General features: G+C 33.1%; 58 protein-coding genes (2 of these 58 cut by a window edge). 27 read left to right on the top strand and 31 right to left on the bottom strand.

Translation table 11 applies throughout. The features are described 5' to 3' along the window. Positions 1-789, bottom strand: the 5' portion of a protein-coding gene (rlmD, locus tag OZP10_RS17500; RefSeq protein WP_177210173.1) for a 23S rRNA (uracil(1939)-C(5))-methyltransferase RlmD. 624 nt of this gene lie to the left of the window's left edge; only the first 789 of its 1,413 coding nucleotides appear in the window; it begins with the start codon at positions 787-789; its stop codon lies off the left edge, out of view. Between the two features lie 159 nt (positions 790-948). On the opposite strand from rlmD, the gene OZP10_RS17505 reads away from it, so the two are divergent. Continuing rightward, positions 949-1,998: a sensor histidine kinase gene (locus tag OZP10_RS17505; protein ID WP_281632026.1), complete on the top strand. Its 1,050-nt coding sequence runs from the start codon at positions 949-951 to the stop codon at positions 1,996-1,998. A gap of 55 nt (positions 1,999-2,053) precedes the next feature. Here the strand turns inward: OZP10_RS17505 and OZP10_RS17510 are convergent, their stop codons facing one another. The 4 genes from OZP10_RS17510 to OZP10_RS17525 all read right to left on the bottom strand — a co-directional run bounded on the left by OZP10_RS17510 (position 2,054) and on the right by OZP10_RS17525 (position 5,445). Continuing rightward, positions 2,054-2,470 (bottom strand): hypothetical protein, encoded by a 417-nt coding sequence (locus tag OZP10_RS17510; protein ID WP_281632027.1) that lies wholly within the window; start codon positions 2,468-2,470, stop codon positions 2,054-2,056. A gap of 152 nt (positions 2,471-2,622) precedes the next feature. Then, positions 2,623-3,609 carry an aldo/keto reductase gene (locus OZP10_RS17515; protein ID WP_281632028.1) on the bottom strand — a complete coding sequence of 329 codons (987 nt, stop codon included), beginning with the start codon at positions 3,607-3,609 and terminating at the stop codon, positions 2,623-2,625. 155 nt (positions 3,610-3,764) lie between these two features. Continuing rightward, on the bottom strand, positions 3,765-4,652 hold the full coding sequence (cysM, locus tag OZP10_RS17520) for a cysteine synthase CysM (RefSeq protein WP_281632029.1): 888 nt from the start codon (positions 4,650-4,652) through the stop codon (positions 3,765-3,767). 1 nt (position 4,653) lies between these two features. Further along, positions 4,654-5,445, bottom strand: coding sequence for a serine O-acetyltransferase (locus OZP10_RS17525; RefSeq protein ID WP_281634772.1), 792 nt, complete (start codon positions 5,443-5,445; stop codon positions 4,654-4,656). A 190-nt stretch (positions 5,446-5,635) separates the two neighbouring features. Here OZP10_RS17525 and OZP10_RS17530 point away from each other — a divergent pair, with 190 nt between their 5' ends. Beyond that, the gene (locus OZP10_RS17530; protein WP_281632030.1) at positions 5,636-6,337 is read left to right on the top strand and encodes a DUF1003 domain-containing protein; all 702 of its coding nucleotides are present in this window, start codon (positions 5,636-5,638) and stop codon (positions 6,335-6,337) included. A gap of 53 nt (positions 6,338-6,390) precedes the next feature. On the opposite strand, the gene OZP10_RS17535 is transcribed toward OZP10_RS17530, so the two are convergent. Beyond that, entirely contained in the window at positions 6,391-6,675 is a 285-nt protein-coding gene (locus tag OZP10_RS17535; protein WP_281632031.1) for a DUF2752 domain-containing protein, read from the bottom strand. A gap of 108 nt (positions 6,676-6,783) precedes the next feature. Here OZP10_RS17535 and OZP10_RS17540 point away from each other — a divergent pair, with 108 nt between their 5' ends. Further along, positions 6,784-6,957: a hypothetical protein gene (locus OZP10_RS17540; RefSeq protein ID WP_008462622.1), complete on the top strand. Its 174-nt coding sequence runs from the start codon at positions 6,784-6,786 to the stop codon at positions 6,955-6,957. Position 6,958: 1 nt separating this feature from the next. Then, complete coding sequence (locus OZP10_RS17545) at positions 6,959-7,510, top strand: DUF8465 domain-containing protein (RefSeq protein ID WP_281632032.1); 552 nt, start codon at positions 6,959-6,961, stop codon at positions 7,508-7,510. Between the two features lie 149 nt (positions 7,511-7,659). Here OZP10_RS17545 and OZP10_RS17550 read toward each other — a convergent pair whose 3' ends face one another. Continuing rightward, positions 7,660-8,655, bottom strand: a complete 996-nt coding sequence (locus OZP10_RS17550) for a hypothetical protein (protein ID WP_281632033.1) — start codon at positions 8,653-8,655, stop codon at positions 7,660-7,662. Between the two features lie 87 nt (positions 8,656-8,742). Between OZP10_RS17550 and OZP10_RS17555 the strand changes: the two genes are divergently transcribed. After that, the gene (locus OZP10_RS17555; RefSeq protein ID WP_281632034.1) at positions 8,743-9,867 is read left to right on the top strand and encodes a cysteine desulfurase family protein; all 1,125 of its coding nucleotides are present in this window, start codon (positions 8,743-8,745) and stop codon (positions 9,865-9,867) included. Positions 9,868-10,153: 286 nt separating this feature from the next. Here the strand turns inward: OZP10_RS17555 and OZP10_RS17560 are convergent, their stop codons facing one another. The 3 genes from OZP10_RS17560 to OZP10_RS17570 form a co-directional block, all read right to left on the bottom strand. Continuing rightward, positions 10,154-10,714, bottom strand: a complete 561-nt coding sequence (locus OZP10_RS17560) for an L-threonylcarbamoyladenylate synthase (protein ID WP_177210164.1) — start codon at positions 10,712-10,714, stop codon at positions 10,154-10,156. A 122-nt stretch (positions 10,715-10,836) separates the two neighbouring features. After that, the gene (locus OZP10_RS17565; protein WP_281632035.1) at positions 10,837-12,000 is read right to left on the bottom strand and encodes an acyltransferase family protein; all 1,164 of its coding nucleotides are present in this window, start codon (positions 11,998-12,000) and stop codon (positions 10,837-10,839) included. Between the two features lie 156 nt (positions 12,001-12,156). Beyond that, a complete protein-coding gene (locus OZP10_RS17570) occupies positions 12,157-13,122 on the bottom strand; it encodes a WaaS/CpsH family glycosyltransferase (RefSeq protein ID WP_281632036.1) in 966 nt (321 codons plus the stop codon). Positions 13,123-13,182: 60 nt separating this feature from the next. On the opposite strand from OZP10_RS17570, the gene OZP10_RS17575 reads away from it, so the two are divergent. Beyond that, positions 13,183-13,950, top strand: coding sequence for a lipopolysaccharide kinase InaA family protein (locus tag OZP10_RS17575; RefSeq protein WP_281632037.1), 768 nt, complete (start codon positions 13,183-13,185; stop codon positions 13,948-13,950). Here OZP10_RS17575 and OZP10_RS17580 read toward each other — a convergent pair. After that, complete coding sequence (locus OZP10_RS17580) at positions 13,931-14,701, bottom strand: glycosyltransferase family 2 protein (protein ID WP_281632038.1); 771 nt, start codon at positions 14,699-14,701, stop codon at positions 13,931-13,933. The two genes, OZP10_RS17575 and OZP10_RS17580, sit on opposite strands and share 20 nt — an antisense overlap. Before the next feature lie 21 nt (positions 14,702-14,722). Then, the gene (locus tag OZP10_RS17585; RefSeq protein ID WP_281632039.1) at positions 14,723-15,787 is read right to left on the bottom strand and encodes a glycosyltransferase family 9 protein; all 1,065 of its coding nucleotides are present in this window, start codon (positions 15,785-15,787) and stop codon (positions 14,723-14,725) included. A gap of 126 nt (positions 15,788-15,913) precedes the next feature. Here OZP10_RS17585 and OZP10_RS17590 point away from each other — a divergent pair, with 126 nt between their 5' ends. Then, positions 15,914-16,669, top strand: coding sequence for a glycosyltransferase family 2 protein (locus OZP10_RS17590; RefSeq protein ID WP_281632040.1), 756 nt, complete (start codon positions 15,914-15,916; stop codon positions 16,667-16,669). On the opposite strand, the gene OZP10_RS17595 is transcribed toward OZP10_RS17590, so the two are convergent. Both OZP10_RS17595 and OZP10_RS17600 read right to left on the bottom strand, forming a co-directional pair. After that, positions 16,666-18,534, bottom strand: coding sequence for an LTA synthase family protein (locus tag OZP10_RS17595; protein ID WP_281632041.1), 1,869 nt, complete (start codon positions 18,532-18,534; stop codon positions 16,666-16,668). The two genes, OZP10_RS17590 and OZP10_RS17595, sit on opposite strands and share 4 nt — an antisense overlap. A 174-nt stretch (positions 18,535-18,708) precedes the next feature. Beyond that, a complete protein-coding gene (locus tag OZP10_RS17600) occupies positions 18,709-19,524 on the bottom strand; it encodes a 2,3,4,5-tetrahydropyridine-2,6-dicarboxylate N-succinyltransferase (RefSeq protein WP_177210156.1) in 816 nt (271 codons plus the stop codon). 262 nt (positions 19,525-19,786) lie between these two features. Here OZP10_RS17600 and OZP10_RS17605 point away from each other — a divergent pair, with 262 nt between their 5' ends. The 3 genes from OZP10_RS17605 to OZP10_RS17615 all read left to right on the top strand — a co-directional run bounded on the left by OZP10_RS17605 (position 19,787) and on the right by OZP10_RS17615 (position 22,610). Beyond that, a complete protein-coding gene (locus OZP10_RS17605) occupies positions 19,787-20,419 on the top strand; it encodes a PAS domain-containing protein (protein ID WP_281632042.1) in 633 nt (210 codons plus the stop codon). A 157-nt stretch (positions 20,420-20,576) separates the two neighbouring features. Further along, positions 20,577-20,990 carry a Holliday junction resolvase RuvX gene (gene ruvX / locus OZP10_RS17610; protein WP_177210155.1) on the top strand — a complete coding sequence of 138 codons (414 nt, stop codon included), beginning with the start codon at positions 20,577-20,579 and terminating at the stop codon, positions 20,988-20,990. 126 nt (positions 20,991-21,116) lie between these two features. Beyond that, positions 21,117-22,610 carry a malate:quinone oxidoreductase gene (locus tag OZP10_RS17615; protein WP_177210154.1) on the top strand — a complete coding sequence of 498 codons (1,494 nt, stop codon included), beginning with the start codon at positions 21,117-21,119 and terminating at the stop codon, positions 22,608-22,610. A gap of 40 nt (positions 22,611-22,650) precedes the next feature. Here the strand turns inward: OZP10_RS17615 and OZP10_RS17620 are convergent, their stop codons facing one another. Beyond that, positions 22,651-24,873, bottom strand: a complete 2,223-nt coding sequence (locus tag OZP10_RS17620) for an FUSC family protein (RefSeq protein WP_281632043.1) — start codon at positions 24,871-24,873, stop codon at positions 22,651-22,653. Positions 24,874-25,072: 199 nt separating this feature from the next. Here OZP10_RS17620 and def point away from each other — a divergent pair, with 199 nt between their 5' ends. From def to mazG, 3 genes are all read left to right on the top strand, one after another. Then, positions 25,073-25,663, top strand: a complete 591-nt coding sequence (gene def, locus OZP10_RS17625; protein WP_125719525.1) for a peptide deformylase — start codon at positions 25,073-25,075, stop codon at positions 25,661-25,663. Between the two features lie 60 nt (positions 25,664-25,723). Further along, positions 25,724-26,209 carry a DUF5606 family protein gene (locus tag OZP10_RS17630; RefSeq protein WP_095930921.1) on the top strand — a complete coding sequence of 162 codons (486 nt, stop codon included), beginning with the start codon at positions 25,724-25,726 and terminating at the stop codon, positions 26,207-26,209. 98 nt (positions 26,210-26,307) lie between these two features. After that, positions 26,308-27,078 (top strand): nucleoside triphosphate pyrophosphohydrolase, encoded by a 771-nt coding sequence (gene mazG / locus OZP10_RS17635; protein WP_281632044.1) that lies wholly within the window; start codon positions 26,308-26,310, stop codon positions 27,076-27,078. On the opposite strand, the gene OZP10_RS17640 is transcribed toward mazG, so the two are convergent. Further along, entirely contained in the window at positions 27,075-27,758 is a 684-nt protein-coding gene (locus OZP10_RS17640) for a Crp/Fnr family transcriptional regulator (RefSeq protein ID WP_281632045.1), read from the bottom strand. The two genes, mazG and OZP10_RS17640, sit on opposite strands and share 4 nt — an antisense overlap. 202 nt (positions 27,759-27,960) lie before the next feature. On the opposite strand from OZP10_RS17640, the gene OZP10_RS17645 reads away from it, so the two are divergent. The 8 genes from OZP10_RS17645 to OZP10_RS17680 all read left to right on the top strand — a co-directional run bounded on the left by OZP10_RS17645 (position 27,961) and on the right by OZP10_RS17680 (position 36,584). After that, positions 27,961-30,348: a heavy metal translocating P-type ATPase gene (locus tag OZP10_RS17645; RefSeq protein WP_281632046.1), complete on the top strand. Its 2,388-nt coding sequence runs from the start codon at positions 27,961-27,963 to the stop codon at positions 30,346-30,348. Positions 30,349-30,462: 114 nt separating this feature from the next. Further along, positions 30,463-30,654 (top strand): cbb3-type cytochrome oxidase assembly protein CcoS, encoded by a 192-nt coding sequence (gene ccoS, locus OZP10_RS17650; protein WP_281632047.1) that lies wholly within the window; start codon positions 30,463-30,465, stop codon positions 30,652-30,654. Between the two features lie 2 nt (positions 30,655-30,656). Next, entirely contained in the window at positions 30,657-32,843 is a 2,187-nt protein-coding gene (gene ccoN / locus OZP10_RS17655) for a cytochrome-c oxidase, cbb3-type subunit I (protein ID WP_177210149.1), read from the top strand. 7 nt (positions 32,844-32,850) lie between these two features. Next, on the top strand, positions 32,851-33,045 hold the full coding sequence (locus tag OZP10_RS17660; RefSeq protein ID WP_111378528.1) for a CcoQ/FixQ family Cbb3-type cytochrome c oxidase assembly chaperone: 195 nt from the start codon (positions 32,851-32,853) through the stop codon (positions 33,043-33,045). 2 nt (positions 33,046-33,047) lie between these two features. Beyond that, the gene (locus OZP10_RS17665) at positions 33,048-33,986 is read left to right on the top strand and encodes a cbb3-type cytochrome c oxidase N-terminal domain-containing protein (protein WP_281632048.1); all 939 of its coding nucleotides are present in this window, start codon (positions 33,048-33,050) and stop codon (positions 33,984-33,986) included. A gap of 10 nt (positions 33,987-33,996) precedes the next feature. Beyond that, positions 33,997-35,415: a cytochrome c oxidase accessory protein CcoG gene (gene ccoG / locus OZP10_RS17670; RefSeq protein ID WP_281632049.1), complete on the top strand. Its 1,419-nt coding sequence runs from the start codon at positions 33,997-33,999 to the stop codon at positions 35,413-35,415. 12 nt (positions 35,416-35,427) lie between these two features. After that, positions 35,428-35,877 carry a FixH family protein gene (locus tag OZP10_RS17675; RefSeq protein WP_008462668.1) on the top strand — a complete coding sequence of 150 codons (450 nt, stop codon included), beginning with the start codon at positions 35,428-35,430 and terminating at the stop codon, positions 35,875-35,877. Between the two features lie 5 nt (positions 35,878-35,882). Further along, a complete protein-coding gene (locus OZP10_RS17680; protein ID WP_281632050.1) occupies positions 35,883-36,584 on the top strand; it encodes a sulfite exporter TauE/SafE family protein in 702 nt (233 codons plus the stop codon). 19 nt (positions 36,585-36,603) lie between these two features. On the opposite strand, the gene hemN is transcribed toward OZP10_RS17680, so the two are convergent. The 8 genes from hemN to prfB form a co-directional block, all read right to left on the bottom strand. Then, positions 36,604-37,968, bottom strand: a complete 1,365-nt coding sequence (gene hemN / locus OZP10_RS17685; protein WP_281632051.1) for an oxygen-independent coproporphyrinogen III oxidase — start codon at positions 37,966-37,968, stop codon at positions 36,604-36,606. A gap of 120 nt (positions 37,969-38,088) precedes the next feature. After that, a complete protein-coding gene (locus OZP10_RS17690) occupies positions 38,089-38,565 on the bottom strand; it encodes a hypothetical protein (protein ID WP_281632052.1) in 477 nt (158 codons plus the stop codon). Positions 38,566-38,671: 106 nt separating this feature from the next. Further along, entirely contained in the window at positions 38,672-39,019 is a 348-nt protein-coding gene (locus tag OZP10_RS17695) for a hypothetical protein (RefSeq protein ID WP_281632053.1), read from the bottom strand. 97 nt (positions 39,020-39,116) lie between these two features. Continuing rightward, positions 39,117-39,539: a DoxX family protein gene (locus tag OZP10_RS17700; RefSeq protein ID WP_177210142.1), complete on the bottom strand. Its 423-nt coding sequence runs from the start codon at positions 39,537-39,539 to the stop codon at positions 39,117-39,119. 122 nt (positions 39,540-39,661) lie between these two features. Then, positions 39,662-41,290 carry an acyl-CoA carboxylase subunit beta gene (locus OZP10_RS17705; protein WP_281632054.1) on the bottom strand — a complete coding sequence of 543 codons (1,629 nt, stop codon included), beginning with the start codon at positions 41,288-41,290 and terminating at the stop codon, positions 39,662-39,664. Positions 41,291-41,437: 147 nt separating this feature from the next. Continuing rightward, positions 41,438-42,436, bottom strand: a complete 999-nt coding sequence (gene lpxD / locus OZP10_RS17710; RefSeq protein ID WP_281632055.1) for a UDP-3-O-(3-hydroxymyristoyl)glucosamine N-acyltransferase — start codon at positions 42,434-42,436, stop codon at positions 41,438-41,440. A gap of 329 nt (positions 42,437-42,765) precedes the next feature. Further along, the gene (msrB, locus tag OZP10_RS17715; RefSeq protein ID WP_281632056.1) at positions 42,766-43,212 is read right to left on the bottom strand and encodes a peptide-methionine (R)-S-oxide reductase MsrB; all 447 of its coding nucleotides are present in this window, start codon (positions 43,210-43,212) and stop codon (positions 42,766-42,768) included. 94 nt (positions 43,213-43,306) lie between these two features. Further along, positions 43,307-44,405, bottom strand: a protein-coding gene (prfB, locus tag OZP10_RS17720; protein WP_281632057.1) for a peptide chain release factor 2 whose coding sequence is annotated in 2 segments (ribosomal slippage) — positions 43,307-44,341 and positions 44,343-44,405 — 1,098 coding nt in all. Because the reading frame shifts where the segments join, the coding sequence is not laid out codon by codon here. 152 nt (positions 44,406-44,557) lie between these two features. Between prfB and OZP10_RS17725 the strand changes: the two genes are divergently transcribed. Then, a complete protein-coding gene (locus OZP10_RS17725; RefSeq protein ID WP_177210137.1) occupies positions 44,558-45,577 on the top strand; it encodes a threonine aldolase family protein in 1,020 nt (339 codons plus the stop codon). 155 nt (positions 45,578-45,732) lie between these two features. Here OZP10_RS17725 and OZP10_RS17730 read toward each other — a convergent pair whose 3' ends face one another. After that, positions 45,733-46,053 (bottom strand): YbaB/EbfC family nucleoid-associated protein, encoded by a 321-nt coding sequence (locus tag OZP10_RS17730; protein ID WP_281632058.1) that lies wholly within the window; start codon positions 46,051-46,053, stop codon positions 45,733-45,735. Between the two features lie 144 nt (positions 46,054-46,197). Here OZP10_RS17730 and OZP10_RS17735 point away from each other — a divergent pair, with 144 nt between their 5' ends. The 3 genes from OZP10_RS17735 (at position 46,198) to OZP10_RS17745 (ending at position 50,611) form a co-directional block, all read left to right on the top strand. Then, complete coding sequence (locus tag OZP10_RS17735) at positions 46,198-48,258, top strand: S9 family peptidase (protein WP_281632059.1); 2,061 nt, start codon at positions 46,198-46,200, stop codon at positions 48,256-48,258. 71 nt (positions 48,259-48,329) lie between these two features. Continuing rightward, positions 48,330-49,370, top strand: coding sequence for a cysteate synthase (capA, locus tag OZP10_RS17740; protein WP_008462690.1), 1,041 nt, complete (start codon positions 48,330-48,332; stop codon positions 49,368-49,370). Positions 49,371-49,717: 347 nt separating this feature from the next. Then, positions 49,718-50,611, top strand: a complete 894-nt coding sequence (locus OZP10_RS17745) for a LamG domain-containing protein (protein WP_281632060.1) — start codon at positions 49,718-49,720, stop codon at positions 50,609-50,611. A 106-nt stretch (positions 50,612-50,717) separates the two neighbouring features. Here the strand turns inward: OZP10_RS17745 and OZP10_RS17750 are convergent, their stop codons facing one another. Beyond that, entirely contained in the window at positions 50,718-51,737 is a 1,020-nt protein-coding gene (locus OZP10_RS17750; RefSeq protein ID WP_281632061.1) for a DUF481 domain-containing protein, read from the bottom strand. A 355-nt stretch (positions 51,738-52,092) separates the two neighbouring features. Between OZP10_RS17750 and OZP10_RS17755 the strand changes: the two genes are divergently transcribed. Next, complete coding sequence (locus tag OZP10_RS17755; protein ID WP_281632062.1) at positions 52,093-52,998, top strand: LamG domain-containing protein; 906 nt, start codon at positions 52,093-52,095, stop codon at positions 52,996-52,998. Positions 52,999-53,043: 45 nt separating this feature from the next. Here OZP10_RS17755 and OZP10_RS17760 read toward each other — a convergent pair whose 3' ends face one another. Continuing rightward, the gene (locus tag OZP10_RS17760; protein ID WP_281632063.1) at positions 53,044-53,253 is read right to left on the bottom strand and encodes a hypothetical protein; all 210 of its coding nucleotides are present in this window, start codon (positions 53,251-53,253) and stop codon (positions 53,044-53,046) included. Positions 53,254-53,399: 146 nt separating this feature from the next. Here OZP10_RS17760 and OZP10_RS17765 point away from each other — a divergent pair, with 146 nt between their 5' ends. After that, positions 53,400-53,690, top strand: coding sequence for a hypothetical protein (locus OZP10_RS17765; protein ID WP_281632064.1), 291 nt, complete (start codon positions 53,400-53,402; stop codon positions 53,688-53,690). Positions 53,691-53,702: 12 nt separating this feature from the next. On the opposite strand, the gene OZP10_RS17770 is transcribed toward OZP10_RS17765, so the two are convergent. The 4 genes from OZP10_RS17770 to OZP10_RS17785 all read right to left on the bottom strand — a co-directional run. Then, on the bottom strand, positions 53,703-54,089 hold the full coding sequence (locus OZP10_RS17770) for a hypothetical protein (RefSeq protein WP_281632065.1): 387 nt from the start codon (positions 54,087-54,089) through the stop codon (positions 53,703-53,705). A 22-nt stretch (positions 54,090-54,111) separates the two neighbouring features. Further along, a complete protein-coding gene (locus OZP10_RS17775; protein ID WP_177210129.1) occupies positions 54,112-54,534 on the bottom strand; it encodes a hypothetical protein in 423 nt (140 codons plus the stop codon). A gap of 289 nt (positions 54,535-54,823) precedes the next feature. Next, complete coding sequence (locus tag OZP10_RS17780; RefSeq protein ID WP_012024626.1) at positions 54,824-55,537, bottom strand: YebC/PmpR family DNA-binding transcriptional regulator; 714 nt, start codon at positions 55,535-55,537, stop codon at positions 54,824-54,826. Between the two features lie 286 nt (positions 55,538-55,823). Then, positions 55,824-57,671 carry the 3' portion of a S41 family peptidase gene (locus OZP10_RS17785; protein ID WP_281632066.1) on the bottom strand. Its footprint extends 189 nt past the window's final position, so the window shows 1,848 of its 2,037 coding nt (coding positions 190-2,037); its start codon lies off the right edge, out of view; its stop codon occupies positions 55,824-55,826.

The following is a 57,671-nucleotide window of genomic DNA, read 5'->3' on the forward strand; positions in this document are numbered from 1 at the left end:
GTTTACAACATATTGCAATGAAGTAATTTGTGGAAATTTCTCGTATAAATGATCAAGAATCAACTCTCGGTTTTCTTTATCATCTTCAAAAAACTGAATTAAAACCATAATTTCACCTGTAGAAACAGTACGAATCATTACAGTTCTTAATAATCCAGAATGTTCTCTTGGATTAAAAAACGCTAAATTATGTTCGTTTGCAAAAGCTCTGATTTCGTTACGAATGGCATTTGAAGGGTCTTCTTGTAAATGACATTTGTTGATATCAAGAATTTTATCCCACATTTTCGGAATATGGAATCCTAAAGCATTTCTGTTTCCTAAATCTTCAGTGCTTCCAATTTCTTTTTCTGTTAGCCAACGGCTATTTGAAAAAGAAAATTCCATTTTATTTCTATAAAAGAACTGTTTTTCAGAACCTAAAATATCTTCAAATTCTGGAAGTTCAATTTTCCCTATTCTTTGTAAGTGATTTTTAACCTCATTTTGTTTAAATGCAAGCTGCTGGCTGTATTTCATATTTTGCCATTTGCAGCCTCCGCATACTCCAAAATGTTCGCAGATTGGTTCTACTCTATATTCAGATAATTCGTGAAATTTTACAGCTTTACCTTCGTAGTAAGCCTTTCTTTTTTTTAATGTCTGCACGTCCACAACATCTCCAGGTACCACATTCGGAATAAAGATTACTTTTCCGTCAGGTGCTTTGGCTACTGAAACGCCTTTTGCACCAGCATCAAGAACTTGAATTTGATGAAAGACAACTTTGTCTGTATTTTTTCTTCCCATAGCGCAAAAATAAGCCTTTGAAAACTTTTACAAATTTAATTTTTGAAAAAATTTAGAAATTCTTTAAAATATTAGTTTAATTGAGCATAAAAGCTAATTTTGTTTTTATAATTACCCCAACAAAAACAGCTATTAACCTACGCTTATTCTCTTCTTTTTATGAAGTTGTATCATAAACTTTCTCAAATCAGTTTTCTTAAAAAAAGTTATGCATTTAAATTCCTATTTGTCGCTTTTATTGGAATTCATATTCCCTTAATCGGAATTTTGTTTTTCGTTTTATTTTTTGAACATAGTATTTCTCCATCTTCAATTCTTATTTTTTCACTAATTATGACATTGCTTGCAACAGCAATTACACTTTTAGTTTTAAACAGATTGATAAAACCTATCGCAACGGCATCAAAAGCATTAGATGAGTACAGAGATTCAAGAAAATTATCTGATTTGCCAACAGACTATACAGATGAAGCAGGACTGCTTTTGTGTAATATACAGGAATCTATTAATGAAGCAGAGAATTTTATTAATGAAAAACAGGATTTAATCTATATGCTTTCGCATGATTTGAGAAATTTTGCAGGGAATCCGCAAGGTTTAGCGCAGTTGATTATAAGTGAAAATCCATCAGAATCAGTTAAAAATCTGGCCGAATTAATTTGCGAATCGACTGATCTTCAATTTCGATATATTGAAAATTTCATCAAATTGCTTAAAGAACAAGATGAAGTGGTAAAAATAAATCAGGAAGTTAAAACGGTTTTATTTCCTAATATCATTCCGTTTATTAACGAACAAGTAGAACAGCGCCTGTTTGATAAAAACATAAAGCTGGATTTGGCTGTAGAATGTAATGAAGCAAAGCTAAAAATAGACGAGGGACTTTTAATTCAGGTTCTGGTAAATCTGATAAGCAATGCGGTCAAGTTTTCTTATTTTGATAGTGAAATTAAAGTTAGAATCTTTTCAGAAAATTCCAAATTGATAGTTACGGTAAGAGATAAAGGAATGGGCTTTGATAAAAATCAAATTGAAGAGTTGTTTAAAAAGTTTACCAAAATGAGCCGTCTAGGAACCGCAAATGAAGGTTCTACAGGAATTGGATTGTATTTGTGCAAAAAAATCATTGAAAGAAACAAAGGCCTACTAACCGCATCAAGCGAAGGAAAAAATAAAGGTGCGGAGTTTAGAATTGAATTTGATATCTAAGTTCCAGAAAAAAATAAGGCTGTTAAGATCTCTATTCTTAACAGCCTTTAATATTTTAATAGAGAACAAAATCAAAATATAATTGCGGTTTATTGTCAACACATTTTACTCCTGTTGGAACTTTTTTATCTATGCAAGGTGGCGATACATCTGCATAAAAGCCCCATTTTTTACTAATGTAAGCTTTCTGTGCTTTATACTGTTCAATTTTTTTCTCTAGAACAGATTGATCTGCTTTTTTAGAATATAGAATATAACCTCCAGTTGCAGAACATGGGCTGTCAAACATTTTTACAAAACCCCATTCTGCAGGATTTGAGCAAGATTCGGTTTCGATTTTAGAATAGGTAATAATGTCGTTGTAGATACTTTCTAGTTTTGCAGTATCTTCTTCTTGTGTCGTGCTATCATCATTGCTGCAGGAAAAGCAGAGTAGCGAAACAACAAATAAAATAAAACTTGGTTTTTTCATGGTTAATGATTTATGATTAGTTTTATTATTAGATGTGCTGATAAAGAAAAGGTTGCGTTGAAACTGTGAGAAAATTTTATAGGATAATTTGATGTTTTTAAGATGCTGAAATTTGGTGTAGTTTCAGCATCTTAAAAGTGTATTATTAGTATTTACCAAAGCTGGTGAACAGAAGGTTTAATTAGATTGCTGTAGATTTTATTCATTGCTGTAATCTGTTCTGAGGTTAATTTTGGAGTGTCATAAACCAATAAATTCGATAAAACGTGTTCTGTTTTTGACGCACCTGGAATAATACAGCTTACTTCATTAAAACTTAAAATCCATTGAAGTGCAATTGCGGCAAGGTTTTTCGATTCAGGAAATAAAGCTTTTAATTCTTCAACTGCTTTTAAGCCTAATTCATAATCAATTCCAGAAAAAGTCTCGCCTTTATCAAACGCTTCTCCGTTACGATTAAAATTTCGGTGATCCTGAGGTTCAAAAGTAGTTTTTAAATCAAATTTTCCTGTTAAAAGTCCGCTTGCCAACGGAACTCTTGCAATGATTCCAATGTCTTTCTTTTTAGCTTCTGAGAAAAACAGCTCAGAAGGACGCTGGCGAAACAAATTGAAGATAATTTGAACCGTAGTTACATTCGAATATTCAATAGCTTTTAATGCTTCTTCAACCTTTTCGACACTTACGCCAAGATTAAGAATTTTTCCCTGATCTTTCAATCGGTCAAAAAGTTCAAAGATTTCTGGACGATAGTACACTTCTGTTGGAGGACAATGTAATTGAATCAGATCAAGCGTTTCTAATCCTGTTCTTTTTAAGCTGTCTTCAACAAATTTTTGAAGCACTTTTGGAGTATATCCTTCATTAACATGTGGATTTATCTGGCGTCCACATTTTGTGGCAACAAAAATTCGTTCAGAGCGAGAACGAACGACTCTTCCAACGGCAGTTTCGCTCAATCCGTTTTCGTAAACATCTGCAGTATCAATAAAATTTACGCCATTATCAATAGCGGTATTCAATAGTTCGTCGGCAGTTTTATCATCAAAACCCGATCCCCATTTTCCGCCAACCTGCCAAGTGCCAAGCGAAATTTCAGAGATATTAAAGTTTGTTTTTCCTAGTTTTCTGTAGTTCATTTTTTTTCTTTTGAGGTTCTAAGTTGCTAAGGTCCTGAGGTGCTAAGTTTTTTTTGTAACTTCTAAGTCTATAAGATTCTGAGATGCTAAGATTTTATATTCATAATTCTTTAAAAAACTTAGAACCTTAGCATCTCAGAACCTTAGAACCTTTTTTAATCAAATAAATCCGAAGACAAATAACGGTCGCCTCGATCGCAGATCACGGCAACCACAACTCCAGATTCTAATTGTTCTGCTATTTTTAAGGCAACGGCAACAGAGCCTCCGCTGCTCATTCCTGCAAAAACGCCTTCTTCAAGAGCTAATCTTTTGGTCATTGCTCGAGCTTCTTCTTCGCTCACATCGATAACAGTATCTACTTTTGAAGCATCAAAAATTTTCGGTAAGTATTCTTGTGGCCATTTACGAATTCCAGGAATCTGAGAACCATCGCTTGGCTGCGCGCCAATAATCTGTACGTTTGAATTCTTTTCTTTCAAATAAGTCGAAGTTCCAATAATGGTTCCAGTTGTTCCCATGGCCGAAACGAAATGCGTTACCGTTCCATCAGTATCATTCCATATTTCGGGACCGGTTGTTTTGTAGTGCGCTTTCCAGTTATCATCATTAGCAAACTGATTCAGCATTAAATAACCGCCTTGAGCTACTTTTTTATCTGCGTAGTCTCTAGAACCAATAATTCCTTCGCTTGCCGGTGTCAGAATAACAGTAGCACCATAAGCACGCATCGTTTGAGTACGTTCTTTGGTAGAATCTTCTGGTAAAACCAATTCGATTTCAATACCAAATAGTTGCGCAATCATGGCTAAGGCAATTCCTGTATTTCCGCTGGTTGCTTCAATTAATTTATCTCCTTTTTTAATGTCGCCTCTTTCCAAAGCGGCAGCAATCATATTGTATGCGGCTCTGTCTTTTACGCTTCCCCCAGGATTATTTCCTTCTAGTTTCAGTAAAAGCTTTACATTTTTATTTTTAACTAGATTGACAGTTTCCATTAACGGAGTATTGCCAATTAGGTTTAATAATTTATGTGAATTCATTTTATTTTTTTTCTTTTATTTTAACTTCAGTAGTAGTGGTGTTTAAGACGATAGAATCTTCTGGAATCGATTTGGTAATCCAGGCATTTCCTCCAACGACACTGTTTTTTCCAATTACTGTTTCTCCGCCCAAAATGGTTGCATTGGCATAAATGCAGACATTTGCCTCAACTGTGGGATGTCTTTTTGCATTTTTCATTTCCTTGCTTACGCTTAATGCACCGAGCGTAACACCTTGATAAATTTTTACATGTTTTTTAATAACAGTTGTCTCACCAATTACGATACCTGTTGCATGATCGATAAAAAATGGTGAAGCAATATCGGCTCCTGCGTGAATATCTGTTCCTGTAATTCTATGTGCGTATTCGCTCATTAAACGAGAAAAAAGCAATAAATCGAGATGGTATAATTCGTGGCTTAATCTATAAATTGCAATGGCGTAAAATCCTGGATATCCCAGATAAACCTCGTCAATACTGTTTGAAGCAGGATCGTTCTCAAGAATATATTCCGCGTCCTGATTTAGCTTTTCTAAAACTCCTGGTAGCTTTTCTAAAAAACGGTCCCAAATAGATTCGCATAAATTTTGAGGCTTTTTACACGCCAAAACCGCAATTTCTTTGAAGCGAAACTCTAGTTCGTCAATACTTTCGTCAAGCGCCGCATTCGAATCAAAAAGCGTGTAAAAAAGCTTTTCTGTAAAGTCTTCCGTTTTGGTTTTAATGCCGTAATTTATGTGAGAGTGGCTCTTTAAAGCTTTTATGTTTTGTATGATATTGTCTTTTGTCACAATGGTAAAAATGAATGAATAATTTTGGAACGTTAAAAGTAAGGCGTTTTTTGGAAATAAAATCACGATTTAACGAAAGAAATTTTCTTTACAAAGTCTGATTTGTGATAAAAAGCAAATTCTAAACTGTTCTTATTTATGCAATTCTTAAGAAGTTAATTGCGTAAATTAGCTTTCAAAATATACTAAAATGAAAAATAAGCCAACATTTACAAGTGCAATTTCTGGACTTTCTTTTGATGAAAATGAAAAAATTTACGGAAGGGCAATACATGACCCTATTTTGGGATTGATAAAAAAAGAGTTTCCAGATTTTAGTGCCGAAGATTGCATTTCTATAAATGAATTAAATCTATATCGCCAAAAGTATATTTCAAATTACCTTTCTACCGAAATTGGAGCACTTTCTGCAATGGAGAAAAATGTTATTTCTTCATTAAAAGAAGATAAATCTATTGTAAGTATTGTAGAAGAGGAGGAAGAAACTCGAAATTTAGGACAAAAAGTGGCAGATAAAGTAGCCGATTTTGGAGGAAGCTGGACATTTATTATTTCGTTTGTGGTATTTATATCGATTTGGATTATCTCGAATGTGTATATTTTTCTAAACAAAGGTTTTGATCCCTATCCGTTTATTCTTTTAAATTTAATTTTGTCGTGTGTTGCAGCTTTGCAAGCACCAGTAATTATGATGAGTCAAAACCGTCAGGAAGAAAAAGACCGTAATCGTGCTAAAAAAGATTTTATGATCAATCTGAAATCGGAGTTAGAGATTAGATTAATTCACGATAAAATTGATCATTTAATTATGCATCAGCAACAAGAATTAATTGAAATTCAGAAAGTGCAAATTGAAATGATGAATGATATTTTGGATCAGATTAAGAAATAAAAGTTTTTTGAAATTCAAAAAAGGAGCAAAGCGGCTTTTAGAAAATCTAAAATCTAAAAATAAAAGTGCTTCAGATAATATCCGCCAAGCATAAAAAAAAGATTTATAATAGCCATTTTCCAGATTAGCTTTTTATAGTTTCTAGACTTGTCTAAAAAATGAAAGGCAATAAAAACGGAGAGTAAAAGGCAGGTATAAATGGCTGGATACATTTTAAAAGCAGCCCAAAAATCACCTTGAAAAAGTAAGAATAAAGATCGCTGAAATCCGCATCCTAAACAGTCATAACCAAACACGGTTTTGAACAGACAAGGAATCATGTATTTCTCTAAACTCATGGCAGATCTTTTTTGCAATTTTACTAAAAAAATATGACAAACGTTTAGGGAAGTAGTGGAGCGCTATCTGAAAGTTTTATATTTTTGAAATCTTAAAATAAAGAAAGGATGAAAACTTTTAAAATTATAATAATGATTCTTGCGATTTCGGTTGCGTTATACGAACAGGTTTCGGAAGAGAAAAATATCTATATCATGATTGCTGCAATTGTAGTTTTCATGTTCGGAATGATGCAGCTGAGTGCAAAAACGCCAAGTAAAAATAACGATAAAGAAGAGTAGGATGTTGGCAAAAGGAGATAAGGTTTCGGTATTAGACGAAGCCATAAACGGAACGGTAGTTTCGGTTAAAAATAACGAGGTTTTGATTGAAACTGAGGACGGATTTATGATGACATTTTTAGTCAACGAATTGCTTAAGATTCAAGAAGCCAGTAATTTAATGAATTCTATTAAAAGAATTGATTTAGATGAAATTTCAAAAGAGAAAACAGAGCCAAAACCGAGAAGTTTTGTTAAAGAAAAGAAAGATAAGCGCGAAGTTGGCGTTCCAGAGTTTGATTTACACATCGAAAAATTGGTTCCTAATAAACGCGGAATGTCGAACTATGATATTTTGACATTACAGACCGAAACGGCAAAAAGACATATCGAATTTGCGATAAGAAACCGCATTCCGAAAATCGTTTTTATTCATGGTGTTGGTGAAGGGATTTTGAAAGCTGAACTTGATTTTTTATTGGGACGTTATGACGGAATTGATTTTCAAGATGCCAATTATCAAAAGTATGGTCTTGGTGCTACCGAAGTTTATATAAGGCAGAACAATAAATAAAAGGGCTTTTTAAGCGTATAAAAAGCTAACTTGTTAAGCATAAAAAAACGTCTGTTTTTTGATTAGATTTTATTGTAAAATCATCTCAAAAAACAGACGTTTTTTTGTAAGAATTATTTCTGCTGATTTCTTTTCAGAAATCTACTTTTTTAGTTTGTTTTTGGTCTGGTAATTTTTCCAAGAACGAAACTGCTTCCCAATTTAAAGCTGCTATTACCCTTCTCTAAAATTACATTTTTAAGCACTATTGTGTGCTCATAAATTTGTCCAGTTAAAGTAGTGGTTACTTCAATAATTCCACTTTCATTTGGCTTTCCGATCTGTCCTGTCCAGGTTTCTTCAATTGCAGGTGCAGACGGCTGTAATTTGGCACAAACAAAAGCTGGTGTTATAGATCCAGTTCCTTCTTTTGCAGTTTTATAATATACTTTATTCTGTGTTGCTGTTATTAAACTTGTACGAGGTTGACCTGGAGTAATGGGCTCTGCAAACAATGTTGGATCGATATCGTCAATAGATAAATAAAACGTATTGTTGTAATTGTATACTCTAGCAACTTCATCGCACTCATAAGCAGAACCATTCGGATTGGTTTTGAAAGTCAGATTGGCTGGTGTTATAGAGGTATTGTATTTTCCAAACACAAATTCTGCTTCCGTTTGGTTTCCAGCCGGTTTTGCAAATGTTATATTTTTAAAAACAATTGTGTGTTCGTAACCTGTAATTCGAGTTCCTCCGTCATTATTACTATTGGGCGGATCTATTTGTTTAGTGGTAATTTCTATTATTCCATCAATTCCATTCCATTCTTCGGTTACTTTTGGATTGCTCGGCGGAATTGTACCACAGATATTGTCTTTTGCAACAGCTCCATCATAGGCTCTGTAAACTACACGATACGCGCCATTGCCTTTTGAATCTATTGTGTATGTTTTGGTACCGTTATCATTGATGATCGCTCCTTCTGGCATTTGAAGTAAAAGAGCTTCCTGAGGTTTTAATTTATAAATTAAAGTATTAGTTGTAGGATCACAGGCTTGTGACGTTTCAATATCTGAAAAGTCTATATCATCCACAGTCAAATCCCCATCATCGCAACCATTCAAGAGAAGGGCAAATAACAGGAGGGCAGCATATTTTTTCATCGTAAAATTTATTTGGGTCAAAAATAGTGAAAAAATTGCCAAATGATATTTAAGATTTGACAATTGATATTTCTTAACTTTGCAGCAATGAAAAAAGTATATCTAGATAATGCCTCAACAACAGCCATGCGTCCTGAAGTAATTCAGGAAATGACAAGGATTATGCTTGAGGATTATGGAAATCCGTCGTCTACACATAGTTTTGGACGAAACGCTAAAACCATCTTGGAGCTTTCAAGAAAAAGCATTGCCAAACATCTCAATTGTACTGCTCAAGAAATCATTTTTACTTCTGGCGGAACGGAAGCTGACAACTGGATTCTACGTTCTGCTGTTGAAGATTTAAAAGTAGAAAGAATCATTACTTCAAAAATTGAACATCATGCTGTTTTGCATACCGTTTGGGTGCTTCAGGAAGAGTATAATGTTCAAGTTGATTACGTACATGTAAATGAAGACGGAAGTTTAGATTTAACGCATTTATCTAATTTATTGGCTGAAGAAAAAAAGACTTTAGTTAGTTTAATGCATATCAATAACGAAACGGGAACAATTTTAGATCTAGATCGAGTTAGTTTGATTTGCAAGCAGTATAATGCTTTGTTTCATTCAGATACAGTTCAGTCTGTTGGAAAAACCGAAATTGACCTGCAAAAGACTCCTGTTGACTTTATTTTGGCTAGCGCACATAAGTTTCATGGGCCAAAGGGAATTGGATTTGCTTTTATCAGAAAAAATTCTGGTTTACAGCCGTTGCTTTTTGGAGGCGAACAAGAAAAAGGGCTTCGTGCAGGAACAGAAGCCGTACATCAGATTGCTGGAATGGCTAAAGCTTTGTCTATTTCATACGAAAAATTAAATGAAGAAAGGGCTTATATCTTGGGAATAAAAAACTATTTGATTGAGCAGTTAGAAATTCACTTTCCAGATTTTAGAATCAACGGAAAGAAAGATGATTTCTATAACATCATCAATATTATTCTGCCGTTTTCATCAGACAAAACTTCAATGCTGCTTTTTAGTTTAGATATGAAAGGAATCGCGGTTTCTAGAGGAAGTGCCTGTCAGTCTGGAAGTATAAAACCTTCACATGTTTTAAATGAAATGCTTTCGGAGGCTGATTTAAAATTACCAAATCTCCGAATCTCATTTAGTCATTATAACACCAAAGAAGATATCGATTGGCTGATTGAGAGTTTGAAAACGGTCTAAGTTGCTAATATGCTAAGGTTCTGAGATTCTAAGTTTTTTTTAACCGCAAAGCACGCAATCCCGATAGCTATCGGCAACGCAAAGGTCGCAAAGAAGCTTGTATTGAGAATCTAAATAGAGTTAAAAAAGTTCGCAAAGCTTTGTCAAAATAAGCTTTGCGAACTTTTTCATTTTAATAGCTGTAAAAAAAACTTTGCGACCTTTGCGTAATTCTTAGTGTGCTTTGCGGTAAAACTATACTCAAAGTTTTTTCAAAAACTTGAAACCTGAAACCTGAAACAAAAAACTATTTACGAATTACTTTTACTTGCGAATCTTTAGTCAATTTGATAATGGTTGAAGATTTTCCGTTGACTTTGTCTTGGTTTAATTTTACAACATAATCAACGCCGTTGATAATTTCAGGGCTAATGTCTTTGAAACTCTGAGGTGTTGGCTGTCCAGAAATATTAGCCGAAGTAGAAACTAAAGGTTTTTTCATTCTTTCCATCAATTTGTAGCAAAAAGGTTCTTTTACCATTCTAACTCCAAGAGATTTGTCGGCCGCAATGATGTTTGGCGCAACGTTTCTGGCGTCGTCTAAAATTAAAGTAGTTGGCTTTTCAGATAAATCCATAATTTGCCATGCAACTTCAGGAATGTCTTTAAAAACATTGTACATCATTTTTTCGCTATTCATCAAAACAATCATGCTTTGTGTTTCTGCACGTTGTTTTAATTTGTAAATTTTAGCAACAGCCTCTGCATTTGTGGCATCACAGCCAATTCCCCAAACGGTATCAGTTGGGTACAGAATTATGCCTCCATTTTTAATAACTTCGTATGCGTTGATGATTTCCTCGTTCATTTTACAAATTATAATTTACTTCATTAAGGCTACAAAGTTATAAATTTTACTTGTAAAAGCTTTTTAGAGTTTGAAAATAGAAGCGTTTAAAGTTTTTGTGGCTATTTCCTGGAAGTAGATATTTATGATTTTACTACAGAAGATTTTAATTTAACCTTCGCTAATTCCATCAATGGATGTTCAATATATTTGAATGTTAGCTGGCTGATAAAAATTAGCGGAAAAACAGCTAAAGTTATAATTGACCAAAACTCTAACTCAGTTAAATCTTTTGCTTGTTCAAATCCGATGACAAAATAAAAAATGACGAATAATAAAATGCCGTGCAGTAAATAAATGCTATAGGTGATTTGTCCAAATTTGCGTGAAAAAGTGCTTGACAGAAGCCCAAAAAAGCTATTTCCAGAAGCAATTATGATAAAAACAATTGTAGTGATGATGATTGGAATAGGCTTTCTTCCGCTATTGAAGAAATAAATAGAACATGCAATTAGTAAAATAGCTAGAAAAGCGTATTTTTTCTGTTTTAAAACAGCTCCCAATTTATTTTTGCTAATTACTAAAGCCGCAATAATGCCTCCAAGAAAAGGGAAGAAGTGTCGTAATGAAGATTCATTAATAATCATTATGATAGCTGCAGTTGAGATAAATAGCAATAATGTCTTGTAGTTTACTTTAATCTTAAAAAACAACGCAATAAGAGGCAATAAAAAGTAGAAAGCCCATTCGTACGGAAGCGTCCAAGTTACTCCAGCATTAAATAAAAAGCTGTCTTCTAGTCCGTTAATGCTTAATCCCTTTCTTATGTTGAAAAATATCCATGAAAGCAAATGCAGCAGGTTTTCAAAAAAGGGAATTCTTGATTTGAAATTGGTTAAATAACCTGCGATAAAGAATATAATTCCAACAGAAAAAAGATACATCGGGAAAAGTCTGTATAAACGAGCATTGATGTATGCAGTCCAATCTATTTGCTTGCTTTTACTATTGATTAATTTTAAAGTAAATAAGAAAGCTGTGATTACAAAGAAGAAAGCAACAGTAGTCTGTCCAAAGTGATTAAATAAATTTGATTTTGGCTCTTCCCATTCACCGTTTTGAAGAAAAAAACGCCAGATGTAACTGTGATGAAGGAAAACAAAAAATGCTAAATAACCTCTTAAGCCATCAATTTCTGGATAACGAACTTCTTGTACATCTAATTTTACTACCCTGTTGGTAATAATTACTGAAAAAATAAGAGCAACTAAGATGAGGAAAAAACAAAGCAAGAAGGTTAATGTCATTTTTTGAGAGGATAGCTTTTTATTGGGGTATTTTTTAACAGATTTTTAATATTTGAGCAAAAATAGAAAACATTTTCAAATGCAAAAATATTAGGGTTAAAATTATCCTAAACAAAATATGAATCCTTACAAGCCTAAAATGATTTTTATTAGCAATTATGAAGAAGAACTCTCTTGAAAAATAACTCGATTTGTCCAGCCTTTTAAGGTGTAATGGCTTAAAATAGAATCTGGAATTTTCTCGTATTCATTTTCAAAAAATGCTACTGGTATAACTGGATTTTTTTCGTCAATAATTAAAATATTATTTGGATTGTAAAAATCGTAGTTTTTAATATCTGTATTTGTTGTTATAAGTTTCTTCTCTAAACCCAAACTTTCAAAAACCCTAAATGTAAGTCCGATTTGACCAAGTCGATTAATGTCTAAAAGTACTTTTGAACGATTGATATAATCATTTACTTCACTCAAAGGCATATGACTTTTTATATAAGTAATGTTTTTATCACTGTCTTTTTGCTTTTTATCGTAAACAATGAATTTAAATTTTGAATGTTGCGAGGCCAAATTGGCTGCAATTCTTTTTAATATCGGTAGTCTTTTGTCAATTGAACTAATATTGAAAACATCATATTCAAATTGATTATTAGGAATTGCATTTTCTGAATTATAAATCCAATTTGGCGCAAATTTTAAATTGAATTTTTCGCAGTCTTCTTTTTCAAATGAGAAAACTTCATCAAAACAATGAAGAACACGTTTGATTTTTGGACATCGATAAATATTGTCATTAAAAAAACCGATTGATTTTTTAGAGTAATTTTTAAATTCTAAAATGCTTTCAGGAGTTATAAAGTCTCCTTTTATGGTTAAAATTACATCTTGAATCTGATCGTTTTTCTTTAATTCATTGATGATTTCTTTTCCGTAGTGCTGGTGCTTTAAATTTGTTTTGAAGAACGCTTTTAATACAAGATTATACGCTTTGTGAAATACAGAAGGATATTTATATTTGAAAGTATTAAAATCGATATGGCGAACGGTATGTCCTTGTTTTTCTAAGTCTGCCGCTATATGTTTGTTAAGTCCCCAGTTGTCTAAACTTATAAGAGTAATATGCATTATCTACGAAATAGTTTTTATTAGTTGGTAAAACTAGCTAAATTTGCTGAAACAATTTTTATGATTTTAAGATTAAATCGCGGATATGAAAAATTTGAAAATATTCTTCTGGAATATATTCGTTTTTTCGATACAAAAGGAGAGGACTTTGTAATTGGCCAGCGCAATCAGATAAAACTTTTTGATTTAGACGATAAAAAGATAAACATAAAATCGTTTAAAGTTCCGCACTTTATCAATAAAATCGCATATAAATACTTCAGAAAGTCAAAAGCAAAACGCTCTTTTGAGTTTGCAAACAAATTGTTAGAATTAGGTGTAGGAACTCCAAAACCTATTGCATTTGCCGAATTTTCATCACTATTAGGTTTAGAAAAAAGCTTTTACGTAAGTGAGCAATTACAATGTGATCTTACTTATAGAGAATTGGTAGAAATACCAGATTTTCCAGACCGGGAAAATATCTTAAGACAGTTTACTAAATTTAGTTTTGATCTTCATGAAAAAGGAATTGAATTTTTGGATCATTCTCCAGGAAATACTTTAATTAAAAAGAATGCCATCGGAAATTATGATTTCTTTCTGGTAGATTTAAACAGAATGGAATTTCACAATTCTATGTCTTTTGAAATGCGTATGAAAAACTTGTGTCGTTTAACACCGTTGAAAGAAATGGTTGCGACAATGAGCAATGAATATGCGAAATATTATAAAGAAGCATCTGAAGAGAAAATTTTTGAGACTTTATGGAAATACACATCAGATTTTCAAGAGAAGTTTTATAGAAAAAAACGCCTAAAAAAGAAGCTTAAATTCTGGAAGAAGTAATTTTTCTTAATTCTTTATAGCGAATATATACGCTGTAGGCATTCAAATAACATATAATTATGCCTTTTTTGCCATCCAAAAAACCAAAACGGATTATAAACTGATACAAGAAAGTATATAGAGGGTGGAAAATTTGCATTAAGAAATAAGACTTTTTTCCTTTTGCTAATTTTTCATTGGCTTTAAGAATGCCATAATTATACATTTTTGATTTATAATCTTCATAAGAAGAATAAGAAAAATGTATGATTTTGTGTTTTAAAAAAGCAATTTTTCCGTTTACAATTAATTTTTCGTGAACGGTTCTTTCTTCATTGTATCGGCATTTCGATTTATTAAAAAGCCTGAAAATCTTATCAGTCTGCCAGCCACTGAAATTCAGTCGGCTATTTTTAAACATAAAAATGCGATAGATAAAATAAGCATTTGCCGCATTATTAGAATTAATTGCTGTAACGATTTCAGATTTTAATTCAGATGTTAACCTTTCATCAGCGTCAATAAATAAAACCCATTGATTTTTGGCTTGGTCTAGGGCAAAATTTCGCTGTGCAGTATAATTAATAAAATGATTCTGGATTAATTTTACATTGGCAAAAGATTCAACAATGCTAACTGTTTTATCGGTGCTATAGGAATCAACAACAATGATTTCATCAGCAAAATCAAGATCTCCAAGAAGCGATTTTATATGCTGTTCTTCGTTAAGCGTAATAATCAGAACTGATAATTTCTGCTTTTCACTATTCATTAGAGATGCATTTTACTATTTTCAATTTTTATATTCTTGAAAATAAGTCTCTAGCTTTTGAAGCATTAATTCCAACGGATATTCCGCATAATATTCAAAAGTATGTTCTTTTATATATTGTTCCGTGTGCTTCTCGTAGATTTCAGGTTTTAAGTCTTTTAAATGGATAGAAGCATTTTTTGCTTCATTTTCAAAAAGTTGCCAAGTTTCTTTTCTAACAGAAGGAGTAAAGATAGAAAAGGTTGGAATTTCAAGTGCTTTTGCCATATTTACAGCGCCACCTTCGTTTCCTATCAGCATTTCGCATTGAGAAAGCAATGCTAAAAACTGACGTAAATCGGTAGCGTATAAATCAAAAATAATATGCTTTTTTGTCTCCTCAGAACAATGATTATATACTTCCAAAGCTTGCTCTTTCTGGTTTGGAATATAATTAAAGAGAATAGTTGCGTTTGTTTTAGCAACTGTAAAATCGATAATTTTTGCCATTCCGTCCAGCGGATAAGTTTTGTAATGCTCGCTTCCTAAAATTCCAAACATGATCAATGGTTTTGCAGGATCTACATTATAGCTTTTTAAAATATTTTTTGCTTCAGTAATCTCAGATTCTTTTAAAAAGATTTTCGGTTTTACGTTTGTTATCTTTTCAGAGAAAAAAGGTTTAAGTAATAATAGTCTGTTTTCAATCGCCAGACCAAATTCTGATTTTATAGCATCAAAACGCTCATAGCTATAATTGTAAAAAATATTAGAATACCATTTATGGTATGAAACTTTATATTTTGCGCCAGAGAAAAATGTGATTAGGCTAGTTCCCAATTTACTGTAAACATCAATTACAGCATCGTATTTTTTTCTTCGCATCTCAAAAATGAACTTAATAAACCCAAAAGTCGATTTTCTGATTTTATTAGTCACTGGTATAATGTTATCAATATTCGGATTTTCTAGAAGAACATCAATCGAGTTAGGATAACACATGTAGTCAATTGTTGAGTCAGGAAACTTGGCTTTAAGATTGTTACAAATAATTGTACTTGTTAAGACGTCTCCGATTCTTTTTTGCTGAATGACTAATATTCTCATTTGGGTATTTGTTCAATTAGAAGGCTAAAATACAAACTATTTTATGAAGTGTACAAGTGATGGTATTAATAAGATTAAACTAAATTAAAAAGTTATATTTTTGTGCTCAACAAATTAAAATGAACAATGGGAATTAGCGGTTTGGTTATTACTTTCAATGAAGAAAAAAACATTGGGAAATGTATAGATGCCTTATTTAAAGTTTGTGATGAAGTTATTATTGTAGATTCTTTCAGTAAAGATCGTACGGTAGAAATAGCTCAAGAAAAAGGAGCGCAAGTTATTCAGCAGGCATTTCTAGGAGACGGTCCGCAGCGTACCCACGGATTGCCTTTTTGTAAAAACGACTGGATTTTAAATCTTGATGCCGATGAGTTTCTAGATAAAGATGCGGAGGAATTTATTTTGAATAAAAAATATCTGGAAGGAAACTACGATGCCATGAGTTTTAGAGTAAAAAACTTTTTGGCAGATAAATTAATTGATTTTTCAGGATGGTATCCAGATCATAAAGTTCGTTTTTTTAATAAACAAACAGCGCATCCTTCTGATTCTAAAGTGCATCAGAAAATTGTTGCTCAAAATGAGAAAAAAGTTGCTGTACATATTTTGCATTACGGATGGGATTCTTTTGATCAGATTATTGCTAAAAAGAATCAATATTCTGGATGGCACGCACAGCAATTATATGATCAAGGCAAACGAATTGGTGCTTTTAAACCTGTCCTTAACGGAACAGTAGCTTTTGTTCGCTGTTATTTCTTTAAAAAAGGAATCTTCAATGGTCTTGACGGATTATCAATCGCAATGATTCAAGCTTTTTTCTCATATATGAAATATGCTAAGCTTATAAAACTTCAAAAAGCAAAAAAAGATAATTAGAAACTAAGTTTATTGTCAACTACTCTTTCATTAAAGTTTTGAATATAAGCTTTCAAAAAATTTGAAATTTCTATTGTCTTGAATGTATTTTGAGTTTGTAAATTGTTTTTTAATAAAGGGTCTTTTTTCCAATTGTATAATCCAATAACTTGATTGCTTGCAAAGGCTAGATAATAGTCGCCTTGAACACAATGATAAATCCCCTGCAAATAGAAGACGGCAAAATTTTGATTGCTTTTAAAGCTCTTTCCAAAAGAAATTAAATCTGTTTTTATGCCTAGATATTCTATTATACTAGGCATAATATCGATTTGTTGGAAGTTCTTTTCGTTTACACCAGAAAAATTTGGATTGCTTGGGTCAAAAAATAAAATTGGAATATGAAATTTGCCAATTATAGTTTTGTCTATTTCTGATTCTCCGCTAGAGGAAGTATGATCGGCAGAAATAACAAACAAGGTGTTGTTGTACCATTTTTGCTTTTTAGCATTTTCAAAAAAACGTTTCAGAGAATAATCGGTATACGCAATACTTTCGTGTATAACTGTTGTTCCTTTTGGGAATTTGTCTTTATATCTTTCTGGTATCTTGTACGGATTATGAGAAGAAATGGTAAAGATAGTGCTAAAGAAAGGTTCTTTAAAACTAGATAATTTTCCAGCAAAAAACTGCAAAAATTCTTCATCAAAAATCCCCCATTTTCCGTCAAAAGCTTCGGGGCCGATGTATTCATCTTTGCCAAAATATTTTTCAAATCCTGCTGCCTTTGCATATTGATCAAAATTTTGACTTCCGTTAAAGGCACCATGGAAAAAAGAAGTAGTGTATCCTTCCTTTTTAAGAATTGTAGGCAAACTATTTGTTTTGTCTAAAGAATAGCTAGAAATGATAAAAGAGTTGTTCATTAAACTAGGTATGCTTGAAATAATTGATGGAACAGCGTCAATAGAGACTTTTCCATTGGCAAATCCATTTTTAAAGTAATAAGATTTTGTTATCAGCGAATCTAAAAAAGGAGTTTGTTTTATGCCGATATTTTCATGACCAAAACTTTCTAAAATAATAATTACGACATTTTTTTTGCTTATTGTTTGAGCTTTTTTAAAAGACAAGATTGGTTTATATATTGAATCAAGATCTTTTTTATCAAAATAATTGACTTTCTCTATATCTTCTTTTTGAGATATTGTTTTTAATATACAGAAAGGTGTGTTTAAAATAAGCGGAGCGTTATTCAGAGAACTGTATTTGGCTGCGTCTACAATTCTAAGAGGTTTCTTTTGAAATCCGCCGCGCCCAACTATTAACAATAGAAAAACTGAGGTTAAAAAATAAAAAGATTGTTTTAGGAATTTTTCTTTTGTAAAACTTTTTATTTCGTTTTTGTTTTTAAAATTAGGTATCGATTTCCAAAAAAAGATGCTTAGGATAATGAACAGTAAAAGGATGTACCAAAATTCTTTTGCAAAAGAAAAAAACAAACCTAAGGCTTCTTTTTCCATTCCTTTTGCAGTAATCATGTTAAAAGTGCTTCTTCTTCCTGTGAATCGGAAATATATAACATCAATGAGATTTGCAGCAATGAACAAAAGATTGATTATAAAGAAAGAAACTTTTAATACAGTTTGATACGTTTGACGATACTTAAAATTTCCTGGAATTGCGTGTGCGATTAAGAAAACAAATGTTATATATGAAATAGCAGAGAGATCAAATAAAACACTTCCTATAATATTTTTAACTGTGATATGATCAAAATACTTGGCATTTAATGCATAAAAAAAGATATTGCAAATTTGATAAATTAGAAAAATTAAGAAATATCTATAAAGAAATAAGTGTAAGCTGGAAGTGTAATTTTTCATTAATAGGCATGTAAATAAATGGTCTTCTAAATTTTATTGAAGATTTTTAAAAACAGCAAAATTAATATAATTTTCTTACTTTTTTGTATTTGTAGGATTTTATTTAAATATTGATGTGTTAAATAAAAAAAGGGCGGTAAAGACCGCCCTAATGTATCAAGATTTTTATATCAATTATACTGCAACATCGTATTCACGAAGCGCATTGTTTAAAGAAGTTTTTAAATCTGTAGATGGTTTACGAGTTCCAATGATTAATGCACAAGGAACTTGAAATTCGCCAGCAGCAAATTTCTTAGTATAGCTTCCTGGGATAACCACAGAACGAGCTGGCACATATCCTTTCATTTCAACTGGCTCATCACCTGTAACATCAATAATTTTTGTAGAAGCTGTTAAACATACGTTAGCTCCAAGAACTGCTTCTTTACCAACGTGAACACCTTCAACAACAATACAACGAGAACCAATAAAAGCACCGTCTTCAATAATTACTGGAGCAGCTTGCAATGGCTCAAGAACTCCACCAATACCAACACCACCACTTAAGTGTACATTTTTACCAATTTGAGCACAGCTTCCTACAGTTGCCCAAGTGTCAACCATTGTTCCTTCGTCAACATAAGCACCAATGTTTACGTAACTTGGCATTAAAATTACACCGCTTGAGATGTAAGCTCCGTAACGCGCAACAGCATTTGGTACCACACGGATTCCTTTTTCAGCATAATTTCTTTTTAGCAACATTTTATCATGGTATTCAAAAATACCAGATTCCCATGTTTCCATTTTCTGAATCGGGAAATACATTACAACTGCCTTCTTAACCCATTCGTTTACTTGCCATTTGTCACCAACTGGTTCAGCAACACGTAATTTTCCAGCGTCTACCAATTCGATAACTTCTCTAATGGCATCAGTAGTTGTAGTTTCTTGCAATAAAGCTCTGTTTTCCCAAGCTTGTTCAATTATAGTCTGTAAAGAATTCATACGTTTAATTTTTTGGCAAAGATAAGGTATTTGTAGAAATGCAAAAAAGTTAAACAGCTTGAAAATGTTATAGATTTAACTTTTTGTTTCTTATTTGTAAGGTTAGTGGTGGTCTTATGTGTTTTTGATTAATCCTACTGCCACTAGAAGTTTTTTTTATATCAAAATATGACAAAAGTCAGGATTTCTGCTTTTTCTTCGCTTTAATTTCGCAGTGTTGATCAACATTCCATTCCATAAATAATCATATAAGCAGTAAAATATGAATCAAGAAAATCACCTTCAAAACAGAGTAATTATAGATAAAGAAGTAAGCTGGGATAAAACTCAGGTTATTATGAGTAAAACAAATGCATACGGAATAATCGAATACGCCAATGAAGTATTTGTAGATGTTTGCGGTTACGAGGACTATGAATTAATGGGACAGCCTCATAATATCATACGTCACCCGGATATGCCTAAAGTTATTTTTAAAGTGCTTTGGGAAAATCTTAAAAACGGAAAAAACTTTCACGCCATTGTAAAAAACCTTGCAAAGTCTGGAAGATACTATTGGGTAATTACAGATTTTGAAATTGCCCGCGATGAAAACGACGCTATTGTAAATTTTTTTGGTAGAAGACAAGCTGTACCACAAGAAGTAATTGCATTGCATATTGAACCTTTGTATAAAAAGTTATTACAGATCGAAGCAGCAAGTGGAGTAGAATTTAGCGAAAAGTACTTAATTGGATTCTTGGAAGAGAAAAAAAGAACTTACGTTGAATATATTAAGGAGCTGATTTACGAACATGAAAAGTCACAATCTAAGTTTGCTAATTATTCTGAAGAAGAGGATGCAGGAGAAGAGGAGGAGCATAGAGGCTTTTTTAGCCGATTGTTTGGAAGATAAATTGAGTTATTTTTTAGGTTTGAATATTTGGATAAAAGTCCGTCTTGAAATTTTCGAGACGGATTTTTTTATTGAAAGAAATTTTGAAAAAGGTTATTTTCTGTGAAATGGAAAATTAGAAAAATATTTTGAACTAAATTTGCTGAAAATTTTAGACATGCCAAGAATCCTTTCAATAGATTACGGACAAAAACGCACAGGAATTGCAGTTACAGACGAAATGCAGATTATTGCTTCAGGCTTAACAACGATTCCGACTCATACTTTGATTGACTTTTTGAAAGACTATTTTGCTAAAGAAAAAGTCGAAGCAGTTTTGATTGGCGAACCAAAACAAATGAACGGTCTTCCGTCTGAAAGTGCTTCTGTGATTAACGGATTTGTAACTCACTTTTCGAATATCTTTCCAGACATGAAAGTAATTCGTGTTGATGAGCGTTTTACCTCAAAAATGGCATTTCAAACAATGATTGACAGTGGTTTAAATAAAAAGCAGCGTCAGAATAAAGGTTTGATAGACGAAATTTCTGCCACAATTTTGCTTCAAGATTATCTTTCCGCAAAAAAATAGCACTGTTCGTCGTATTTTTTATTTATAATTTAATGGTTTTTAGAAAATCCTAACTTTTATCATCTAAAAATTAGTTTTTTTTTGCAATTAAAAAAGTACCTTTGCACTTTAAATAAAAATACTGTTATGCCTGACGAAACCATACGTTCAAATAGTGATGTAGTACTCATTGGCGCTGGAATAATGAGTGCCACTCTCGGAGTAATTTTGAAAGAATTACAACCAGATATAAAAATTGAAATTTACGAAAGATTAGATGTTGCCGCAGCAGAAAGCTCTGATGCTTGGAATAATGCAGGAACTGGACACTCGGCTTTTTGTGAACTAAATTATACTCCAGAAAAGGCAGACGGCAGTATCGATCCTAAAAAAGCAATTAGCATTGCAGAATCATTTGAGATTTCTCGCCAGTTTTGGTCTTACTTAGTGCAGCAAAACAAAGTGCCTTCTCCGGATAATTTTATTAAAAGTGTGCCTCATATGAGTTTTGTGTGGGGAGATAAAAATGTAGATTATTTAAAAAAGAGATTCGAAGCGCTTCAAAGCAACCCAATCTTCGCCGACATGACTTTCAGTACCGATTTTGAGCAACTTCAAAAATGGATGCCATTGGTAATGGAAGGCAGAAATGCTGATGAAAAATTAGCAGCAACACATATGGAAATTGGTACCGATGTTAATTTTGGTGCTTTAACAAGAAGTATGTTCAACTACTTAGAAAAATTAGACGGTGTTTCTTTGTTTTTTAATCACGAAGTTAAAAAACTAAGACAGCGTGAAGATAAATCTTGGAGAATTAAGATTAAAGATTTGTCAACAGGAAAAACTCGTAAGGCTTATACTAAATTTGTATTTATTGGTGCAGGAGGAGGATCTCTTCCTTTATTAGAAAAAGCAAACGTGCCAGAAGGAAACGGATACGGTGGTTTCCCAGTAAGCGGACAATGGCTGAAATGTACCAACCCAGAAGTAATTGCAAAACATCAGGCAAAAGTATACGGAAAAGCAAGTGTTGGAGCTCCTCCAATGTCTGTTCCGCATATCGATACTCGTGTAATTGATGGAGAGAAAGCGCTTCTTTTTGGTCCATTTGCAGGATTTTCAACTCGTTTCCTTAAAAATGGTTCTTATTTAGATTTGCCTATGTCTATTAAGTCTAATAACTTAATCCCAATGTTGGCTGCGGGATATCATAATATTCCATTAACGAAATATTTGATCGAACAGGTTCGTCAGTCTCCAAAAGATAGAATGAAAGCTTTACGTGAATATCTTCCAACAGCACGTTCTAAAGATTGGAAATTGGAAAAAGCAGGACAGCGTGTTCAGGTTATCAAAAAAGATGAAAAAGAAGGCGGAGTTTTAGAATTTGGTACAGAAGTAATCAATACACACGACGGAAGTTTAGCGGTTTTATTAGGTGCTTCTCCTGGAGCTTCTACAGCAGTGGCAATTATGGTGGATTTAATTAGCAGATGTTTTACGCATCAAATTAAAACGCCAGAATGGCAAGCAAAATTAAAAACAATGATTCCTTCTTACGGTCAGACTTTAAATGATAAGCCAGAACTTTTAGAACAGCTTAGAAAACAAACAGCAGAAGTTTTAAAATTAAATTAAGCTTCTCATATTTCAATATAAAAAAACAAATCCAGATGAATTAATCTGGATTTGTTGCTTTTAGGTCGGTTGTGTTTTTTAGAATCTTTTCTGCCAGATTGCTCATCCAGATTAATTGTTCAATAACCATCTGTGCTTCCTGCATTTTGGCCTGACGTGTTTCTTTGTCTAAATCATTATCTTCGGCCAAACGTGTGAAATGCCTACGCTTTAATTCTTCAAATTGTAAAGTCACATCTTCTTTTTCGAAAAAAGTATCTTGAATAACAACTTCATTTCTTAAAACAGAAATAGAATGATCTAGATTGGCGAGAATAGTTTTGATAATATAATTGAAAGAATCAGATGCAGATGTTGTTTGGTGTGACTGAATATACGTTGATAGCGATGCCAAAGCAGATAATAACGAGTGATTTAAAACTACTAGTTTATTTACTAAAGGCATTGTTTTTTGTTTCGATTTAGGTTCCTGCATCATACGCTGAAAAGAAGTCATTAGATTCCCTATTTCAACAAAGGCATTTTTTCTTGCTAAACGATATGAAGTTGGCACTTCACCTTTTTTATTATAAAAATCGGCAATTTCTTTTAAGTAATTTCTATTGGCGCGAATTGTATTCTCAATGTGGATAGGTGTATTAATGAATTCCCAAGCAGGCCATAAAAACTGATTAGCAATAAAAGCTAAAGTTGCTCCCGCGAGCGTATCTAATATTCTGTATTGAATAACTTCATTGATGTCTGGAGTTAAAATTCCGTAGATAAAAACGACATACATTGTAACAAATGTCGCGCTAATCTTGTAATTGATTTGGGTAAATGAAATCCCAAGCAACATACATACAATAGAGAAAATACTTAGTGCAACGTGGTTCTGAATGACAGATACAATTCCGAAAGCTATAATTCCCCCCAAAACAGTACCGAACATTCTATTATAGGATCTCTCTTTGGTTAAACCATAACCAGGGCGCATGATTACGACAATAGTAAGAAGGATCCAATACACATTTTGAAACGGCAGAACCTGTCCGAGAAAAAAACCAATCAAAATAGTGATTGTTAATCGTATCGAATGCCTAAAAATTGAAGAAGAATAGCTTAAATTCTCAGTTAAAGTTCGTAGCGGATAATACTGCGGTGTTAAGAATTTTTCGAGCTCTTTGTCTTGATCTTTCAGTTTATAGGATTGCATTGCCAAAGAAAGTGCGCGCTGAATAGTTTTAATTTTCCCAACCTGATTTTTAGCATATTTCAGCATATTGGTCAGCATTAAAACACCTTCTGCAGCTTCTTCTTTTCCTAATGTTTTTTCATAATCAAAAATGGCAAATTCAAGTGCATCCAATTCATTTTTTAAATCATGCTTGTCAACATAAACACTGATATGATTGACATTTTTCGAAAGTTTTTTGAGGGTTGAAGCTAATTTATAAGCCACATTTTGATACGTTCTTAAAACATCAGGATGCTTGGCAAATTTTTCATGAAGTTTACTGTGGTCAAAAGATGTATATAACGCCAATTCTTGAATTTCGACTAAAGTAATAAAAACCAAAAGCATTTTTCGGTTTTGGCTCGTAGTTCCAGATGCATTTTGGTTTCCAATCAGCATCTTTCTTAAATCTTCGTGAATAAGATTCAATTCGACTTGTACAGCAAGCTGTTTCTCTATAATAGCTGTTCTGTTCGCTTCGGGACTCCACAAATCGCCTCTTAATTTGAGATATTTTGCGGTGAGTTTTATTCCTTCGGCAATTTGTAATTCTACATATTTATAAGGCTGAACAAAATGAAAAACAAGAGATACTATTAAATAGAGAATTCCTCCAATGAAAATAAAACCAGAGTATTCAAAAGCTTCCCAGCCTTCATGCAAATGCCCAAATGATAGAGAAATTGATAATAAGGCAGAGAAAGAAATCAAAGTGGCTCGCTGTCCATAAACCGAAATCATGGAACATAAAAACAAAAGAAAACCTAAAAATATGTAGAAAAGTAAAGGAAATGGATAAACTAGATTTACTAGAAGATTAACCCCAGAAACAATAAAAGAAGCTGCTATTAATCCTTTTACTTTATGGCCAAGAGAACTAGGAATATCGCTGGGATAAGTATAAAAAGCACCAAGCGCAATTGTAAACCCAATTTCAAAATGACCAAGAAAATTTAAAACTAAAACAGGAACAACAGAAGCAATAGTTACTTTAGAGGCGTTGAGGAAGGAAGTACTGTTAGTAAATTTCGAAATCTTATCAATCATAAAAAGAGGTTTACTAACAAAGGTAAGAATTGTAGTAGTGATTTTGGCATAATTATGGATGAGATTTTTAGGATCAAGTAAAAAATACGAATAATACATTATAAGAATTATTCATTGACTATTTTTTACTATTTTTGCCAGCTGAAATATCAGAACTTTAATTCTGTTTTTACAGCACATAAAACATAAATAAAAACAAATGATTTTACCAATTGTAGGATACGGTGATCCTGTTTTAAGAAAAGTTGGACAAGATATTACACCAGAATATCCAAACCTAAAAGAAACGATCGCAAACATGTACGAGACCATGTACAATGCGTATGGAGTTGGACTTGCTGCACCGCAGGTTGGACTGCCAATTCGTTTGTTTGTGATAGATACAACGCCTTTTAGTGATGATGAGGATCTTCCTTCAGAGGAACAAAAAGATTTGAAAGGTTTCAAGAAGACTTTTATCAATGCTAAAATCGTTAAAGAAGAAGGAGAAGAGTGGGGATTTAATGAAGGCTGTTTGAGTATTCCAGATGTGCGTGAAGATGTTTACAGAAAACCTACTGTTACAATCGAATATTGCGAAGAAGATTTCGTTATGAAAACGGAAGTATTTGACGGATTAATTGCAAGAGTTATCCAGCACGAATATGACCATATTGAAGGAATTTTGTTTACTGATAAAATCTCATCTCTTAAAAAACGATTAATCCAAAAAAAATTGAAAAATATTACTGAAGGTAAAACGTTTCAGGAATATAGAATGAAGTTTTTTGCAGCTAAAAAAGCAAGATAAGTTTTCTAAATACTTAGAAACAAAAAATAAATAAAATTCTTAATACTAATTTTAATAAAAATGAATTTAACGAAAATTTTAGCCATTTCAGGAAAACCAGGTTTATACGAATTGAAAGTTCAAACTCGTACAGGTTTTGTGGCGGAATCATTAATTGATGGGAAGAAGATTACTGTAAATCTAAAAAGCAATGTAAGTTTATTGTCTGAAATTTCGATTTATACTTATGAAGGCGAAAAACCGTTAACTGAAGTAATGCAGCAGATTGCCGTTAAAGAAAATAAAGGTCAAGCGATCTCTCATAAAGAAGACAACGCTACTTTGTCTGCATATTTTAAACAAATTCTTCCTGACTATGACGAAGAAAGAGTTTACCCATCAGATATCAAAAAAGTATTAAACTGGTACAACACGCTTCAAGCAAAAGGTTTAGTAACAGATTTAGCTCCAGCAGCTGAAGAACCAAAAGAAGAAGCTCCAGTTGCTGAAGAAAAACCAAAAAAAGCGCCAGCAGCTAAAAAAGCAAAAGCTAAAAAAGAAGAATAGTAATTTTTCTTTAAATATAAAATAATCCTGTTCAGATGTTTTCTTGACAGGATTTTTTAATTTTACAGAATCGAGTTTAAATCATAAGAAACTTCAAAATGAAAAGAGAAAACCAGTTAAAGGCATTTGAGAGATTATTGAATATCATGGATGAATTGCGTGAACAATGTCCGTGGGATAGAAAGCAAACGTTGCAGACCTTGAGACATTTGACAATTGAAGAAACTTACGAACTGGGAGATGCTATTCTGGATAATGATTTAAATGAAGTTAAAAAAGAATTGGGAGATTTGCTTCTTCATATTGTTTTTTACGCCAAAATAGGCAGTGAAACCAATGATTTTGATATCGCTGATGTCTGCAATGAAATCTGCGAGAAACTAATTCACCGTCATCCTCATATTTATGGTGATGTTAAAGTGGAAAACGAAGAAGAAGTAAAGCAAAACTGGGAAAAACTAAAGCTTAAAGAAGGTAAAAAATCAGTTTTAGAAGGTGTTCCAAGAAGTCTTCCTGCTTTGGTTAAAGCAAGCAGAATTCAAGATAAAGTAAAAGGAGTTGGTTTTGATTGGGAAGAACCTCATCAGGTTTGGGATAAAGTCCAAGAAGAACTACAGGAATTGCAAGACGAAGTGAAATCTGGAAACCAAGATAAAATCGAAGACGAATTCGGAGATGTTTTGTTTTCTATGATTAATTACGCTCGATTTTTAAATGTAAATCCAGAAGACGCTTTAGAAAGAACCAATAAAAAATTCATTAAACGTTTTCAATACCTAGAAAGTAAAGCAAACGAATTAGGAAAACCATTAATGGATATGACACTTACAGAAATGGATGTTTTTTGGAATGAAGCTAAAAAGCTTTAATTGTCAGCTAATTTCTTTAAAGCGCGAACGTCTTTAAGCATGATTTTTTTACCAACCAATTCTATTAATCCCAATTTATTAAAATCAGATAATAATCGAATACAGCTTTCGGTAGCAGTTCCAATAATACCTGCAAGTTCTTCTCTAGTTAGTTGAACTTTAAGTGTTTTGTCAGCATCTTCACCAAATTCATCATGCAGGTGCAGTAACGTTTCAGCAAGCCTCTGCTTAACTGTTTTTTGGACTAAAGCAATTTTTTCATTCTCAGATTCCTTTAAATCTTCGCAGACAGATTGCATCATATTTAGAGAAAACTGATTGTTGCTATTAAAGAAATTGATGATTTCATTTTTAGGAATAAAACAAACTTCCATGTCTGCGATTGCTTTTGCAGTTAGATTTGCTGGCTCATTGCTAATCATAGAACGCTGTCCAAGAAGTTCACCAGATTTGACCAATTTTACAATTTGATCTTTTCCGTTTGCACTCAATTTTGAAAGTTTTCCAACACCGTCTTTAACACAGAAAACGCCATTGGTTACTTCGCCTTCTTCAAAAAGAGCTTCACCTTTTTTAATTTTATAAGTCGTTTTACTGCTGGCTAATTTAATAACTTCTTCTTTATTAAGGGCTTTTAATGAGCTTAGCTGGCGTACAATGCATTGATCACATTTATTCATGACAATATTTGTTTGCTGCAAAAATAAACATATTTAAGGGTTTTAACTACCATTGTAAGGTAAAATTATTATAAATTAGGGCTAACTCTAATCGGGGCTTTTTATTTTATAAATTTAGAAACCTGATTTCAAAATAACATGACAATTATCATCTTAATAATTGTGCTTTAATTGGAAATTTGCATCAAATAAAAACAAGTTTATGAGGGAGCAAAGTTGTTTTCATTGTGGTTTAACTATTGAACAAAATGAAGAAATTGATTTTGATGATAAGAAGTTTTGTTGCACAGGCTGCAAAACGGTTTACGAAATTTTCAGTATCAACGATCTAACGTCTTATTATGATTTTGAAAAGTCTCCGGGCGCCACTCCACAAGACATCAAAGGGAAATATGATTTTTTAGAAAATGAAACTATACTAGCAAAAGTTTTAGAGTTTCAAGAAGGAAACACATCAATTGTTTCACTTAATATTCCGCATATCCATTGCAGTTCTTGTATCTGGATTTTAGAAAACCTTCATCGTCTTCAGTCTGGAATTAGCACTTCTCAAGTTAATTTTCACGAAAAGAAAGTTAGAATTACTTTTAATTCTGATGTCGTTTCTTTAAAAGAAATAGTGTATCTCCTAAGTTCTATAGGCTATGAACCTTACATTAGTTTAGAAAATTACGGATCGGCAAAAGCAAAGGTCGACAGGAGTTTAACCTATAAATTGGGTGTTGCATTTTTCTGTTTCGGAAACATCATGCTGCTTTCATTTCCGGAATATTTCGAAATGAAAGAATTTTGGCTAGATAGCTACAAACCGTTTTTCAGATTACTTATTTTTCTTTTAGCATTGCCAACTTTTTTATACTCAGCTAGCGGATATTATGTTTCTGCTTATCATAGTATTAGAACCAGAATGCTTAATATTGACATTCCTATTGCTTTAGGAATTATCGTGATGTTTATTCGTAGCACATACGACATGCTGATGGATCACGGTCCAGGATTTTTTGACAGTTTGGCCAGTTTGATATTTTTCATGCTTCTTGGCAAAATGTTTCAAATTAAAACGTATAGTTTTTTAAGTTTTGAGAGAGATTTCAAATCCTATTTTCCAATTGCAGTTACTAAAATCAATAAAGATGCTTCTGAAGAAAATGTAGCCATTTATGATGTTCTAAAAGGAGATCGATTGTTGATTAGAAATCAAGAGCTAATTCCAGTAGACGGAATTTTAATTAGCGATAGCGCAGAAATAGATTATAGCTTTGTTACGGGAGAAGCAGTGCCAATTACCAAAAAGTCTGGAGATAAGGTATTTGCAGGAGGAAAACAGATTGGAAAAGTTATAGAAATGGAAGTTTTGCACTCCGTTTCTCAAAGTTATTTAACTCAATTATGGAGTAATGAAATTTTTCAGAAAAAAGTAGACCAGAAACACAAAACCATAACAGATGCGATTAGCCGATATTTTACCCCCATACTATTGCTCATTGCATTTGCTGGTTTTGGTTATTGGATTTTTATTGATGCTAATACAGCTTTTAATGTCTTTACAGCCGTGCTAATCGTAGCTTGCCCTTGTGCGTTGGCTCTGACTGCTCCGTTTACTTTTGGAAACATATTGCGTATTTTAGGTAAAAAGAAGTTTTACTTAAAAAATGCTGTTGTGATTGAACAGCTTGCTAAAGTTGATACTATTGTTTTTGATAAAACAGGAACTATTACAACCAACAAAAAATCGAATATAATGTATGATGGAAATCCTATTTCAGATTCAGATATCTTATTGATTAAAAATGTGTTGCGCGGTTCAAACCATCCGTTAAGCAGAATGCTTTATGATTTTCTGCCGGAAACTAAGCGAATTAATGTAGAAGACTTTCAAGAAATTACTGGAAAAGGTATTTTGGCGATTGTTGAAAGTAAGGAAATAAAAATAGGATCTGGACAATTCGTTGATGATATAGTTGCGGATGGTTCAGAAATTGAAAAAACTGCATTACACATTAAGATAGGTGGCACTTATTTTGGAAAATACACTTTCCAAAACCAATACAGAGAAGGTCTGGAGAAACTTTTTGTAAGTCTAAGTAAGAACTATCAAATCAAAGTGCTTTCTGGTGACAATGATGGCGAAAGATCGAATTTGGAAGCTATTCTGCCAAAAGGTACTGAGTTGATATTCAATCAAAAACCCGAGCAAAAACTAGAATACATAAAGAAACTTCAGGAGAAAGGACAAAATGTAATGATGGTTGGAGATGGGTTAAATGATGCTGGAGCATTGGCACAAAGTAATGTTGGGATTTCGATATCAGAGAATGTAAATGTCTTTTCGCCTGCATGTGATGCCATTTTAGATGCAACAGAATTTTCGCGTCTCAATTACTTTTTAAAGCTTTCTCACAAAGCTATTTTAATTATAAAAATGAGTTTTGGATTATCATTGCTCTACAACGTTGTTGGACTTGCGTTTGCGGTTACAGGAAATTTACTTCCATTGGTTGCGGCAATCATTATGCCGTTGAGTACAATTACGATTGTAAGTTTTGTGACTTTTATGTCTAACTATTTCAGTAGCAGAAATTTAGAATGATTATAAATTATTAGAGAAGATATTTTATTAAATTTAACATAACTAATCTTCTATGATAATTATCATATTTTATGCGCCTTTAACAAGCTAATTTTGTTAATATAAATCCAGGGTATGAGTGTTATTTATCTATTAATTTCAGTAAGTATTTTTGTGGCAATCTGTTTCTTTATTGCCTTTATCGCAGCTGTCAAATCTGGGCAGTATGATGATGATTATACACCTTCAGTCAGAATTCTTTTTGATGACGAAACCAAAATTAATCCCCAAAATAATAATTCACCAATCGAAGAAAAACAAGTATAATTATGGAAATGGAACAGTTTTATTACGACAACAAAATTGTAAAAAAATTCATTTACGCCACAATACTCTTTGGTGTTGTGGGTATGTTAGTGGGACTTACCTTAGCGGTAATGTACCTTTTTCCCAACATGACAGATGGGATTCCGTGGCTGAGTTACGGACGATTAAGACCGTTACACACTAATGCAGTTATTTTTGCCTTTGTGGGTAATGCCTTCTTCGCTGGTATGTACTACTCGCTACAAAGATTGCTAAAAGCCAGGATGTTTAGTGATTTTTTAAGTAACCTTCATTTCTGGGGATGGCAGCTGATTATTGTGGCTGCAGCAATTACACTTCCGTTAGGTTATACTTCTTCTAAAGAGTATGCAGAGCTAGAGTGGCCAATTGACATTGCAATCGCTTTAATTTGGGTTGTAATGGGAATCAATATGATTGGCACAATGTTACGTCGTAGAGAGCGCCATTTATATGTTGCAATCTGGTTTTATTTAGCAACATTTGTAACAGTAGCCGTACTTCATATCTTTAATAATATCGAAATTCCGGTTTCAGCTTTAAAAAGTTACTCAGTGTATGCAGGTGTTCAGGATGCACTTGTACAATGGTGGTACGGGCACAATGCGGTGGCATTCTTTCTTACAACTCCATTCTTGGGATTAATGTATTATTTCGTTCCAAAAATTGCGAACAGACCTGTTTACTCTTATAGATTATCTATTATTCACTTTTGGTCTTTAATTTTTATCTATATCTGGGCGGGACCACACCATTTATTATATTCTGCATTGCCAAACTGGGCTCAGAATTTAGGTGTTGCATTCTCAGTAATGTTAATTGCTCCATCTTGGGGAGGTATGATCAATGGTCTTCTTACATTAAGAGGAGCTTGGGATAAAGTTCGTGAAGAACCAGTTTTAAAATTCTTTGTAGTAGCGATTACGGGTTACGGTATGGCAACTTTTGAAGGTCCGATGTTATCTTTAAAAAATGTAAATGCCATTGCGCACTATACTGACTGGATCGTAGCGCACGTACACGTAGGAGCTTTAGCTTGGAACGGTTTCATGTCATTTGGTATTATCTATTGGCTGATTCCACGAATGACAAAATCAGAACTATTCTCTAAGAAATTAGCAAACTTCCATTTCTGGATTGGTACTTTAGGTATTATTGTTTATACAATTCCATTATATGTGGCAGGTTTCCAACAAGCATCAATGTGGAAACAATTTAATCCAGATGGTACTTTAACTTATGGAAACTTCCTTGAAACAGTAACTGCTATTATGCCAATGTATTGGATGAGAGCTATTGGAGGTAGTTTGTATCTGATTGGTATGTTGACATTAGTTTACAACATTATCATGACAGTAAAAGCGGGTAATACAATTGAAGATGAATTGGCTCAGGCTCCAGCTTTACAAACAATAAAAAGCAGTAGATTAAGTGGAGAGAAATTCCACTCATGGTTAGAAAGAAAACCAATTCAACTAACCATTTTAGCAACAATTGCGATTTTAATTGGAGGTATAATTCAGATTGTGCCAACGATTATGGTAAAATCAAATATTCCGACAATTTCAAGTGTAAAACCATATACACCGTTAGAGCTTGAAGGACGTGACTTATACATCAGAGAAGGTTGCGTTGGATGTCACTCACAATCAGTTCGTCCATTTAGAAGTGAAGTAGAACGTTACGGAGTTCAGTCAAAAGCGGGAGAGTTTGTTTACGACCATCCATTCTTATGGGGATCAAAACGTACAGGACCAGATTTATTAAGAGTAGGTGGTAAGTATAATGACAACTGGCATTTTAACCACATGTGGAATCCGCAAAGTACATCTGCTGGATCAATTATGCCAGGTTATAAATGGTTGTTCGATAACAAACCAATGGATATTTCATTGACTCAGAAGAAAATGCAGGCAATGATTTCTTTAGGAGTGCCATATACTCCAGAAGAAGTTGCAAATGCGCAAAGAACATTAAGAGAGCAGGCTGTTAAGATTGAAAAAAGCTTAGAAAGCGATCCTGATTTTGTTAAGAGTTATGAAGACAGCCGTAAAAAAGCTGCTGCAAAAGGCGAGAAGTTTATTCCGATGAACGAAAGAGAAATCGTTGCTTTGATCGCATATATTCAAAGACTTGGTACTGATATTAAAGTAAAAGAAACTTCAAAATAACAGCATTATGTTTGAACAAATAAAACACAATATGGAAACAATATCGGGTGTAGAATTATACCCGATTATTTCCCTCTTGATTTTCTTCTTCTTCTTTGTAGGATTAGGCATTTGGGTGTTCTCTTATAGAAAAGAAAAAATTCAAGAAATGAGTAATATACCTTTAGATGAAGGACTTAGTGTAATCACAAAAGATAGATAAAAATGAAAAAGTTTTTCCCAGTATATGTTAGAGTACCGTTGATTTTCTTCATCGTATTTGCTTTGATGGAATATTTTATAGACTCAGGCGATAAACCAGCTTTTATAAAATTCCCAATGGTTTCGCTCTTTTTATTTGTCTTTTTGTTTATTCTGATTGCAATCGAAATTACGCTTAGTGCTGTAAATCGAGTAATGTTCCAATTATTGTCACCAGAAGAAAAAGCGCAAAAAGAACTTGAAGAAAGTTTAAGCTTCAAAGAAAGTACTTGGTTCAAGAATCTAATGCATAAATTGACTAAAACAGAGCCAATTGAAAAAGAAGGTGACTTATTGATGGATCATGACTATGATGGAATCAAAGAGTTAGATAATAATTTGCCACCATGGTGGGTATATTTATTCTATATCTGTATCATTTTTGGAGTAATTTATGTTGTTCGTTACGATGTTTTAGGAGCTGATGATCAAGAAATGGAGCTGAAAAAAGAATTGGCTCAAGCAAAGATTGACGTTGCAGAATACATGAAAACAGCGCCAGATTTAATGGACGAAAAAACAGTTGTTTTACTAACAGATGCACCAAGTTTAGAGGAAGGTAAAACAATCTTTACAACCAATTGCGCAGCCTGTCACCGTGCAGATGCTGGAGGACAGATTGGACCAAACCTTACTGATGATAAATGGATCTTAGGAGGAGGGATTAAAAATCTATTCCACACTATCACAAATGGGGGTAGAGACGGTAAAGGGATGATTGCTTGGAAAGGAACCCTTAAGCCAAAAGAAATACAAAAAGTGGCAAGTTACATTCTGTCTTTACAAGGAAGTAATCCGAAAGATCCGAAAGAAGCAGAGGGAGAAGTTTGGGTAGATGATAGTGCTCCTAAAACAGATGCAGCCTCTGCAGCCCCAAAAGATACTACAGAAGTTAAAAAATAATTAGAATATCATGTCAAATTTACCAGACGAAGCTTTTAGAGATACCATCGGAACAATAGATGAAGGTGGGAAACGAAAATTTATATTTCCTAAAAAACCGTCTGGTAAATTTTATGAATATAGAAAAATTGTCAGCTATGTTTTATTGGCAATTTTATTCATAAATCCTTTCATTAAGGTTAATGGGAATCAGTTTATGATGTTCAATATCTTAGAACGTCGTTTTAACATATTTGGATTCCCTTTTTGGCCACAGGATTTTTATCTCTTCGTAATTTCAATGCTTGTCGGCGTTGTATTTATAATTTTGTTTACTGTTGTTTTTGGAAGAATATTTTGCGGATGGATCTGTCCCCAAACGATTTTTCTTGAAATGGTTTTCCGTCGTATCGAATACTGGATTGATGGTGATCGAGGTTCTCAGTCTCGTTTAGCAAGAATGGAATGGAATGGTGAGAAAATTAGAAAACGATTTTTAAAATGGACTATTTTCTTCCTTATCTCTTTTCTTATTGCAAATATCTTTTTGGCTTATTTAGTAGGAAGTGATACTTTGTTCTTAATGATAGAGCAAGGGCCTATTGCTCAAGCTAGCAATTTTATTGCACTGCTTATATTTACTGGAATTTTCTATTTTGTTTTTGTATGGTTTCGTGAGCAGGTTTGTATTATAGCATGTCCGTACGGAAGATTGCAGGGAGTTCTTTTAGATAATAAATCGATAAATGTTGCCTACGATTTTGTGCGTGGAGAAAAAGAAGAAGGACGTGCAAAATTCAAAAAAAATGAAGATAGAGCATTAACTGGAAAAGGCGACTGTATTGATTGTCTTCAATGCGTTCATGTTTGCCCGATGGGGATTGACATTAGAAACGGAACGCAGCTTGAATGTACAAACTGTACAGCTTGTATTGATGAATGTGATCATATTATGGAATCTGTAGGATTGCCAAAAGGTCTTATTCGCTATGCATCTGAAGATGAAATTGCAAAAAAAGAACCTTTCAAATTTACAGCAAGAATGAAAGGTTATACGGCAGTTTTGTTTATTTTATTGAGTATTTTTGTTGGTATGCTGTTTTTAAGAACAGATGTGCAGGCAGTTGTTTTACGTTTACCTGGTCAGTTGTTCCAACATGATGGTGAAAAAATCAGTAATGTTTACACCTATAAAATTGTAAACAAAACTATGAAAGATTACAACGACATTCATTTTGAATTAATCGATCAAAAAGGAGAAATTAAAAATGTAGGGAAAAGACATTTTAAAGTTGCTAAAGAAGGAATTTCTCAAGGAACATTGTTTATAGAAATAGATGAAGTTTTATTAGAAAGTGATAAAACAAAAGTAAAAATAGGCGTTTATAATGGTTCTGAACTTATAGAAACTACTACAACAAATTTCTTAGGACCACGCAGTTTTAATTAAAACATTTACATCATGAAATTTAATTGGGGAACAGGAATTGTCATTGCATTCGGCTTGTTTATGACATTTATTTTATATTTTGTTTTTGAAGTGCAATCAAACTCTAAATATGATAATGATTTGGTTGTAGAGGAATATTACAAACATGATACACACTTTCAGGAAGAGATGGCAAGGATTCAAAATGCGCATGATTTACAGCATAAACCATCAATAAAATATACTGGAGAAGGTGTGGCTGTAATTTTCCCTGCTGGATTTGAAAGTGATAAAGTGAAAGGAAATATTCAGCTATATAGACCTTCAAACAAAAAATTCGACTTTAATACTCAAATTGCTTTAACGAATTCAGAAATAATTATTCCACAGAAAAAATTAATAAAAGGACGTTGGGATGTTAATATGGAGTGGCAATATGAGGGCAAAAAATATCTCACAAAAGAAGTTATTTACGTAAACTAAAAAAAATGTTATTCTCTGCTTTCTTTTTAGGTTTAATCAGTAGTCTGCATTGTGTTGGAATGTGCGGACCAATTGCTATGATGCTTCCTGTAGATAGACAAAATGAAGCTAAAAAGGCAACGCAGATTATGACGTATCACTTAGGGCGATTAACAGCTTATTCAATAATTGGATTGATTTTTGGATTACTGGGAAGAGGTTTTTTTCTGGCAGGATTACAGCAGAAAATGTCGATAATTATTGGGGTAATTATGATTATTGTGGTTTTGATTCCAGAAAAAAAATTTGCGCAATACAATTTTTCAAAACCAGTTTATAAAATCATTTCGAAAATTAAAACTAATCTAGGAAGTCAGTTTAAAAATAAGAGTTATAAATCGTTGTTTACTATTGGCCTCCTAAATGGATTTTTACCATGTGGAATGGTTTATGTTGCTTTATTTGGAGCAATTGCAATGCAAAGTGCTGGTTATGGTGTGCTTTACATGCTTTTATTTGGAATTGGAACTATACCTCTAATGACAGTTGTGGTTTATGTCAACACATTATTAAAACTGCCTTTCAGAAACAAAATCCAAAAGGCAATTCCGTATGTTGCGGTTATAATTGGAGTCTTATTTATCCTTCGCGGATTAGGTTTGGGAATTCCTTATATTTCTCCTTCAAACATGAGTTTGTTTGTACAGCAGACTCCAAACTGCCACTAGAAATAGTTTAAGATTTTAATTATACAGTCATCGAAAACAGATTTGTTTCCGGTGACTTTCTTTTTAGATGCAAATCAAAAGCCATGCAGATATTGCGGACAAAAGGTCTTCCTTCTTCTGTAATCTTGATTTTATTATTTTCAATAACAATTAAATTATCGTTTTCTATTTCTTTTAAAGCTGTTAAAGCTTCTGGAAGTTCCGTAAAGTTTAAAGATTCTTCAGTCCAGGAAGTTTCTAATTCGCACGTTAAATTAAGAATGTGTTTTCGGATAATCAGATCCTCATCAGTTAAAATATGGCCTTTTACAACTGGAAGTTTATCTGAATCTAAAATTTCATAATATTCTTCAAGGTTCTTCGTGTTTTGAGCGAAACTATACCAGCTGTCGCTTATAGAAGAAACGCCTAAGCCAATCATAACTTGAGTTTTAGATGCACTATAACCCATGAAATTTCTATGCAGATTTCCGTTGTGAGCAGCTTTGTATAAACTATCATCTACTAAGGCAAAATGATCCATTCCAATTTCGTGATATCCGTTTTGAATAAGGAGTTGTTTGCCAATTTCATACAGCTTTCTCTTTTCTGCATCTTTTGGAAGATTTTCGTCATTAAAACCGCGTTGTCCGTTTCCTTTTATCCAAGGCACGTGCGCATAGCTGTAAAATGCCAATCTATCTGGTTTTAATGAATTGGTTTTTTCAACCGTATCGACAACATCTTCAATAGTTTGAAATGGAAGACCAAAAATAATATCGTGTCCGATTGAAGTATAACCAATTTCTTTTGCCCAAAAGGTAACTTTAGCAACATTATGAAAAGGCTGAATTCTATTAATTGCTTTTTGAACTGTGGCAGAATAATCTTGTACTCCGAAACTTACTCGGCGAAAGCCTAAATCATATAATTTTTTAAGCTGTTCGTGAGTAGTGTTATTTGGATGTCCTTCAAAACTAAATTCGTGGTTTTCTGCTCTTACAGCATGATCAAAAATTCCGTTAATAAGACATTCTAAATTTTCTTTTGAAAAGAATGTCGGGGTTCCTCCGCCTAAATGTATTTCTTTAATTACGGGTTTTTCTGGAAGTATATCACAATACATAGACCACTCTTTTAGAACTGCCTCAATGTATTTTTCTTCTACTGAATGATTTTTGGTAATGCGTTTATTGCATCCGCAGAAAGTACACATACTCTCACAGAAAGGAAGATGAATGTATAAACTTATTCCGTTCTTTGAATTGCTTTCAGAAAATGATTGCTTTAAAGTAGTAATCCATTTTTCTGCAGTAAAGTCTGCTTCATTCCAGTATGGAACTGTCGGATAACTAGTATATCTTGGACCTGGGACATTGTACTTTTGAGTCAAAGAAATTTTCATAATGACGGATTTAGTTTACATCAAAATTAAAACTTTGGGCTAAGACATAAAATGACAAATATCATGAAACTTGTAAATAAAAAGAGGCCCAAAATTGAGCCTCTTTTCTGAATTAAATAACTAACGTGATATAGAATCTTGGATGATTTTAAGCCATTTTTTCGCAAACTGATGATCTTGATAGACACTAATCTGTTTGATGCGGTCATCATCAAAATCATAGAATGGAATTATTAATTTTTTAGATGTTTCTTTTTCTTGAAATTCAAAATCTATTTTGATAATAGTATTGGATCCGGAATCTGTAGTTGGAATTAATTTGCATGAAGAAATAGTATTCAAATCGACATAAATTGACTCTTGCTGATTTGGATTGAAATTCATCAAAATAAATTTATTGTTTTTCTGATCAATCGTTAAAGTCTTATTGTTGATTGATTCTGTCAAGTCAAAATCCTCTGGATGAGTTGGATTGAATCTTTTTTTAATGTTTAATATTCTTGATTTGCTTGCAGCTGATGAACGTGCAGAAAAATAAATTGGGATAGCAACAATAATTAAAATCACAATACCCATTATTGTGGTAGTAGTTTCCATAAAGTTTTAATGTAATAAATAAATGATATGCAAAACAGTTTTCGGCTTGAAAACGGCTATGTAAGTACAGAAGAATTAATTCTTCTAAAGAAAATCAAGTATTTATTTACCAGAAAAAATGGAAAGCATAGAGTATGACCGAAACCTTTTTACTTTGAGTTGTAAAGAGTTTAGTATATGCTGTAACAGATGTAACGGTTTGATGTTGCGGGATCAGCGGTAAAAGAGTATCAAAACATTTAATTATTCCCGTTGGATTTGTTTTGATGTTTGCCGCAAATTGATAACTTCCTTGTGGCTGTATAAAGGCAGACGAATCAGGAATGTCTTTGCAGAAGTTAGTATCGGATTTTTCCGTTTCGATTATGTGCATAGAACCTTGGTCTGCTTGATGAGCAAACAATCCTGCAAGCAAAAGCGTAATAAAAATAACGGTTTTACGAATCCAATTCATGTCGGCGAATTTAAGTCATAAAACGCAATTAAAGAAATTTTATGGAATTAATTAACACTCAAAAAAAAGTCCTCAGCTAAACTGAGGACTTATGAGGCTATTGTTGCATTTTAAAATAATAATCTGCCGAGTGTTTTCCACTTCCATAAAACAAGAAAAATATGCAGACTAATAAAACGATGATAGCTAAAGCCAAACTTTCAGAATGCATTCTTCCCATAGAATTTACAAGAACAGCACCAAATAAAATGGGTAATTGGGCTGCAATTGCCCATCTGGTTAAAAGTCCGAAAATAATCATTATACCACCAATCATGTGGGCAGGAGCAATGTAATGCAGCATAAACATACCTCCTCCAAACTTGTCAATTGGGGAAATCAAATCATGCAGGTACTGAATATTGGTGACGAAAGAGACACCTTTCATAAATAAAAATCCACCCAAAACAATACGTACTAAATCAACTGGTAAATAAGTGTGCGAATTCGCCCATTTATTCAAACTTTTTACATTTTCCATGATGTTGTGTGATTAAAAATTATACGCTAAGTTACTAATTTTTAATGATATGTATATTTTAGACAGCTAGAAAATGAGTTTTTTGCTTTTTATTTAACGTCTTGTTGAGAATTCTTAAATCACTAAACTTGGATTACTCCCAAATTAAATGGTTTTTGAATAGGAGCGTGGTTTGCAGCTTCGATTCCCATCGAAATCCAGTTACGGGTTTCTAATGGATCGATAATAGCGTCTGTCCATAGTCTTGAGGCAGCATAGTACGGCGAAGTCTGCTCGTCGTAACGTGCTTTTATTTTGTCGAATAATTCGGCTTCTTTTGCTTCGTCAACGGTTTCTCCTTTTGCTTTAAGCGAAGAGGCTTCGATTTGGGCCAATACTTTTGCAGCTTGAGTTCCGCCCATAACAGCAAGCTCTGCACTTGGCCACGCAAATATTAATCGAGGGTCGTATGCTTTTCCGCACATCGCATAATTTCCTGCACCATACGAGTTTCCGACAATAACGGTAAATTTAGGAACAACAGAATTACTTACGGCATTTACCATTTTGGCACCATCTTTAATAATTCCACCATGTTCTGATTTTGAACCCACCATGAAACCTGTTACGTCTTGTAAAAATACCAATGGAATTTTTTTCTGATTGCAATTGGCAATAAAACGAGTGGCTTTGTCAGCACTATCAGAATAAATAACGCCTCCAAACTGCATTTCGCCTTTTTTGGTTTTTACCACTTTTCTTTGATTGGCCACAATTCCCACAGCCCAGCCATCAATTCTGGCATAACCTGTAATCAGCGATTGCCCATAACCTTCTTTATAAGCTTCAAATTCTGAATTATCAACCAAACGTTTGATAATTTCCATCATATCATATTGTTCAGTTCTAGCTTTGGGCAGAATTCCGTAAATATCATTTGGTTCTAAAGCTGGTTTCTCCGATTTGATTCTACTATATCCTGCTTTATCAAAATCACCAATTTTATCTACTATATTTTTGATTTTGTCCAAAGCATCTTTGTCGTCTTTGGCTTTATAGTCGGTAACGCCTGAAATTTCACAATGCGTTGTAGCACCTCCTAAAGTTTCGTTATCAATAGTTTCGCCAATTGCGGCCTTTACCAAATAACTTCCAGCAAGAAAAATACTTCCTGTTTTATCTACTATTAAAGCTTCATCGCTCATAATTGGTAAGTAGGCGCCTCCAGCAACACAGCTTCCCATAACGGCAGCAATTTGTGTAATTCCCATACTACTCATTTGAGCATTATTTCTAAAAATGCGTCCGAAATGTTCTTTATCAGGAAAAATTTCATCTTGCATTGGCAGATAAACGCCAGCGCTGTCTACTAGATAAATAATAGGAAGTCGGTTTTCCATGGCAATTTCCTGCGCACGAAGGTTTTTCTTTCCTGTAATAGGAAACCAAGCTCCAGCTTTTACAGTGGCGTCATTGGCAACTACAATACATTGTTTCCCTCTGATGTAGCCAATTTTTACTACAACACCTCCAGAAGGACAGCCACCATGGTCTGAATACATTCCTTCACCGGCAAAACCTCCAATTTCAATACTTTTAGAATTTTCATCCAATAAATAAGCAATTCTTTCGCGAGCGGTCATTTTTCCTTCAGAATGTAATTTCTCGATTCTTTTTTCGCCTCCGCCCAATTTTACTTTTGCGAATTTTTGTTTTAGTTCAGAAAGAAGTAATTTATTGTGATCTTCGTTTTTATTGAAGTTTAAATCCATGATATAGTATTGATTTGATAAAATAGTGTTGGCTAATTTACAAAATCAATTGAAATAAACGAGTTGCTTTGTGAATTAAGAAATACTATTAAATAAAAAAAAACATCCGTTCAATGGATGTTTCTTTATTAAGGTTTTTAATTAAAATTATTTTTTAGGGCTACAAACCATTTGTTTTAATAGCGCCCATTGTTTTAAGGCGTCTCGAGCTTCAACAGCTGGATATCCAAGCATTGTTTTTCCAGCGGGTACATCTCCAGTCACGCCAGATCCTGCACCAATTATAGCTCCGTCGCCAATTGTAGTATGGTCTTTTATTGAAGCACTTCCGCCGATGATAACACCGTTTCCTAAGGTTACAGAACCTGCTAAACCACTGTTTCCAGCCATAATACAGAACTTGCCTAATTTGCTGTTATGCCCAATCTGAACTAAATTGTCTATTTTGCATCCGTCACCAAGAATTGTAGAACTAAATTTACCGCGATCAACACACGAATTTGCTCCAATTTCTACACCGTTTCCAATAATTACATTTCCAATTTGAGGAATTTTCACCAAACCTTTTTCAGTGCAAGCACGAAATCCGAAACCATCGGCGCCAATTGTTGCGTTGGGGTGAATGATGCATTCGCTTCCAATATGACAACGTTCACGAATAACGGTTCCAGACCAAATAGTTGTGTTTCTTCCGATTGTGCATTCGTCTAAAATAGTCACATTCGGGTAAATTACTGTATTGGCGCCAATTTCAACTTTTGGACCAATGTAACAGCCAGCGCCAATTTTAACGCCTTCGCCAATTATAGCAGTTTCGTCTATCGTGGCTGTTTTATGAATATTGTTATGAAAGATTGGGGCAGGGGGAGCAAAAAGGGCAAGGATTTGTGACATTGCCAAATCGGCATTTTTTACTTTTATAAAAGCGCGGTTTTCTCCAGGCTCTATTGAAATATCTTCGTTTACAACTGCAATTGAAGCATTAGATGTCGACCAGTATTTTTCGTATTTTTTATTTCCGATAAATGAGATTTCCGAAGTTGTTGCTTTTTCTAATTGTTCTGTGGCAGTTATGCTTTGTGAAGTGCTGCCGTAAATTACGCCATTAATAACTTCGTTAATTTCTTGAATTGAATAGGATCTCATTGACAAATTTTAATCGACTAAGAGTTATTTTTTGCCAAATAAAATGAATTACATTTTAATTACCTAATTATTTTTTTACGTTTCTTAATAAATGTTTAAAATAAGATGATAATTTTTACAAAATTAACATTTAGGGTATTAAATTAATGAGGTTTTTTTAATGAATTGAATAGCAGGAACTTGATGGTTTTACCTAAAATGGGTGAAAATTTGGAAGGAGAAAATAAATAATTTAATTGCTAGGTTATAGCTTACATTTGTTTTGTTAAATCATTTATTGATAGAAGATTAAAAAAAGCGATTCATTTTTATGAACCGCTTTTTATGAATTATTCTTTAATTTTTGATAATGAAACTGCGTTAATGCAATAACGTAAGCCACTTGGCGGCGGACCGTCAGGAAAAACGTGACCTAAATGTGCGTCGCAGACGTTGCAAACTACCTCAACACGAATCATCCCGTACGATTTGTCGGCATGGTAACCAATTGCATTTTCTTTGATTGGCTGTGTAAAAGAAGGCCAACCAGTTCCTGATTCAAATTTTTCGCTTGCATCAAAAAGAACCGTTCCGCAGCATTTACATTCGTAAATTCCAGGATCAAATAAACTGCACAATTCAGAACTAAAAGATCTCTCTGTTCCTTTTAAACGTGTTACTTGAAATTCTTCTGAAGTTAGAATCTGTTTCCATTCGTCCTCCGTTTTCTCCACTCTTTTGTCTGGAGCTGGATTTCCTTTATTTGTAAAATGAATTACATCTGCCCATTTTATCATAACTTTTTTGTTTTAAAGTTTAAAGTTTAAAGTTTCAGGTTTCAAGTTTAATGTGACTGCAAACTTCAACTGAACACTAGAAAAGAACTGGATACTATTCCTCTTCTTTCTGTCCCATCATCATCAGATAGGCTTTCAAGAAAGGGTCGATATTTCCGTTCATTACACCGTCAACATCGCTGGTTTCATAACCTGTACGAACATCTTTTACTAATTTATAAGGTTGCATTACATAATTACGAATCTGCGATCCCCATTCAATTTTCATTTTTCCGGCCTCAATATCCGCACGCTGTGCTTGCTGTTTCTTTAATTCGATTTCATACAATTGAGAACGAAGCATTTGCATAGCACGCTGTCTGTTATCTTGCTGAGATCTAGTTTCAGAACACTGAATTTGAATTCCAGTTGGTTTGTGAACCAGTTGTACTTTAGTTTCAACCTTGTTTACGTTCTGTCCACCAGCACCACTTGAGCGAGAAGTTGTAATCTCGATATCAGCAGGATTAATGTCGATTTCGATACTGTCATCTACAAGCGGATAAACGTAAACGGATACGAAAGAAGTATGACGTTTTGCGTTACTGTCAAAAGGCGAAATACGAACTAAACGGTGTACACCATTTTCTCCTTTTAGATATCCGAATGAATAATCACCTTCGAACTCTAAAGTTACGGTTTTAATTCCGGCAACCTCGCCTTCCTGAAAGTTAAGCTCTTTAATTTTGTAGCCATAACTTTCTCCCCACATCATGTACATACGCATTAGCATTCCTGCCCAATCACAACTTTCGGTTCCTCCAGCACCTGCTGTAATCTGAACCACAGCGCTTAAACTGTCACCTTCGTCAGAAAGCATGTTTTTGAATTCGATATTTTCAATATGTGCTTGTGCAGCTTCATATTGTTCATCTAATTCATCTACAGAAAGTTCTCCTTCTTTATAAAAATCATAAGCGAGCTGTAGTTCTTCTGTTAATGCTACTGCTTTGTCATAATCTTCAATCCATTTTTTCTTGTTTCGAAGATTTTTTACAATGTCTTCTGCTTCTTTTGGATTGTTCCAAAAGTCTGGAGCGAACGTTTTTTCTTCTTCGTTTGCGATTTCGATTAGCTTGGCATCAACGTCAAAGATACCTCCTCAACGCACCAAGGCGCTCCACAATACCTTTTACTTGTTCGGCTGTTGTCATAAATTAATTAATAGGTTTTTATATGTTTTTTAGAATTATTACGTTAATTTGGTCTAGAGAAACCAGCGAGTTAAATTTTACCAAAACTTGCTGAGAATAACTATAAGTAATACGTAATTTTGCATACAAAAATAAGATATAGTTTTTAGAATATGGAAATAAATTTAATCAGCGATACCATAACAAAGCCTACTTATGAAATGCTGCAGTATATGTTTAACGCCCATGTTGGCGATGATGTATACAAACAGGACCCAACGGTGATTGAATTGGAAAACAGGACAGCAGAGTTTTTTGGTATGGAAGCTGGTCTTTTCTTTCCGTCTGGAACTATGGCAAACCAGACTGCAATTAAACTGCACACGCAACCTGGCGAACAGCTGATCGCTGATAAATATGCCCACGTTTATCATTATGAAGGAGGGGGAGTTTCTTTTAACAGCGGTGTTTCTTGCTGTTTAGTAGATGGAAACCGCGGAATGATAACTGCTGCGCAAGTAAAAGCAGCAATAAATGATCCAGAGTTTTATCATAGCCCGCTAACAAGTTTGGTTTGTGTGGAAAATACAACCAATAAAGGTGGCGGTGCGTGTTATGAATTAGAAGATTTAAGAGAAATAAAAAAGGTTTGTGATGCTCATAATCTCAAGTTTCATTTGGACGGAGCTAGAATATGGAATGCATTAGTAGCTAAAAGGCAGAATCCCAGAGAATTTGGGGCGATTTTCGATACCATTTCCGTTTGTTTGTCTAAAGGGTTAGGTGCTCCAATTGGTTCTGTACTTCTTGGAAGTAAAGCTGATATTCATAGAGCGTTGAGAATCAGAAAGATATTGGGTGGAGGAATGCGTCAAGTTGGCTATTTGGCTGCGGCTGGATTATATGCTTTGGCTCATAATATCGAAAGATTAGCAGAAGATCATCGCCGTGCAAAGGAAATAGCAAAAATCTTAAGCACAAAACCTTGGATCGCGGCAATCGAACCTGTAGAAACTAATATTTTGATTTTTTCACTGGCAGAAGGTTATAGTGACCAATTATTAATTGAAAAATTGAAACAGAAAAATATACTTATAAGTTCTTTAGGGCATAATAAACTCCGAATTGTAACGCATCTAGATTATAAAGAAGTGATGCATACTTATGTGTTGGAAACACTTTCGAAGTTTTAGGAGAAAGGTGCTAAGCTTCTAAGGTACTGAGGTTCTAAGGAAGAAAGAAATAAAGCTTTTAAAAAAAAAAAGAGGATGTTAATACATCCTCTTTTTTTTGTCAAAAAAATAAAACTTAGAACCTTAGCCTCTTAGAACCTCAGTGCCTTAAAAGCTTATTTAAACAAATTATCCATTCCAGGAATAGACGGCATATCCATTCTAGCTACAGCGTCTAATTCTCTTTCGTTTACACTTGTTGCTTTTTCTATTGCTTTATTTAACGTTACAATTAAGTAATCTTCTAGCTGTTCTTTATCTTCTAAAAGAGAACCATCAATAGAAAGTGATTTTATTTTTCTACTAGCTGTAATAGTAACTTTTAATAATCCGTCAGCGCTTTGTTCATCAATCAAAACAGTATCTAAACGCTTTTTGGTATCTTCAATTTTTTGCTGGGTTTCTTTAAGTTTGCCCATCATTCCCATTAAATCCATTTTTGTTGATTTTTTAAATTATTTCAGACAAAATTACTATATTGCTGTGTTAATTCAATAGAATATTTTATGAAAAAATTAATTTTGTTCTGTTGGGTTTGTGCTATTTTTGCGTCTTCATATTTAAAAATTAATGCTTAATAAATGCAAAATGATATATCGGCCCCAAAGGCTAAAATAATTCCAAAGACATTAAAAAAACATAAAGAAGCTAGAATTGACAACTATTTCTGGCTTAATGACAGAGAGAATTCAGAAGTAATTGATTATCTAAATAAGGAGAATGCTTATTACGAAAGCATGACTTCTCATACCCAAAAATTAAAAGATAGTCTGTTTGAAGAAATGAAAGCAAGGATTAAAGAAGACGATTCTTCTGTTCCTTATTTCTACAACGGCTATTTTTATATCACACGTTTTGAAACTGGTCAGGATTATCCAATTTTTGCCAGAAAAAAAGGAAGCCTTTCTGCCGAAGAAGAAATTCTTTTTAACTGCAACGAAATGGCAAAAGGACATGCTTATTTTAAATTGGGAGGTTTAAGCATTAGTCCAGATAATAAATTTGCCAGTTTTGGAGTAGATATTGTCGGAAGAAGAATATATACAATTCAATTTAAAAACTTAGAAACAGGTGAAATTTTAGCTGATAAAATAGAAAATGTTACAGGAGCTTCTGTTTGGGCAAATGATAACAAAACTGTTTTTTATGTTAGACAAGATGAAACAACACTAAGAGCTGATAAAGTTTTCAGGCATAAATTAAATACAACTTCAGATAATGATGTTTTAGTTTATGATGAAGTTGATGATACTTTTAATGTGTCTATCAGCAAAGAAAAATCAAGAAAATACATTGTTATTGGTTCTGGAAGCACTTTGACAACTGAATATAGAATCTTGAATTCTAGTAATCCAGAAGGAGAATTTACTGTTTTTCAGTCACGCGTTCGCGGATTAGAATACAGTATTTCTCATTACGAAGATTCGTTTTATATTCTGACCAATAAAGATAAGGCGACGAATTTTAAGTTAATGAAAACGCCAGAAGACAAAACAGGAAAGAAAAACTGGGTAGATCTTATTCCGCACAGAGAAGATGTTTTGTTGGAAGATATTGAGATATTTAAAAACTATTTAGTTGTAGAAGAACGTTCTAATGGATTGAATCATATTAGAATTATGCCTTGGAATGAGGAGCCGGATTATTACCTTCCTTTTGGCAGCGAAACGTACAATGCCTATACAACAACAAATGTTGATTTTGATACTGATATTTTGCGTTACAGTTATCAATCATTGGCAACCCCATCTTCTGTGATTGATTTTAATATGAAGACTAAAACCAAAGAAATCTTGAAGGAACAAGAAGTTTTAGGCGGAAAATTTGATAAAGACAATTATATAGAAGAACGAGTTTGGGCAACAGCAAGAGATGGAGTAAAAGTGCCTATTTCTATGGTTTATAAAAAAGGATTAGAGAAAAATGGTAAAAACCCGTTGTTGCTTTATGCATACGGTTCGTACGGAATTACGATGGATACCTATTTTTCTTCAACAAGATTATCGCTCTTAGACCGCGGATTTGTTTATGCAATAGCTCATATTAGAGGTGGTGAAGACTTAGGAAGACAATGGTACGAAGACGGAAAACTGTTAAAAAAGAAAAATACCTTTACAGATTTCATTGATTGCTCTAAATTTGTAATAGACCAAAAGTATACCTCTCCTGAACATTTGTATGCAGAAGGAGGATCTGCTGGCGGACTTTTAATGGGAGTAATCGTAAATGAAGCTCCTGAATTGTATAATGGCGTTATCGCTCAGGTGCCTTTTGTAGATGTAATTACTACAATGTTGGATGACAGTATTCCGCTTACAACTGGAGAGTATGACGAATGGGGAAACCCAAACAATAAAAAGTATTATGATTATATGTTGTCGTACTCACCTTACGATAATGTAAAAGCACAAGAATATCCTAATATGTATGTTTCTACCGGATTACACGATTCGCAGGTACAATATTGGGAGCCAGCTAAATGGGTTGCAAAATTGAGAGATTTAAAAGCAAATAATAAGCTTTTGTTTTTAGATACCAATATGGATGCAGGTCATGGTGGGGCTTCGGGACGTTTTGAGGCTTTAAAAGACTTAGCAAAAGAATTTAGTTTTTTATTAGATTTAGAAAAAATTAAAAGCTAATTAGAAATTTTTTGTTAAATTTGCAACCTATCAAGGTTAATTTGAAAAGGCCTTTGATTAACTATTTTTTTATGAAAGAAGAAATAACTGCTTATAATAATGTTTTAGAGTTAATAGGAAACACGCCCCTTATTAAGCTAAATAAAATTACCGAAGAGTTAGAAGGAAATTTCTACGCAAAGGTAGAAGCTTTCAACCCAGGTCATTCCTCAAAAGATAGAATAGCGTTATATATTATTGAAGAAGCCGAGAGAAAAGGAATTCTATCTCCAGGAGATACCATTATCGAAACTACCTCTGGTAATACAGGATTTAGTTTAGCAATGGTAAGCATTATTAAAGGTTACAATTGTATTTTGGCCGTAAGTTCAAAATCATCTAAAGATAAAATTGACATGTTGAGAAGTTTAGGCGCCAAAGTGTATGTCTGTCCGGCTCACGTTTCTGCAGATGATGAAAGATCTTATTATAATGTAGCCAAACGTTTGCATGAAGAGACTAAAGGATCAGTCTATATTAATCAATATTTTAATCAACTAAATATTGATGCCCACTACAACACTACAGGTCCTGAGATTTGGGAACAAACAAAAGGACAAATTACGCACTTAGTTGCTTGCAGCGGAACAGGAGGAACTATCTCTGGAACTGCAAAATTCTTAAAAGAAAAAAATCCAAATATTAGAATTCTAGGAGTTGATGCTTTTGGTTCTGTATTGAAGAAATACCACGAGACAAAAGAGTTTGACAGCAAAGAAATTTATCCATACCGTATAGAAGGTTTAGGTAAAAACTTAATCCCGTCAGCTACAGATTTTGATATTATTGATAAATTCATGAAAGTAACCGACGAAGAAAGTGCTCACTCTGCAAGAGAGATTACTAGAAAAGAAGGTTTATTTGTTGGATATACTTCTGGAGCAGTAATGCAAGCTATTAAGCAATATGCTGAAGAAGGCGAATTTACAAAAGATAGTAATATTATTGCTATTTTCCCAGATCACGGTTCTCGTTACATGAGTAAAGTATTCAGTGATGACTGGATGAATGAACAAGGTTTCTTTGATAGTGTTAACGAAGAAGAAGCGCAAAAAATTGAATTTGTAAAGTAATAAAGTACTTTTAAAAATATTTAAACTCCATTCGTAATTTTCGAATGGAGTTTTTTTTTTGAGCAAATTTCCATGAAATACTAAACGATTCAAAAAGTATAATTTATAGTATTGTTGAATATACCGTATTTATACGTAGGAAATTATGATTTTCAATAATTTTAATTTAATAATTTAATAGTATTTATGATTTTGTGTGAAAGTTGTTTGTTGATAAAATTGTTGAAAAGTGTTACTTTAACGAGTATTTAGGTCAGTTGTCGGAAATATTTCCGCTCAAAATCATAATAATCTAGTTTAGAGGTGTTAAAATAACATAAGTTGTTTAATCCCTAAAATCTACTATTATGAAAAAATTACTACTAGCAGTATTGTTTGTAAGTTTTTTGAATGTGAATGCGCAAACACCGATTCAGGAATTTAACTTTAACGGAACTTTAAACAATACAGCAAACACCATCTCATTTATCGGAACCAACAATTTCGTGGCTGACAGAGCAGGAGTTGTAAAAGGAGCTCAACGATTAAATAATAAAGCTTTAGAAGCTGTAATCGATGATCTGCCTCAAGGAAAGAGCTCAAGAACAATTAGCATTTGGGTTAAATTCAATGATATTTCGAATCCAAACTATGTTTGGGGTTACGGAAATCCTCTTAATGCACAATATTGCGGTTTATTACAACAAGGAACAACCTCTTCTAACTCTGATTTGAGTTTGGCTGCTTGGGGAGCTTCTAATGATGTAATTGTCTCTACGCCGCTTGAAAAGAACGTATGGTACAATTATGCTATTACTTATGAAGGTACGACTTCTAAAATATATCGTGATGGTAAATTATTAAAGTATCTGGAAGGTATGGTAAGATCTACTAATGGAAATATTTTTAGATTGGGCGAAATCAATACGACGGTGGGAATTAATGCAGATATTGACGATTTGAAGATCTATAATGTAGCTTTGACACCAGATCAGGTAAATCAGTTGTATGAGAACGAAAAAGCATCTAATTTAATGGCAGTGGCTACAGAGGCGAAGACAACAAAAACTGCAGTAAAAGCAAAACCAAATCAGACAATAATTACTTCGGGCGATGTTAACGGAACGGCAAAAAGCATTGAGGTTTATTCGCAAGGGCAAAAAATAGTGGGAAGTAATGCAACGAATTTAAGCGATCTTCCAGAAGGGACTTATTTATTAAAAATTACAAGTACTCCATCGAAAAAAATTACTTCAAAATAAATGGTTTTTTAGTTTACTTTTTAAATGTTAGTTAGTTTTTTATTGCGCATGCAATTGGGTTTTTGGAATAGTAATGAAAGCTTTCTGTATTCAGAAGGCTTTTTTTTTAGTCTAATTTCCATCCAAAAGTAGTCTGAAATACATAGTCATCTTTTGATGCGCCCGGCTTTGGTTTGTTATCATAGTTATAAACAAACGAAAGTTTGATGAAGAAATCTAATGGTAAATCATATTTGGTATCTACAGAAAAATCGGCACGTATTCTTTTGCTTTCTGTTAAACTCGGAAAAAAATTCACTTTAGATTGAATGCTAAAATCACCAATATCATACAGGTTAAGGTCGCTTCCTAGAAATAATTCCAAACTTTTATTAGGAGTTGCAGTTCCAGTAAAACGTTCGTGGTTAAAAGACAATCCGGAAGCAATTCCCCAGTATTTTTTATTGCTATGCATAAGGTATTTTCCGTAACCTGCTTTTGATACAACACGAAGATCGATATCTTGTTCTGTATTTTTTAAAGTTACAACAGATAGCGGAATAAAATAGTCTTTTGGCAGTAAATGGATATAGCTGACATCGGTATCAATCCTTCGTATAGGATCGCTATCATCTTGTATAGATTGAATTTGTTTGTAGGTTGCATTTCCATACCATTTTTTAGCAGTGTAGCCTAAATTTACATTTATTGTAAATTGCTGTAAACTTTGTGCTTTGGTTAATTTGATTCCTGCGTCGAAACTAGCATCAAGTCTATGCCAAAAATTTTCGTCAACAGGTTTAATGCGTACAATATCAGCGAGATCAACGATGCTTTTGGTTTGTGTTTCAATATTAGTTATTTCACATTTGCCGGGAGTTTCAATTTTGACGATTTTTCCGTTTAGTAAATTGCCATTAGAAAGATTGATAATATAAATTCGATCTGAACTAATATTTTTAACATGTTTCCATTCTAATTTAAAATCCTCTTTGCTGTAATCGGTTTCTATTTGTAATATGCCTTTGTTCATTGTTTTTATTTCGCCAACGATGATATCATTGTTTTTTAAGACAAGAGTATCAGAAACCTGTGCACTGATTTTTAAGAAAAACAAAAGAAAAAGTAGAAATATAGTTTTCTTCATATTTAAGTTTATTTCTTTGATTTACAGCTTGTAATATTAAAGTTAGAAATAAAAATGCAATGTAAGATAGAATTATAAAAAATTAGTGTTTTGAATGTTTTCAATTACTGCAGATAAATTAAATTGAGTTTAAAACAGTTTGAAAGAATGGTATTTGAACTATAAAAGTATTTTTGTGAGAATTATGTATTTCTATGTAGGAATGGTTTGGATATGCTGAATTTTAATTATAGTTTTAACAAATTTTTTAAAAATAATAAACGAAATTTTAAAACTGTAAAATCTTAATCGTTTAAATTTTACAATCAAATACTATTTGCCTTAACCCAAAACTATTCTGATAAAAGCTATAATTATGAAAAAAATATTACTCACTTTAATGTTTGTAAATTTTTTAACTGCTAATGCGCAAAATCCGGTGCAAGAATTTAATTTCAACGGAAATCTAAACAGTGCCGATAACACCATTTCTTTTTTAGGCACTCCAGTTTTTGTAAATGACAGAATGGGAAGTCCTAAAAGTGCTTTACGACTTGCAAACAAGGCTTATCAGGCAGTAGTAGGAGAGCTTCCTCAGGATAATAAACCAAAAACAATATCTATTTGGGTAAAATTTAATGCAGTTAATATTCCGAATTACATCTTTGGATACGGTGCGGCGGTAAATGGACAATATTTTGGTTTGGTGCATCAGCCGGTAACTGGTGGCAATGCAGATTTAAGTTTAGTGGGTTGGGGAGACACAAATAATGTAATAGTTTCAGTGCCATTAGTAAAAGAGACATGGTATATGTATAGTATCACTTATGATGGAAATGTATCAAAAATTTATCGTAATGGCGAATTGCTAAAAACTGTAGAAGGAATTCAGCGTTCAGCAAAGGGCTATATTTTAAATCTGGGAAAATTAAATACTTCAACGAGTATTAATGCAGATATTGACGATTTAAGATTATATAGCGTTGCTATGACAGACGAACAGGTTAGAGAAGCATATAATAGCTCGAAACCAAGCACTTCTTCGGTATCTCAAACAGTTCCTGTGGCTACTAATACTGTAAATGCACCTAAAAAAGCCGCCTCTATACCTGTAAAAGCTTCTGCACCTGTCAACGCTCCAACAGAAACAAATAAAAGCACTAAAACTATTGAGGTTTTTTCGCAAGGAAAACAAATAATGAGTGCTAATGCTTCTAATATAACCGATTTGCCTGAAGGGACTTATTTGATTAAGGTTATTAATTCGGCTGGAAAAAAATAACTGTTTATAAAAAAGCCCTCCATATTTTGGAAGGCTTGACTGTAATTATCTTTTTTTCTGCTGACCAGGAGCATAAGCTTTGGCACTTTTATCTCCATTCATTTTTTTGGCTTGTCCTGGCGGTATTTTTTTGGCAGATGGCGCAGGCGTATAAGTTTGAGTATGTGTATGCGTACTGCAGCTGATTACGCTTAATACTAAGAACAAAAGAACTAATACTACGACAGCAATTCGGGTGATTTTTGATGTTTGCATTTTTAAGTTTGAATTTATTTGAGGTGTTGCAAATATAATCGAAATGTTATCTTTAGTTAGATCTAAGTTTAGTTTAAAATGAGTTCAAATAATAATCTTAACCGAGTTTATTTTAGTTTCGATCTCCTGAATATTTACACAGTAATATGACAATAAAAGAAAAGTTTTTATTAATTGGATTTACAGGTTTTGTTCATTTAGACAAAAAAAAGAGAGACGGAAAGGAAAGAATAACTTTTTGTTCTAAATACTGCAACGAATGGATTTTTCTATTATTGGTTAATGAAAATGGTATTTGGAAAATCGAAAAAAATGAAGACAATGACATTATTAGCACTACATTAAACAAAAATAAATCTTCAATTGATACGGAAGATTTGCTTCTGTTTTTTAAAAACTATTATTACGCGAATAATGATTTCTCGAATGATTTGTAAGTAGAATTAATTTTATAAAAAATTATTTTCTATCTGTAAAACTCCATATATATAAAAGCCATAATAACCTCTATTTTCATGAATATCAAAAATTAAAAGGTAAGTGTTCTGGCAATCTTTAAAATTACAAATTTGATACCTAAATGAAATTGCTGTATTGGGATCTTCTAAGTATTCTAACTTAACAATATTGGTTTGGGCTAAATCCTGATTGGTTATCATGCCAGTTTTGATTAATGAACTTAGGAAATTAGAGGTTTTAAAAGAAATAATAACTTCATGTTTTATTCGTCCGTTTCCGCAGTAGAAATTAAAATGTACTTCAGAATCAGGAGTTTCAATTGGAAGCGACCTTGCGCCACCTAATTGTATTTTTTTTATAATTGAAATTTTGGTCATAATTAGCTCGGAGAATTTGGCTTTAAGTTTTCAGCAGTTTAGGAATATAAATATAACCAAGAACTATAAGTATTACAGAAATAAAACTGGCGTAATCTACAAAGCCATAATAATTCCGGACTTGTTCTCCATTTCGTTTTATCATACGGACAGCTTTTGAATCGCCATTATGAAGTTTTCTAAACACAACTTGATCTCCAATTAAAAAACCATATTGATTGGTGTCGCTATTGCCGCTATCTTCATATTTTATTCCATCCTTACCTATAATGGAATAAGAATATGTTCTGGCAGAATTAGCGCCTCTCTTGTAAGAGCTACTGTCATAAATTTTGCCTTCGCCAAGATTATTTTCGTTTGTATAGATTACATTAATGACAATTCTCTGAAGGAAAATGAGAAAAATTATTAATATAAAACCATGAAAAACAATTTTCTCTTTCATTTTGTGTTGGCCTTGAGAATTTTATAATGCAAACAAATAAAAAAGTCTTCTGAAAATCAAAAGACTTCTATTTTTTTAGCTAATAACACTAATCACAATAAATAAGATTACAAGCGCTATTACAGCAAATTTCATAAATTTTGATGATTGCATAAATCGAGATTTAAATTAGTTTATTTCTATAAATAACAAATATAATTTTTTATTTGAATTAAGGGAAAATTCTGAAAAACAAAAAAAAGCTCCAGAAAAATCCAGAGCTTTTTTAAAATATATTTTTATAGAAAGACTATTCTTCTTTCATGGTATGATAAACGTTCATAACGTCATCATCTTCTTCGATTTTCTCGATTAGTTTCTCAACATCAGCGATTTGTGCTTCAGTCAATTCTTTTGTAATTTGCGGAATGCGCTCAAAACCAGAAGATAAAATTTCAAGACCTCTGTTTTCTAATTCTTTCTGTAAAGCACCAAAACTTCCAAAAGGAGCATAGATTAAGATTCCGTCTTCGTCTTCAAAAACTTCCTCAGCACCAAAATCAATTAATTCTAATTCTAATTCTTCTGCATCGATACCATCCTTTGCAATTCTGAAGTTGCAAGTGTGGTCAAACATAAACTCAACAGAACCTTGAGTTCCCATTGTTCCATTGCATTTGTTGAAATAACTACGAATGTTAGCTACAGTTCTATTATTGTTATCAGAAGCAGTTTCAATTAAGATTGCAATTCCATGAGGAGCATATCCTTCAAACAAAATTTCTTTATAGTTGGCAGTATCTTTATTACTTGCATTTTTAATCGCGCGCTCCACATTGTCCTTAGGCATGTTTGCGGCTTTTGCATTCTGTATAACAGCTCTTAATCTAGAATTGGCGTCTGGGTTTGGTCCGCCTTCTTTAACAGCCATTACGATATCTTTACCAATTCTGGTAAATGTTTTGGCCATTGCAGACCAACGTTTCATTTTTCTTCCTTTTCTAAATTCGAACGCTCTTCCCATTTCTAATTTTTAGTTTTGTGATGCAAAAATACGGTTTTCCTATTTTTTACAAAAACAAAATTGTTCTTTTTTGTTTCAAGTTTCAAGTTTCAAGTTACTTAGTTTGTGTTGAATTTAACCGCAAAGTGCGCGAAGGTTTACGCAAGGTTCGCAAAGTTTTATTTATATAGCTTTGTGAACTTTTTTATTTTATATCTTAACTTAAAAATTTCTTTGTGTGCTTTGCGTAAACCTTAGCGCACTTTGCGGTTAAACCTGAAATCTGAAACCTGAAACCTGAAACAAACTATTTGCTTCCGCCATTAAACTCATTAATAATATTTACGGCTTCGTTGAGGTACGGATTGGTTTTTAGATTATCCATTTGATATTGGTTAATCGTTTTATCATTTGGATAAGCTCCTAAAAGAAACTGATTAACACTCGAGTTATACACATCAAGCGGATTGTTTTCATCGTTAAAAGTATTGATCTCTGTCCAAAGTGCGTCTAATGTTTTTTTCTGTTTGTAAACAGCATCAAGAGTCAACGGAATTTCAGCTTTTGGAGTATTTACAAGTTGATCTATTTTGAGATTAATCTTTTTAATATTGTTAAAAAAGTAATTGTCGGACAGTCTTACTGAACTGTTCTTGGCAATTTTATCGATTAAATTTCGCTTCACATACGTTCTGTATTTTAGGAAAGGTTCGATACTGTCGTTTTTTATGGCTGTCGGGAAATCGCTTTCTTTCTGGTAAACATCCTCATAAAATTCAGGAAGTACCACATCTGGTTTTACGCCAATGTATTGATGGCTTTTGCCTGTAATCCTGTAAAATTTATTAATTGTAATTTTTAAGAAATCAGTATTTTTTTCTTCGTCAAGCGGAAGAATAGTCTGCATGGTTGCTTTTCCTAATGTAGTGCTTCCTAATAAAAGTGCACGATTATAGTCTTGCATGATAGAAGAAAAAAATTCGCTTGCCGAAGCCGTATTGCTGTTAACCAAAACCACGATTGGTCCTCTGTAAATTACCCCTTTAAAAGGATCATTAATTACAGATTTCTCTTTTTTGTTATCAATTACAATCGACAGCGGACCATAATCTACAAACATTCCTGCCAATTTTATAGCTTCTTCCATAGAACCGCCGCCGTTGTCAATAAGGTCAATCACAAGGCCTTTTATACTATCTCTCTGTAGTTTTATAACCTCACGCGCAACGTCATCAGCACAGCCTTTTCTACTGGTGCCATCAAGATCTGCATAAAAACTCGGAATTTTTATATAACCTATTTTACTGTCTTTACCAATGATGAAGCTGAAAACCGAATTTTCTTCATCTTTCATCATTTGTTTTTCAATATAAACATCAAAACTTTTACCTGAATTACGTTTTAAGGTAAGCGTAATATGTTTGTTGCTTTCAGATAAAATCATGGTCGATATAGACTCTAACGAAGCGCACGAAACCTGAAGCGTTTCTTTCTGATTGGATATCGAAATAATCTGGTCGCCTTTTTTTACTTGTCCTGTCTGATACGCTGGTCCGTTTGGGTCAACCTCATCAATAATAATTTCGTTTTTCTCGTTGAGGTTTACCGTCATTCCTAACGACAAATGCTCTTTGGATAAAGATGCAACAAAACTTGTTTTAGAGTCATCACTAAAATAAGCGGTATGCGGATCAAAATACGTACAAAAGAAATTGTATAATTTTTCTTCTTGTTTGCCGTTATTGTCAATTAAAGTTGTAAAACGGCAAATTTCATTCGTAAGAATTTGATTTTTAGAAGCTTGTTCGATCGATTTAAAATTAGCTTTTACAGAATCTAAATTCTCGCTCATCTCAGCAATATCGTCCAAGATTTGATAGCGTAGCTTTTTCATCCAAACCTTTTCCATGTCTTCTTTCTTCAAATAAAAGGCAAAAGACTTCTTGTAAAAACGGATTGTATCTTTCTTAGCGTAATCAATAGGGATTGTCTGAATTTTTTCTAAGACTTTTTTTGTGCGTATAAGGCCATTTATGTACACTGCTTTTATATCAGTAAGAAAACTGCAATCATTCTTTAGAATCAGATCGTCTAAATTGTAACGGTATTTCTTAGCTAGCTCATCGTATTCACTCTTAAAAAAAATATTGCGTGA

Origin of the sequence: Flavobacterium luteolum, from assembly GCF_027111275.1 — a bacterium.
GTDB lineage: Bacteria > Bacteroidota > Bacteroidia > Flavobacteriales > Flavobacteriaceae > Flavobacterium > Flavobacterium luteolum.

Bases quoted from the DNA above. Each gene is read 5' to 3' on its own strand.
- OZP10_RS17505 (WP_281632026.1), top strand. From the start codon at position 949: ATGAAGTTGTATCATAAACTTTCTCAAATCAGTTTTCTTAAAAAAAGT.
- OZP10_RS17510 (WP_281632027.1), bottom strand. From the start codon at position 2,470: ATGAAAAAACCAAGTTTTATTTTATTTGTTGTTTCGCTACTCTGCTTT.
- OZP10_RS17515 (WP_281632028.1), bottom strand. From the start codon at position 3,609: ATGAACTACAGAAAACTAGGAAAAACAAACTTTAATATCTCTGAAATT.
- cysM (WP_281632029.1), bottom strand. From the start codon at position 4,652: ATGAATTCACATAAATTATTAAACCTAATTGGCAATACTCCGTTAATG.
- OZP10_RS17530 (WP_281632030.1), top strand. From the start codon at position 5,636: ATGAAAAATAAGCCAACATTTACAAGTGCAATTTCTGGACTTTCTTTT.
- OZP10_RS17535 (WP_281632031.1), bottom strand. From the start codon at position 6,675: ATGAGTTTAGAGAAATACATGATTCCTTGTCTGTTCAAAACCGTGTTT.
- OZP10_RS17540 (WP_008462622.1), top strand. From the start codon at position 6,784: ATGAAAACTTTTAAAATTATAATAATGATTCTTGCGATTTCGGTTGCG.
- OZP10_RS17545 (WP_281632032.1), top strand. From the start codon at position 6,959: ATGTTGGCAAAAGGAGATAAGGTTTCGGTATTAGACGAAGCCATAAAC.
- OZP10_RS17550 (WP_281632033.1), bottom strand. From the start codon at position 8,655: ATGAAAAAATATGCTGCCCTCCTGTTATTTGCCCTTCTCTTGAATGGT.
- OZP10_RS17555 (WP_281632034.1), top strand. From the start codon at position 8,743: ATGAAAAAAGTATATCTAGATAATGCCTCAACAACAGCCATGCGTCCT.
- OZP10_RS17560 (WP_177210164.1), bottom strand. From the start codon at position 10,714: ATGAACGAGGAAATCATCAACGCATACGAAGTTATTAAAAATGGAGGC.
- OZP10_RS17565 (WP_281632035.1), bottom strand. From the start codon at position 12,000: ATGACATTAACCTTCTTGCTTTGTTTTTTCCTCATCTTAGTTGCTCTT.
- OZP10_RS17570 (WP_281632036.1), bottom strand. From the start codon at position 13,122: ATGCATATTACTCTTATAAGTTTAGACAACTGGGGACTTAACAAACAT.
- OZP10_RS17575 (WP_281632037.1), top strand. From the start codon at position 13,183: ATGATTTTAAGATTAAATCGCGGATATGAAAAATTTGAAAATATTCTT.
- OZP10_RS17580 (WP_281632038.1), bottom strand. From the start codon at position 14,701: ATGAATAGTGAAAAGCAGAAATTATCAGTTCTGATTATTACGCTTAAC.
- OZP10_RS17585 (WP_281632039.1), bottom strand. From the start codon at position 15,787: ATGAGAATATTAGTCATTCAGCAAAAAAGAATCGGAGACGTCTTAACA.
- OZP10_RS17590 (WP_281632040.1), top strand. From the start codon at position 15,914: ATGGGAATTAGCGGTTTGGTTATTACTTTCAATGAAGAAAAAAACATT.
- OZP10_RS17595 (WP_281632041.1), bottom strand. From the start codon at position 18,534: ATGAAAAATTACACTTCCAGCTTACACTTATTTCTTTATAGATATTTC.
- OZP10_RS17600 (WP_177210156.1), bottom strand. From the start codon at position 19,524: ATGAATTCTTTACAGACTATAATTGAACAAGCTTGGGAAAACAGAGCT.
- OZP10_RS17605 (WP_281632042.1), top strand. From the start codon at position 19,787: ATGAATCAAGAAAATCACCTTCAAAACAGAGTAATTATAGATAAAGAA.
- ruvX (WP_177210155.1), top strand. From the start codon at position 20,577: ATGCCAAGAATCCTTTCAATAGATTACGGACAAAAACGCACAGGAATT.
- OZP10_RS17615 (WP_177210154.1), top strand. From the start codon at position 21,117: ATGCCTGACGAAACCATACGTTCAAATAGTGATGTAGTACTCATTGGC.
- OZP10_RS17620 (WP_281632043.1), bottom strand. From the start codon at position 24,873: ATGATTGATAAGATTTCGAAATTTACTAACAGTACTTCCTTCCTCAAC.
- def (WP_125719525.1), top strand. From the start codon at position 25,073: ATGATTTTACCAATTGTAGGATACGGTGATCCTGTTTTAAGAAAAGTT.
- OZP10_RS17630 (WP_095930921.1), top strand. From the start codon at position 25,724: ATGAATTTAACGAAAATTTTAGCCATTTCAGGAAAACCAGGTTTATAC.
- mazG (WP_281632044.1), top strand. From the start codon at position 26,308: ATGAAAAGAGAAAACCAGTTAAAGGCATTTGAGAGATTATTGAATATC.
- OZP10_RS17640 (WP_281632045.1), bottom strand. From the start codon at position 27,758: ATGAATAAATGTGATCAATGCATTGTACGCCAGCTAAGCTCATTAAAA.
- OZP10_RS17645 (WP_281632046.1), top strand. From the start codon at position 27,961: ATGAGGGAGCAAAGTTGTTTTCATTGTGGTTTAACTATTGAACAAAAT.
- ccoS (WP_281632047.1), top strand. From the start codon at position 30,463: ATGAGTGTTATTTATCTATTAATTTCAGTAAGTATTTTTGTGGCAATC.
- ccoN (WP_177210149.1), top strand. From the start codon at position 30,657: ATGGAAATGGAACAGTTTTATTACGACAACAAAATTGTAAAAAAATTC.
- OZP10_RS17660 (WP_111378528.1), top strand. From the start codon at position 32,851: ATGTTTGAACAAATAAAACACAATATGGAAACAATATCGGGTGTAGAA.
- OZP10_RS17665 (WP_281632048.1), top strand. From the start codon at position 33,048: ATGAAAAAGTTTTTCCCAGTATATGTTAGAGTACCGTTGATTTTCTTC.
- ccoG (WP_281632049.1), top strand. From the start codon at position 33,997: ATGTCAAATTTACCAGACGAAGCTTTTAGAGATACCATCGGAACAATA.
- OZP10_RS17675 (WP_008462668.1), top strand. From the start codon at position 35,428: ATGAAATTTAATTGGGGAACAGGAATTGTCATTGCATTCGGCTTGTTT.
- OZP10_RS17680 (WP_281632050.1), top strand. From the start codon at position 35,883: ATGTTATTCTCTGCTTTCTTTTTAGGTTTAATCAGTAGTCTGCATTGT.
- hemN (WP_281632051.1), bottom strand. From the start codon at position 37,968: ATGAAAATTTCTTTGACTCAAAAGTACAATGTCCCAGGTCCAAGATAT.
- OZP10_RS17690 (WP_281632052.1), bottom strand. From the start codon at position 38,565: ATGGAAACTACTACCACAATAATGGGTATTGTGATTTTAATTATTGTT.
- OZP10_RS17695 (WP_281632053.1), bottom strand. From the start codon at position 39,019: ATGAATTGGATTCGTAAAACCGTTATTTTTATTACGCTTTTGCTTGCA.
- OZP10_RS17700 (WP_177210142.1), bottom strand. From the start codon at position 39,539: ATGGAAAATGTAAAAAGTTTGAATAAATGGGCGAATTCGCACACTTAT.
- OZP10_RS17705 (WP_281632054.1), bottom strand. From the start codon at position 41,290: ATGGATTTAAACTTCAATAAAAACGAAGATCACAATAAATTACTTCTT.
- lpxD (WP_281632055.1), bottom strand. From the start codon at position 42,436: ATGAGATCCTATTCAATTCAAGAAATTAACGAAGTTATTAATGGCGTA.
- msrB (WP_281632056.1), bottom strand. From the start codon at position 43,212: ATGATAAAATGGGCAGATGTAATTCATTTTACAAATAAAGGAAATCCA.
- OZP10_RS17725 (WP_177210137.1), top strand. From the start codon at position 44,558: ATGGAAATAAATTTAATCAGCGATACCATAACAAAGCCTACTTATGAA.
- OZP10_RS17730 (WP_281632058.1), bottom strand. From the start codon at position 46,053: ATGGATTTAATGGGAATGATGGGCAAACTTAAAGAAACCCAGCAAAAA.
- OZP10_RS17735 (WP_281632059.1), top strand. From the start codon at position 46,198: ATGCAAAATGATATATCGGCCCCAAAGGCTAAAATAATTCCAAAGACA.
- capA (WP_008462690.1), top strand. From the start codon at position 48,330: ATGAAAGAAGAAATAACTGCTTATAATAATGTTTTAGAGTTAATAGGA.
- OZP10_RS17745 (WP_281632060.1), top strand. From the start codon at position 49,718: ATGAAAAAATTACTACTAGCAGTATTGTTTGTAAGTTTTTTGAATGTG.
- OZP10_RS17750 (WP_281632061.1), bottom strand. From the start codon at position 51,737: ATGAAGAAAACTATATTTCTACTTTTTCTTTTGTTTTTCTTAAAAATC.
- OZP10_RS17755 (WP_281632062.1), top strand. From the start codon at position 52,093: ATGAAAAAAATATTACTCACTTTAATGTTTGTAAATTTTTTAACTGCT.
- OZP10_RS17760 (WP_281632063.1), bottom strand. From the start codon at position 53,253: ATGCAAACATCAAAAATCACCCGAATTGCTGTCGTAGTATTAGTTCTT.
- OZP10_RS17765 (WP_281632064.1), top strand. From the start codon at position 53,400: ATGACAATAAAAGAAAAGTTTTTATTAATTGGATTTACAGGTTTTGTT.
- OZP10_RS17770 (WP_281632065.1), bottom strand. From the start codon at position 54,089: ATGACCAAAATTTCAATTATAAAAAAAATACAATTAGGTGGCGCAAGG.
- OZP10_RS17775 (WP_177210129.1), bottom strand. From the start codon at position 54,534: ATGAAAGAGAAAATTGTTTTTCATGGTTTTATATTAATAATTTTTCTC.
- OZP10_RS17780 (WP_012024626.1), bottom strand. From the start codon at position 55,537: ATGGGAAGAGCGTTCGAATTTAGAAAAGGAAGAAAAATGAAACGTTGG.